The following is a 57671-nucleotide window of genomic DNA, read 5'->3' as shown; positions in this document are numbered from 1 at the left end:
AAGCCGATCAGCGGCACACGGCCGTTGAGCTCGCGGCGAATGGTGCTGACCGCGTCCATCACATAACCCAGGTCTTTCTGTGGGTCGGGGATTGGCAGCGCTTCGATGTCGGCCGGGGTGCTGATTACCTTCTTGAAACGCGGGCCTTCGCCGGTTTCGAAGTACAGGCCCAGGCCCATGGCGTCAGGGATGGTGAGGATGTCCGAGAACAGGATCGCCGCGTCCAGCGGGTAGCGGTCCAGCGGCTGCAAGGTGACCTCGCAGGCGAACTGCGGGTTCATGCACAGGCTCATGAAGTCACCGGCCTTGGCGCGGCTGGCGCGGTACTCCGGTAGGTAGCGGCCGGCTTGGCGCATCATCCACACCGGGGTGACATCTACGGGTTGCTTGAGCAGTGCACGCAGGAAACGATCGTTCTTCAGGGCAGTCATGTCGGCATCCGGAAAAATAGTGCGGGCATTTTCTCAGACGCACAAAGAAAAGGCACGGCTCATTGCCGTGCCTTTTCTCTATGGGTATGTCCTGGATCAATAGATTTTGTATACAAAATCTAACTGATTCAGACTTCGAGGTAGTCCAAGATGCCTTCAGCAGCGGTACGCCCTTCGAAGATGGCCGTTACCACCAAGTCCGAACCGCGCACCATGTCGCCACCGGCAAACACTTTCGGGTTGCTGGTCTGGTGCTTGAACTTGCCTTTCTCCGGCGCCACTACGCGGCCTTGGCTGTCCAGCTGGATACCATGCTGCTCGAACCACGGCGCCGGGCTTGGGCGGAAGCCGAAGGCGATTACCACGGCATCGGCCGGCAGGATCTCTTCAGAACCCGGGATCGGCTCGGGGCTACGGCGGCCACGGGCATCCGGCTCACCAAGGCGGGTTTCGACCACTTTCACGCCTTCCACCTTGTCCTCGCCAACGATGGCGATAGGCTGACGGTTGTAGAGGAACTTCACGCCCTCTTCCTTGGCGTTCTTCACCTCTTTGCGCGAACCCGGCATGTTGGCCTCGTCACGGCGATAGGCGCAGGTCACCGACTTGGCGCCCTGACGGATCGACGTGCGGTTGCAGTCCATCGCGGTGTCACCACCGCCCAGCACCACGACCTTCTTGCCCTGCATGTCGACGAAGTCTTCAGGCGACTTCTCGAAGCCCAGGTTACGGTTGACGTTGGCGATCAGGAAGTCCAGCGCGTCGTGCACGCCTGGCAGGTCCTCGCCCGGGAAGCCACCCTTCATGTAGGTGTAGGTACCCATGCCCATGAATACGGCGTCGTACTCGGCGAGCAGCTGTTCCATGGTGACGTCCTTGCCCACCTCGGTGTTCAGGCGGAATTCGATGCCCATGCCGGTGAAGACTTCGCGGCGGTTGCTGAGCACGGTTTTTTCCAGCTTGAACTCGGGGATGCCGAAGGTCAGCAGGCCACCGATTTCCGGATTCTTGTCGAACACCACCGGGGTCACGCCGGCACGCACCAATACGTCGGCGCAGCCCAGGCCAGCAGGGCCGGCGCCGATAATGGCGACACGCTTGCCGGTTGGCTTGACCTTGGACATGTCCGGACGCCAGCCCATGGCGAAGGCGGTGTCGGTGATGTACTTCTCCACCGAACCGATGGTCACCGCACCAAAGCCGTCGTTCAGGGTGCAGGCACCCTCGCACAGGCGGTCTTGCGGACACACGCGGCCGCACACTTCCGGCAGGGTGTTGGTCTGGTGCGACAGCTCGGCGGCGGCCAGGATGTTGCCTTCGGAAACCAGCTTCAACCAGTTGGGGATGAAGTTGTGTACCGGGCACTTCCATTCGCAATACGGGTTACCGCAGCCCAGGCAGCGGTGCGCCTGTTCCACGGACTGCTGCGGCTTGAACGGTTCGTAGATTTCCACGAACTCTTTCTTGCGCTGGCGCAGCAGCTTTTTCTTCGGGTCCTTGCGGCCCACTTCGATGAACTGGAAGTCGTTGTTCAGACGTTCAGCCATTTTTCAAAACCTCTTTACAGCAGCTGCAAGCTACAAGCTGCAAGCCGCAAGACGATCACTTAAGCCGGGCAAACCTCGTACTGCCTTTACGTGCAGCTTGAGGCTTGCCACTTGCAGCTGTTTTTACTGCGGGTTGGCACGGGTGCTGGACAGCAGTTGCTTCAGGTTGGCTGCCTTCGGCTTCACCAGCCAGAAGCGCCGCACGTAGTCGTCCAGGTTCTCCGAGAGCTCACGCCCCCACTCGCTGCCAGTTTCTTCCACATACTCGGCAAGGACGCGCGCCAGGTGGCTGCGGTAGGCCTCCATCGCTTCACCACTGATACGCTGGATTTCCACCAGTTCGTGGTTGAGTTTGTCGACGAAGCTATTGTCCATGTCGAGCACGTAGGCGAAGCCGCCAGTCATGCCAGAACCGAAGTTGTAACCGGTCTTGCCCAACACGCAGACAAAGCCGCCGGTCATGTATTCACAGCAGTGATCGCCAGTGCCCTCGACAACAGCGTGGGCGCCGGAGTTACGTACAGCGAAGCGCTCGCCAGCAGTACCGGCGGCGAACAGCTTGCCGCCGGTGGCACCGTACAGGCAGGTGTTGCCGACGATGGCGCTGTGCTGGGTTTCGAACGGGCTGCCGGCTGGCGGCACGATGGTGAGCTTGCCACCGGTCATGCCCTTGCCGACGTAGTCGTTGGCGTCGCCTTCCAGGTGCAGGTTCAGGCCACCGGCGTTCCACACACCGAAGCTTTGGCCCGCAGTACCCTTGAAGCGGAAGGTGATCGGCGCCGCTGCCATGCCCTGGTTGCCGTGCAGGCGGGCGATTTCACCCGACACGCGCGCACCGATGGAACGGTCGCAGTTGCAGATGTCGAGGTTGAACTCGCCACCGGCCTGATCACGGATGGCCGGCATGGCCATTTCCACCATCTTCTCGGCCAGCTCGCCCTGGTCGAACGGCGGGTTCTTGTCCACTTCGCAGAACTGTGGCTTGTCAGCCGGAATGTGCGAGCTACCCAGCAGCGGCGACAGGTCCAGGTACTGCTGGCGCTCGGTGTCGCCTGGCAATACGTCGAGCAGGTCGGTACGGCCGATCAGTTCGCCCAGGCTGCGCACGCCCAGTTTGGCCAGCCATTCACGGGTCTCGAGGGCGACGAAGGTGAAGAAGTTGATCACCATGTCGACGGTGCCGATGTAGTGATCCTTGCGCAGCTTGTCGTTCTGGGTGGCTACGCCGGTGGCGCAGTTGTTCAGGTGGCAGATGCGCAGGTACTTGCAGCCCAGGGCGATCATTGGCGCGGTACCGAAGCCGAAGCTTTCGGCGCCAAGGATGGCCGCCTTGATCACATCCAGGCCGGTTTTCAGGCCGCCGTCGGTCTGTACCCGCACCTTGCCGCGCAGGTCGTTGCCACGCAGGGTCTGGTGGGTTTCGGCCAGGCCCAGTTCCCACGGGGCGCCGGCGTACTTGATCGACGTCAGCGGCGAAGCACCGGTACCCCCGTCGTAACCCGAGATGGTGATCAGGTCGGCATAGGCCTTGGCCACACCAGCGGCGATGGTGCCCACGCCGGCTTCCGCCACCAGCTTGACCGACACCAGCGCCTGCGGGTTGACCTGCTTGAGGTCGTAGATCAGCTGGGCCAGGTCTTCGATCGAGTAGATGTCGTGGTGCGGTGGTGGCGAAATCAGGGTCACGCCCGGTACCGCATAGCGCAGCTTGGCGATCAGGCCGTTGACCTTGCCGCCTGGCAGCTGGCCGCCCTCACCGGGCTTGGCGCCCTGGGCTACCTTGATCTGCAGCACTTCGGCGTTGACCAGGTATTCCGGGGTCACGCCAAAGCGACCGGTGGCCACCTGCTTGATCTTGGAGCTGCGCAGGGTGCCGTAGCGCGCCGGGTCTTCACCGCCCTCACCGGAGTTGGAGCGCGCGCCCAGGCGGTTCATGGCCTCGGCCAGCGCCTCGTGGGCTTCCGGCGACAGGGCACCTAGCGAGATACCGGCGGAGTCGAACCGCTTGAGGATGGCCTCCAGCGGTTCGATCTGCTCCAGCGGCAGCGGCTGGTCGGCCACTTTCACTTTCAGCAGGTCGCGAATCATCGACACCGGGCGGGTGTCGACCAGCGTGGTGTATTCCTTGAACTTGGCGTAGTCGCCCTGCTGCACGGCGGCTTGCAGGGTGTTGACCACATCCGGGTTGTAAGCGTGGTACTCGCCACCGTGAACGAACTTCAGCAGGCCGCCTTGCTGGATCGGCTTGCGCGCACTCCAGGCTTCGGCCGCCAGCAGCTTCTGGTCGCTTTCCAGGTCTTCGAAGCGCGCACCCTTGATACGGCTGGACACGCCCTTGAAGCTCAGGCCGACCACTTCCTCGGCCAGGCCGATGGCTTCGAACAGCTGCGCACCACGGTACGAGGCGATGGTGGAGATACCCATCTTCGACAGGATCTTCAGCAGGCCCTTGGAGATGCCCTTGCGGTAGTACTTGAAGACTTCGTCAAGGTCGCCCAGTACTTCGCCGGTGCGGATCAGGTCGGCCAGCACTTCATAAGCCAGGTACGGGTAAACAGCCGAGGCACCGAAGCCCAGCAGCACGGCAAAGTGGTGCGGGTCGCGGGCGGTGGCGGTTTCCACCAGGATGTTGCTGTCGCAACGCAGGCCTTGTTCGGTCAGGCGGTGGTGCACTGCACCCACGGCCAGCGAAGCGTGCACCGGCAGTTTGCCCGGGGCGATGTAGCGGTCGCTCAGCACCAGCTGGGTCTTGCCAGCGCGCACGGCTTCTTCAGCCTGGTCAGCGATATTGCGGATGGCCGCTTCCAGGCCGACACCCTCTTCATAGTTGAGGTCGATCAGCTGGCGGTCGAAACCTTCGCGCTCCAGGCTCATCAGCGAACGCCACTTGGCGGGCGAAATGACCGGCGAGCTGAGGATCACCCGCGAAGCGTGCTCCGGGGACTCCTGAAAAATGTTGCGCTCGGCGCCCAGGCAGATTTCCAGCGACATCACGATCGCTTCGCGCAGCGGGTCGATCGGCGGGTTGGTCACTTGGGCGAACTGCTGGCGGAAGAAGTCGTACGGCGAACGCACACGCTGCGACAGCACGGCCATCGGCGTGTCGTCACCCATCGAGCCGACAGCTTCCTGGCCCTGCTCACCCAGCGGGCGCAGCACCTGATCACGCTCTTCGAAGGTGACCTGGAACATCTTCATGTATTGCTTGAGCTGGTCAGCGTCATAGCTGGCCACGCCCTGGTCGTCGGTCAGCGTCGCCTGGATACGGGTGGCGTGCTGACGCAGCCAGCGCTTGTAGGGGTGACGCGACTTCAGGCGGTTGTCGATGGCGTCGGTGTCGAGGATCTGGCCGGTTTCGGTGTCCACGGCCAGGATCTGACCCGGGCCGACACGGCCTTTGGCCAGCACTTCCTCAGGCTGGTAGCCCCATACGCCGATTTCCGAGGCGATGGTGATGTAGCCATTGGTGGTGGTCACCCAGCGTGCCGGGCGCAGGCCGTTCCGGTCCAACAGGCACACCGCGTGGCGGCCTTCGGTCATGACGATACCGGCCGGGCCGTCCCACGGCTCCATGTGCATGGAGTTGTATTCGTAGAAGGCGCGCAGGTCGGCGTCCATGGTCTCGACGTTCTGCCAGGCTGGCGGTACCAGCATGCGCACACCACGGAACAGGTCGATGCCACCGGTCACCATCAGTTCCAGCATGTTGTCCATGCTCGACGAGTCGGAACCCACGCGGTTGACCAGCGGGCCGAGCTCTTCGAGGTCGGGGATCAGGTCGTTGGCGAACTTGGTGCGACGGGCCATGGCCCAGTTGCGGTTGCCGGTGATGGTGTTGATCTCGCCATTGTGGGCGAGGAAGCGGAACGGCTGCGCCAGCGGCCATTTCGGCAGGGTGTTGGTGGAGAAGCGCTGGTGGAACACGCAGATCGCGGTTTGCAAGCGCTCGTCACCCAGGTCTGGGTAGAACGCCGCGAGATCGCGCGGCATCATCAGGCCTTTGTAGATGATGGTCTTGTGCGAGAAGCTGCAGATGTAGTGGTCGGCGTCGTGGGCGTTGGCCACCGACGAACGGCGACGGGCACTGAACAGCTTGATCGCGAATTCCTGATCGCTCAGGCCTTCACCGCCGATGAACACCTGCTCGATCTGTGGCAGGCGCTCCAGGGCCAGGCGGCCGAGCACGCTGGTGTCGATCGGCACCTTGCGCCAGCCGACCAGTTTCAGGCCGGCTGCGAGGATTTCGCGGTCCATGTTGGCGCGGGCGGCTTCAGCTTTGACCGGGTCCTGGTTGAAGAACACCATACCGACGGCGTACTGCTTCGGCAGCTCGACGGCGAAGTGCTCCTGGGCCACGGCACGCAGGAATTGATCGGGCTTCTGCATGAGCAGACCGCAACCGTCACCGGTCTTGCCGTCGGCGTTGATGCCGCCGCGGTGGGTCATGCAGGTCAGCGCCTGCATGGCGGTTTGCAGAAGGTGGTGGCTCGGTTCGCCCGTCATGTGGGCGATCAGGCCAAAACCACAGTTGTCCTTGAATTCTTCGGGATGGTACAGACCTGTTTTCATAGACACATTCTCACCAGGTTCACCTCTCAACGGAGGCAAATCTCTTTTTTAACAACCACTTACCATCCACGCCGATCAAACGCCAGCTTTTTTGCGGTGGCCATGGAAAACCATTGTTGCACAGCGACAGCGATGCCCACAAATTTTCATGTCTCACCATTGAAAATTTATGTCGCAATTTTGAATGCTTTTGCGCCATGCGCCGTGATAGCGGCTTGGCTCGAGTCTGAAGCGTTTCAGCCATGACTGCAAGTAAGGCTTGTGGCCGGCAGTCTGGGACAGAAAAGCCTGCCGCGTTAAAACGCAGCAGGCTAGTCGAAAGCTAGAATTCGCTTAGCTACTGGGCGGCGGGGTGATGCCGCCCGGAAGGTATCAGCGGGCCGAGGCCAGCTCTTGTTGGACGCTGGCGACGGTACGTGGCCAAGGTTTACCAGCCTGGACCTTCGCTGGCAAGTTCTTGATTGCCGCAACCGCTGCATCGCGGCTGGCGAAGCTGCCATAAGTCACGACGTACAACGGCTTGCCCTGCAGGTTTTTCTTGAAGTAGCGATAGTCGCCACCCTGGGCCTTGACGTACGCCTGAGCCGAAGCCTCGGAGCTGGTGCCGAGGATCTGCACCACATAGTTACCCGGCTTTTGCCCGGCGTACCAGCCACCGCTGCCACCACCGGATGCCGCTGGTTTTTCAGCCGGTTTGGCGGCTGGCTTGGCCACGGCAACCTGGGTCGGTGCTGGCGTAGGCTTGGCAGGTGCAACCGGTTTGGCCGGTTGGGTTGCGACGGGCTTCGGCGCAGGTGCCACCGGCTGCACAGGCTGGGCAGGCACGCTGGCGACGGGCTGGGCAGGCGCAGGTGCCGGGCCGGCGGGCACGCCTTGCGGCGGAGCAATGGTGGTCACGGTTGGCGGTGGGTTGCCAGGCTGCAGTGCGGTATCACCTGCCGGGCTGCCTTCTTCACCTTCACCCATGCCTGCGGCTTGGGCCAGCGGTTCGCGCATCACCGGCTGGGACTGGCCCACCAAAGGCAGTGGCATCGGCTGGGACGAGCCAGAGAACTCGATGGCAGCACCTTGCTTGCCTTCGCCAAGCGGCAACTGGGCTTGGGCGGCTGGCGCATCGGCCGGCGCCTTGTCGCCTTTCTTGGGCATCAACACCGCGGCGCCAACGGCGACCACGACCACAGCGGACAGCGCGAGCACATGTTTTTTAGGCATCTTGAACCCCATGGATGGTCGCTTGGCCGTTGAGCGGCTGGCGATCATGGCTTCGATCAAAGTGTCACGGGCGACCTGGTTGATGTTGCCAGGCCAACCGTCGGAGTTTTCATGGATATCGACGATCTGTTCACGGCTGAACACCTCGATGCCCCGGCCCGCGCCTTCCAGACGCTGCTCCAGGTACTCGCGGGTTTCCTCTTCACTGTAGGGGGCGAGCTCGATGATGTGGAAGCGTTCTTCCTCGATATTGAGCTCATCCAGCCCGGCAATCAGTGACGGTTCACCGAACAGGAACACATGCGGGCGTCCTTCCGGTACACCGGCCGCCAATTCCAGCAACGCTTGGAGTGCCGACTCGTCGAGTTGTTCCGCATCGTCTACCAGCAAATACACTTCCTGCCCGGTGAGTGCCAGCTGCACCACCTTGGACAGAATCGCCTGCACTTCAGCTTGGTCCACACCCAGATCCTGGGCGACCTGGGCCAGCATGCCGGAAGCATCGCTGGCACTACGGGCAGACACCACAACGCTCTGCACCGCCTGTTTGTTGGTGCTGGCCACCAGGGCCTGGCGCAGCAGCGACTTGCCGCTGCCCAGCGGGCCGCTGACTACCAGCATCAACTGGCTATAGCGTGCCAGATGGTGCAATTGGCCAAGCACGGGCTTGCGCTGGGCCGGGAAGAACTTGAAGCCGGGCACGCGGGGCGCGAACGGATCGTGGCTCAACTGGTAATGGTCGAGAAAGGCCTCATCGGCATGCAAACTGGTCATTGCGCTGTCACAACCTCAAAGCTGGGCCACGATCGCGCGGTAATCCGCCGACAGCGTGGCCTGTAGAATCTCTTTCGGATAGTCGTCGGTCACCACGGCCTCGCCCATCTGGCGCAGCAGCACCAGACGCAGACGACCGTCGAGCACCTTCTTGTCGACCGCCATGTGCTCCATGAAATGCGCCGGGGTCATTTCCTGTGGTGGCACCACCGGCAAACCTGCGTCCTGCAACAGGCGGATTCCGCGATCGCGCTCGGCCTGGTCGATCCAGCCAAGGCGCATGGACATTTCCAGGGCCATCACCGTGCCCGCTGCCACGGCTTCGCCGTGCAGCCACACGCCGTAGCCCATGTGGGTCTCGATGGCATGCCCGAAGGTATGCCCCAGGTTCAGCGTGGCCCGTACGCCAGACTCGCGCTCATCGGCCCCGACTACCGCAGCCTTTGCCGCGCAGGAACGACGAATGGCTTCGGTCAGGGCCACAGGGTCCAGGCCGCGCAGGGCCTGCATATTGTCTTCGAGCCAGGCAAGGAACGGCTTGTCGCAGATCAGGCCGTACTTGATCACCTCGGCCAGGCCAGCCGAAAGCTCGCGTGCAGGCAGCGTCTTCAGGCTGGTGGTGTCGATCAGCACTGCATTGGGCTGATAGAAGGCACCGACCATGTTCTTGCCCAGCGGGTGGTTGATACCGGTCTTGCCGCCCACCGAGGAGTCGACCTGGGACAGCAGGGTGGTCGGCACCTGGATGAAGTCGACACCACGCTGGTAGCAGGCGGCCGCGAAGCCGGCCATGTCACCGATCACACCCCCGCCCAGAGCAACCACGGTGGTGCGGCGATCATGGCGGGCGGTCAGCAGGCCATCGAAAATCAGCTGCAGGGTTTCCCAGTTCTTGTAGGCTTCGCCATCGGGCAGCACCACTGGCAGCACCGAATAGGCGCCGAGGGTCTTGGTCAGGCGTTCGAGATACAGGGGCGCGACGGTCTCGTTGGAAACGATGGCGACTTGCCGGCCGGCAATGTGCGGCGCCAGCAACTCGGGCTGGTCCAGCAAGCCTTCGCCTATGTAGATCGGGTAGCTACGCTCGCCCAGGTCGACCTTAAGTGTCTGCATGTATCCCCACAATGTACTTAGGCGCGGCGCCGTACGGGCAACCTGCGCGGTAACGTTGAACCTCGCCTCGGCGCTGGTGGCCGAGAATAGTCCCGGGTTAACGGGGCGGCAACTGCTGCAAGCGCTCGAGAATGTCGATCACCACCATGCGCGGCGGCCGCTCGTCGGTTTCCACCACCAGGTCGGCGATCTCGCGGTAGAGCGGGTCGCGCGCTTCCAGCAGGGCGCGCAAGGTCGCCTCGGGGTTGGCGGTGCGCAGCAGCGGGCGATTGCGGTCGCGTGCGGTACGGCCAACCTGCTGCTCCACCGAGGCGTGCAGGTAGATCACCCGACCACCCTGGTGCAATGCCTGGCGGTTGGCTTCGCGCATCACCGCGCCGCCGCCGGTGGCCAGGACCACGCCATCAAGCGCGCACAGTTCGGCGATCATCGCTTGCTCGCGATCACGAAAACCCGGCTCGCCTTCCTTGTCGAAAATCCACGGGATATTGGCGCCGCATCGCAGTTCGATTTCCTTGTCGGAATCCTTGAACAGCAGGCGCAGCTCTTTGGCCAAAAGGCGTCCAATGGTGCTTTTACCAGCGCCCATGGGCCCCACAAGTATCAAATTTCGCACAGAATCAACGACTCACAGCAATCGCCTGGTCACTCATGATACGCGGAGTCAGGAAGACCAGCAGCTCGGATTTTTTCTCTTGTAATGCATCGCGTCGAAACAGCCGCCCAACATACGGCAGATCGCCGAAAAATGGCACCTTGTCGACCACATTGTTTTGCGAAGTGGAGTACACGCCACCAATCACGATGGTTTCACCGTCCGCCACGCGAACCTTGGCATTGACCTCGTTCTTGCGAATCGGCGGTACGTTGTTCAAGGCATTGACGTAATCCGGCTCGTCCTTGGTCACCCTGACGGTCATGATCACCTTGTTGTCCGGGGTGATTTGCGGTGTCACCTCCAGCGACAGCGAGGCTTCACGAAACGACACCGAGGTGGCGCCACTTTGACTGGTTTCCTGGTAGGGCACCTCGGTGCCTTTGAGGATCCTGGCCGTTTCCTTGTCGGCCGTTACCACTTTGGGCTGCGAAATGATCTCGCCGTTGCCGCTTTTTTCCATGGCGCTGAGCTCCAGGTCGAGCAACAGGTCGCCACGCAGCAGGCCCAGGCCGAGACTACTGCCCGCACGCTCCACACCAAGATCGACAAACAGCTCCTGGCCCGGCCGCAGGTTTTCGCTATACAACGGCCCGCCCCAGCGCACCCCCAGGCTTTTCTCGTAATCGACGTTGGCTTCGACGATACGCGCCTCGATCGCCACCTGGCGCACCGGCACGTCCAGTTGCGCAACCAGCTGCCGCAGTTCCGCCAGGCGGTCGGCGGGCTGGTACGCCACCAGTGTATTGGTGCGCTCGTCGACAGTCAGGCTGCCCCTGGCAGTGAGGGTGCCGTCATCCGCCAGGCTGGTCAGCAATAGATCAACCAGCTCGGCGGCCTTGGCATGATGGATTGGTATCAGCTCACGGCGTAGCGGCTGCACCTGAGCATTCGGCTCCAGCCCCAAGGGGGCATCGAACGGCTGCGCGGCAAACGCTGCCGCAGGTGCCACCAGCAGTACATTACCCTCCTGCCGCCGGGCCAGGCCCTTGCTTCGCAACACCAGGTCGAGTGCCTGATCCCAAGGTACATCCTGTAAACGCAACGTGACGTTACCTTGTACGTCGTCACCCGCAACCAGGTTGACGCCCGCATAATCAGCCAGCACCTGCAGCACCGAGCGCACTTCCACATCCTGGAAGTTCAACGACAGGGGCTCACCCTGGTAAGGCATCGCCGACGCCAGCGGGATCGGCAGCAGGGCTGCCAACACCCATTTCATCAACATTTTCATTCCGGTCCGGGGCCTCCTTGCCCAGGCGCTTTGCAAGGGTGATGAACGCTGTGCGCTCGTGCCACACCCCCGCCATGAATAGCCGTTCGCGGACCTCGACCTGGTCTTGGTCGACCCGCTCCACCACACCGTGGTTACGCCCTAAACGCTCGCCTGCCCGAACCCTATAGAGCCTGCCAGCCGCCATCAGCAGCGCCTCGTGCGACATCCCGCGCGACAGGCTGCCGACCATTTCCAGTTGTGCCAACGGCACACTGCCCAGCCCAAAGCTTGCCATTCGTCTTGCTGCTGGTGTGAAAGGGTCGACCACGGGTTCTGGTGTGGCGGCCCTGGCCGAGGTGCGTGCAAACGCCTCGGGTGCCGGCACCGGCGCGACAGCCTCGAAGGCCTCTACACGCAGTTGCAGGCGCAAAAGCCTTGGCTGCCCCTCGACAATAGAAAGGTTGATGTCGCCACTGCGCAGCAGACGCGCCTGGCCCAGCCAGTCGTGCAGCCATTGACGCAAAGCCGTGTAAGGCCCCATCACCTGCACCTCCAGGGGTGTTTTGCGGTAGCCTGCCTGCGGCTCGCTTTCATGCACATCGAACCGCTCGACCAGTAGGCCGTGCGCATGCCCCGACGAAGCCAGGCTGCCGAGCACGTCGCTCATGCCCTCCCCGCTGGCCAGGTGCCAGTGAGCCTCCAGCAACGCCTGCTCGGTAACAATCAGAGCTGCCCGCAGTTGCTCCAGCTCGACCAGCTTCGCCGTGCTGGCTGACTGCTGTTCATCTAATGAGGCTTGCCTGGACGCCTCTTGTGCCTGTTGCTGGAGCGCTGCCGGCAGGCGCAACGCGCAACCCAGACCGAACACCAGCACAGCGGCCATGGCTGGCGCCAGGCACCTGATACGCCTGGAGTGCTCGGCGACCGCCAGCCAGGCAAAGATCGGCGCCACATTCACGACCAGAACGCCGAAACGCGCGCGACCAACAGAAACTCATCGCCACCCGGCACGCTCCTGATGCGCTTGAGCTCCAGGTCGAGCAGAACACGCGAATGTTCCAGGTCGCGCATGAACTGCGCAACCACGGCGCCGGAGGTAGCCAGCCCGGCCAGCTGCAAGTGGCCGTTTTCCAGGCTGAGGTCAAGGAGCTGCACGCCCATCGGCAGCGCCCCTTCGAGGTCAGTGAACACATCACCCAGAATGCCCTGCTGAGCGCGCAAACGCTCAAGCGCAGCCAAACGCTCCAGCAGCGCCTGATGCTGTGCACGCACATCATCCAACGGCCGCAATTGCTCGGCCAAGCGTTCAAGCGCGGCCTGTTGCCGGGTGTTGGACAGCGCCTGCTGCTGCCCGCGCTGGCGGGCCAGCTGGTCGACCAGCATCACCGCGCACAGCGCCAGAATGGCGCCAGCGACCAACCGGGAGCGAAAACGCCGAAGCGTGGCCTGGCGCTGCCGCTCACGCCAAGGCAGCAGGTTCAGTCGCATCATGGCCGCAATCCTCCATAAGCAAGGGCGCAAGCCAGCAGCATCGACCCGTCGACATGCTCAAGCCCGGCCCGGCCAGGCAAATACCGGCACGTCGTTTTCAGTTGACGGCCCAGGCTTTGCAGCCAGTCAGGATCCAGCGAACAACTGCTGGTTATCCACAGGCCCGCAGGCAGATGCTCATCGGCAAGCAGCGCATGCAGCGCCTCCGACAGCGGCCCCATCCCCTTCTGCCCCTGCGTTTGCAATTCACGACGCTGGCTGGGCCGACCGGGATGCCAGTCATAAAGAACTGCACCATGTGCCTCTACACGCAGTAATGCCGAGCCTTCGAAGCACCCCTGAGGCAACATGCGGCACAGGGCGATGTTATCGACCTCGACGGCTTCCAGCTGCAACCCTGCCTCATCGACGATGGCCTCCAGAGACGCCAACGCACTTTGCCGGCATGCGGCCACCATCACCTCGGCGCATCCCGGTTGCACGCGAGACGCCCCTAGCACCTGAAAATCCAGGGCCAGGTCCTCCAGCGGAAACGGAAACAGTCGCTCGGCATCGGCCAGCAAGTGCGCCTCCAGCTCTACACCAGTCTGCTCCATCGGCAGATGACACAGCTTGCAGATCACCTGGTTGGCGGGTAATGCCAACGCTACCCGCCGCTGCCTGAGACCACTGCGCCGGTAGGCACGACGCAAGGCTGCCACCACCGCAGCGGGCTCCGCTGCCCAATCCTTGCCGGCCGCTGACTCGAACGGTTCCTGAGCCGAGGCAAGCACCCGACAACGCCGGCTGCGCCGCTGAAGCTGCACAACCCGAACAGCGTCCGGGGCAATTTCTACCCCCACCAGTGAACCGGCATCCTTGCCGAAGCGTCCTAACATCGCGGCTTCCTTGCTGCGTGTCGCAGCGATCTGTCGCAACCCCGCGGCAACACTGGGCCGGGGCTGCTCATCGGGGCGACGGGCAGCCTGGCCGGTAACCCGGAGAGGCGAAAAATGCTTATAATGCCCAGCGTTTTCTGGTCCGCCGGACCTGCGTGCAATCCACTCTCAACCTGGACACCGAAAAACCTTGATACGTCTGCTGAAGTTCTTCTGGTGGTCTTCCGTCGCAGTCATCTGCGCGCTCGTACTCGGTGTGAGCGGTGCGTTTCTGTATCTTAGCCCCAGCCTGCCCTCGGTCGAGTCGCTCAGAAGCATCCAGTTGCAGATCCCCCTCAGGGTGTACAGCAGCGATGGCAAGCTGATTGCCGAGTTTGGCGAGATGCGCCGCTCGCCGATCCGCTTCGCGGAAATTCCACCACAGTTCATTCAGGCACTTCTGTCAGCCGAGGACGACAATTTCCTCAACCACTACGGTGTCGACCCCAGCAGCCTGATGCGCGCAGCGACCCAGCTGGTAAAAACCGGGCATATCCAGACCGGCGGCAGCACCATCACCATGCAGGTGGCGAAAAACTTCTTCCTCACCAGCGAACGCAGCTTCTCGCGCAAGACCAACGAGATCCTGCTGGCCCTGCAGATCGAGCGCGAGCTGACCAAGGACGAGATCCTCGAGCTGTACGTGAACAAGATCTACCTGGGCAACCGCGCCTACGGCATCGACGCAGCCGCGCAGGTGTATTACGGCAAGTCGATCCGCGACGTGAGCCTGGCGCAGATGGCCATGATCGCCGGCCTGCCCAAAGCACCGTCACGCTTCAACCCGCTGGCCAACCCGGTGCGCGCCAAGGAGCGCCGCGACTGGATCCTTGGCCGCATGTACAAGCTGGGCAAGATCGACGAAGCCAGCTACCAGGCTGCCCTGGCCGAGCCCCTCAATGCCAGCTACCACGTGCCGACGCCTGAGGTGAATGCCCCCTACATCGCTGAAATGGCCCGCGCGGAAATGGTCGGCCGCTACGGCAGCGACGCCTACACCGAAGGCTTCCGCGTCACCACCACAGTGCCCAGCGACATGCAGGAAATGGCCAACAAGGCCATCCTGAACGGCCTCTCCGACTACGACGAGCGCCACGGCTATCGCGGCCCCGAAGCCCGCTTCCCGGGCCGTACCCAGGCAGCCTGGCTGGAGGAACTGGGCAAGCAGCGCATCCTTGGGGGACTGGAGCCGGCCATTGTCACCCATGTCGAAAAAACCGGCCTGAAGGTGCTGACCCGCGACGGCCAGCAAGCCGAGGTTGCCTGGGACACCATGAAGTGGGCGCGCCCGTTCATCAACAGCAACGCCCAGGGCCGTACACCGCAGTCGCCGGCCGACGTGGCCCAGGTCGGTGACCTAGTGCGCCTGCAGCGTCTGGACGACGGCAAGCTCAAGTTCAGCCAGGTGCCTGGCGCACAAAGCGCCCTGGTCACCCTCGACCCGTACAACGGCGCCATTCGTGCACTGGTTGGCGGCTTCTCGTTTGAGCAGAGCAACTACAACCGCGCCATGCAGGCCAAGCGCCAACCGGGTTCGAGCTTCAAGCCGTTCATCTACAGTGCCGCACTGGACAGCGGCTACACGGCAGCCACCCTGGTCAACGATGCGCCGATCGTGTTCGTCGACGAGTCGGTGGATAAAGTGTGGCGGCCGAAGAACGATACCAACACCTTCCTTGGCCCGATCCGCATGCGCGAAGCGCTGTACAAGTCGCGTAACCTGGTGTCGATCCGCTTGCTGCAGGCCATGGGTGTAGACCGCACCATCGACTACATTGCCAAGTTCGGTTTCAACAAGCAGGACCTGCCACGCAACTTGTCGCTGGCCCTGGGCACCGCCACCCTGACCCCGATGGAAATCGCCACCGGCTGGAGCACATTCGCCAACGGCGGCTACAAGATCACCCCGTACCTGATCGACCGCATCGAAAGCCGCAGCGGCGAGACCCTGTTCACCGCCAACCCGGCCCGCGTACCGCAGGGTGCCGAAGACCAGGCGGGCCTGGCCGCACCTGAACAACCCATCAGCACCGCCGCCATGCCAGGTGAGGCGCCGCCGGCCTTCAGCCAGGTTGCGACTGCACCACAAGCACCTGCGGTGGCCGAACAGATCATCGACGGGCGCACCACCTACATCCTCACCAGCATGCTGCAGGACGTGATCAAGCGCGGCACCGGCCGCCGGGCGCTGGCACTGGGCCGCACCGACTTGGCAGGTAAGACAGGCACCACCAACGAATCCAAGGACGCCTGGTTCTCCGGCTACAACGCCGATTACGTGACCACCGTGTGGGTCGGCTTCGACCAGCCGGAAACCCTTGGCCGTCGCGAGTACGGCGGTACGGCGGCCTTGCCGATCTGGATGAGCTTCATGGGTGCGGCGCTGAAGGACAAACCGAATCACGCACCGGCAGAACCGGAAGGCATCCTTAGCCTGCGGGTCGACCCGGTCAGTGGCCGCGCTGCCTCGCCGAGCACGCCGAATGCCTACTTCGAGCTGTTCAAGGCCGAAGACTCGCCGCCGTCGGTGGATGAGCTGGGCAATGGTGCAGCGCCTGGCAGCCCGCTGCCAGCGGATGAAGCGGCGCCGATGGATCTGTTCTGAGGCTGGGTGTTTGACTGGGGTTATGTGAGGCTGCTGACATCGAGCGCCGCCCGCGCGGCGCTCGATCTCATAGGCGACAACTTTGCCATGGCAAACACCCTGCAGCCCTGACACATCCTTCACAATGCCAAACAAAAAGCCCCGGCTCATACGAGCCGGGGCTTTTTATGTCGCTACAGCGGCAATCAGCCGTTGAACACGTCATCCACGCTGGTCAGCGGGTAGTGCTTCGGATACGGCAGGGTAGCCACGCCGGATTCGATGGCGGCCTTGGCCACAGCGTCGGAAACGACAGTGATCAGGCGTGCGTCCAGCGGCTTCGGAATGATGTACTCACGGCCGAACTCCAGGCCTTCGACGCCGTAGGCTTCGCATACTTCCTTCGGCACTGGCAGCTTGGCCAGGTCCTTCAGGGCGATAGCGGCAGCGATCTTCATTTCTTCGTTGATGCGCTTGGCACGAACGTCCAGAGCACCACGGAAGATGAACGGGAAGCCCAGTACGTTGTTGACCTGGTTCGGGTAGTCGGAACGACCGGTCGCCATGATCACGTCGCTGCGGGTGGCGTGCGCCAGCTCTGGCGAGATTTCCGGGTCCGGGTTCGAGCAGGCGAACACGATCGGGTTGGCCGCCATTGACTTCAGGCCTTCCGGGCTCAGCAGGTTCGGGCCGGACAGGCCCACGAACACGTCTGCACCGTTCAGGGCATCAGCCAGGGTACGTTTGTCGGTAGCGTGGGCGAACTGCGCCTTGTACTGGTTCAGGTCGTCGCGGCCAGCGTGAATCACGCCGCTGCGGTCGATCATGTAGATGTTCTCGACCTTGGCACCCATGCTCACCAGCAGCTTCATGCAGGAGATGGCGGCTGCACCAGCACCCAGGCAGACGATCTTGGCGTCTTCCAGCTTCTTGCCGGCGATTTCCAGGGCGTTGATCATGCCGGCAGCGGTCACGATGGCGGTACCGTGCTGGTCATCGTGGAATACCGGAATGTCGCACTGTTCGATCAGGGTGCGCTCGATCTCGAAGCACTCAGGCGCCTTGATGTCTTCGAGGTTGATGCCACCGAAGGTGATCGAAATACGGCGAACGGTATCGATGAACGCTTGTGGGCTTTCCGATTCGACTTCGATGTCGAACACGTCGATACCGGCGAAACGCTTGAACAGAACACCCTTGCCTTCCATGACCGGCTTGGAAGCCAGTGGGCCGAGGTCGCCCAGACCGAGGATGGCGGTGCCATCGGAAATCACCGCAACCAGGTTGCCTTTGCCGGTGTACTTGTAAGCCAGCTCTGGATCACGGCCGATTTCACGCACGGGTTCTGCAACACCTGGGCTGTAGGCCAGGGCGAGGTCACGGGCGGTGGCAGTGGGCTTGGAGAGCTCGACGCTCAGTTTCCCCGGACGAGGTTGAGCGTGGTATTCGAGAGCGGCGGTTTTCAGGTCTGACATGGTGGGCATTCCGCTATTTACTGTTCTGACGGACCGCCGAGGATACGCAAAGAGCCGGGGAGTCACAAGACTGGTCGGTCACTTGTGTCAAGGCCTTTAGCCTACGACTTTACGCTATAACCCACGGGGGCATACGGCTCACAGTGTGTACAATCTAATAGCGAAATGTCTACATCTTTTAGCCTGAAATACGCTCCAACATGCTCGGATCGGTCAATGGCAGCACCCAGCGTCGCTGCCCGGGCTTCAAGCCGCCCTTGCGGGAACGGTCCAGCACCCAGCCACGCGCCTCGACCTGGCGTCCCTTGAGGTTATCGAAGAAGCTAGCGGGGAAGTTGCGTTGCAGACGAGCGGGAACCTGCAGCACCACGGCGTCGTCGAGGGTCAGCCAGACACCGCCACGGTTGCGTTCGATACCCTTGATGCGGCCACCAACCACAGCGAAACCCGGCTGCCTGACTTCCCCTGCCGGGACCACGGGCGAGCGGCGCCACAAGCCGCTGCCTGCCTTGCGCGCCGCTTGCTCGGCAAGTTGCTGGCAACCGCTGAGACGCACATTCGGAGCCACTGCCACGCGGTAGCCCAAACCCTCGCTGAGTAACTGTGCTTCCAGATTGTCGCCATTACGGCCGTAGATATGCGCCAGCGTGCGGCCGTATTTGTCTTTGGCCTCAACGCCTGGCACCAGCCCGATACGCCCATCACTGGCCTTGACCAGCGCCTGCAAACGCCGCTTCGCGGCCTCGGCATAAGGCTCGCTGGTGCGCCCGTTGCGGCCAATTTCCGGGGCGTTGATGCCAATCAGGCGTACGCTGCGGCCATCGGCCAGGCGCACGGTATCGCCATCCACCACCTGGCGCACCAGCACCTGCTGTGGCTGCTGCGGTAGCGGGCAGAATGCCATGGCGGGAAAGGCCCAGATGACACCCATAAAAAAAGCGCCCACAAGGGGCGCCTTTTTTTGCAGCACTGCGAAACCCGAGGGGTTCGCCATGCGCATGATTACTTCTTGGTACCGAACATACCGAAGCGATCGGCGAACTTCTGTACGCGGCCGCCGGTATCCAGGACTTTCTGCTTACCGGTGTAGAACGGGTGGCACAGGTTGCAAACGTCGATCGACAGGACATTGCCCAGGGTCGAACGGGTTTCGAACTTGTTGCCGCAGCTGCAGGTGACTGCAACTACTTCGTAGTTCGGGTGGATACCTTCTTTCATGGTCACTTCCTCGAGCTGCGTGCCGCCACCCAACACCAATTGTTGAATACCGCACGTAATTAGGCGGCGAATAATACCAGAGCACAGCGTCAGTGCAAGATGTCGCTTGCACCGACCGTCGTCTGCTAGGCTCGCCAGTTCTTGTAACGCCCTCCGAGACTTTTTGCGTGTCCGACGTCATCCTGCGCCTTGCCCTGCCCTCCCCATTGCGCCGCCTGTTCGACTACAAGGCGCCGGCGAGCATGGCGCGCCAGGCCTTGACCCCGGGCATGCGCATCCGCGTGCCCTTTGGCCGCCGCGAAATGATCGGTGTGCTGGTGGAGGTATGCGCACAGAGCGAAGTGCCTGCCGACAAGCTGAAACCGGCCAGCGCCCTGCTCGACCCGGTGTCCCCCATCCCGGCGTCGCTGTTCAAGCTGTGCCTGTGGACCGCCCAGTACTACCAGCATAGCCTGGGCGATACCCTGAGCTGGGCCTTGCCCACGCTGCTTCGCCAGGGCGAACCCGCCGAAATGCGCCAGGAGCGCTTCTGGCACATTGCCCCCGGCGCCCGCCTGGAAGACCCTCGCATTGCCCGCGCGCCGCGCCAGCGCGACGCCCTCAAGACCTTGGCCCAGCACCCGCATGGCGTGGCCCACACCCTGCTGGCCAAGCTCAACCTGAACAAGGACAGCCTTGACCTGCTACTGGCCAAGGAACTGGTACAGGTCGAGGTCCGTCGCCACTTGCCGGCACTGCGCCACGAACACTGGCTGGCACAACCGGAACTGCCGCTCAACGAAGAACAACGCGATGCCTTCGACGCGGTACGCGAGGGCTTTGGCGGCTTCGGCGCGTTCCTGCTGGCCGGCGTCACCGGCAGCGGCAAGACCGAGGTCTACCTGCAACTGATCCGCGAAACCCTGGAAGCCGGCAAGCAGGCGCTGGTGCTGATCCCCGAAATCAACCTCGGCCCGCAAACCCTGGCGCGCTTCGAACAACGCTTCAACGCCCGCATCGCCCTGCTGCATTCGGCGGTGAACGACCGCGAACGCCTGGACGCCTGGCTGGCGGCGCGTGACGGCGAGGCCGACATCATCATCGGCACTCGCTCGGCGCTGTTCACGCCAATGAAAAACCCCGGCCTGATCATCATCGACGAGGAGCACGACGGCTCCTATAAACAGCAGGAGGGCCTGCGCTACCACGCCCGCGACCTGGCACTGGTGCGTGCCCACCAGGAAAACATCCCGATCCTGCTCGGCTCTGCCACGCCGTCGCTGGAAACCCTGCACAACGCCCTGACCGGCCGCTACCGCCTGCTGCGCATGAACCAGCGCGCCGGCGGCGCCCGCCCGCCACGCATGCTGCGTCTGGACGTGAAAAGCCTGCCTCTGGACAGCGGTATCAGCGGCCCGTTGCAGCAGGCCATCCGCCAAACCCTGGAAGCCGGCCAGCAAGTGCTGGTGTTCCTCAACCGCCGCGGCTTCGCCCCGACCCTGCTGTGCCACGATTGCGGCTGGCTGTCCGAATGCCCGCGTTGCGACGCGCGCATGACCGTGCATCAGCGCTCCGGCGTACTGCGCTGCCACCACTGCGGCTATGACGAGCGCCTGCCGCACCAGTGCCCAACCTGCAACCACGTCGACCTGCGTCCGGTCGGTGCCGGCACCGAGCGCGCCGAAGAACGCCTGAAGGTGCTGTTCCCGGACTACCCGATCCTGCGGGTGGACCGCGACAGCACGGCGCGCAAGGACGCCATGCACAACCTGTTCAGCACCATCCAGCGGGGCCAGCCGAGCATCCTTGTCGGCACGCAGATGCTTGCCAAGGGTCACCATTTCCCACGGGTTACCCTGGTGGCCATCCTCGACGCCGATGGCGGGCTTTTCTCGGGTGATTTCCGCGCCAGCGAACGCATGGCGCAGTTGATCGTGCAGGTGGCCGGGCGTGCCGGGCGTGCCGAAGAGCCCGGCAAGGTCATCATCCAGACCCACCTGGCCGACCACCCGCTGCTGGTGCAGCTTACCGAGCAGGGCTACTTCGCCTTTGCAGAACAGGCCCTGGACGAACGCCGCGCCGCCGGTTTGCCACCTTATTCTCATTTGGCGCTGTTGCGCGCCGAAGCGCACAAGCCGGGGCAGGCCGAAGGTTTCCTTGACGAAGCCTGCGCCGCCGCCGAGCGCCTGGTGGCCGAACAGCGCCTGCCGGGTATCGAACTGCTAGGCCCAGTACCGGCGCCCATGGAGCGCCGCGCCGGGCGCTTCCGGGCGCAACTGTTGATACAGGCCAATACCCGGGCGCCTTTGCATCGACTGATCAGCGCCTGGTTGCTAGTGTTGGAGCAGATGCCGAGCGGGCGCCAGGTGCGTTGGTCACTGGATGTCGACCCGGTCGACCTGTACTGACGTCCGGGCTGCTTTGCAGCCCCAAAGGTTGGCAACCCGCTCCCAGCCACGGATAATGCCCAGTTTTTCCACCTGCGCATCCAGGCGCTCACCGCGCTTGCGGTCGAAAAGAGATCCCCATGAAAGACACCATTCGCCAGCTGATCCAGCAAGCCCTCACCCAACTCGTCACCGACGGTGTGCTGCCTGAAGGGCTGTCGCCGGCGATCCAGGTGGAAAACGCCCGGGACAAGACCCACGGCGATTTCGCCAGCAACATCGCCATGATGCTGGCCAAGCAGGCGGGCATGAAGCCGCGTGACCTGGCCGAAAAACTGATCAATGCCCTGCCGGCCAGCGCCGACATCAGCAAGGTCGAGATTGCCGGCCCTGGCTTCCTCAACTTCTTCCAGAACACCGACGCCCTGGCCAACCGCCTGGACGCTGCCCTGGCCGATGCCCACCTGGGCGTGCGCAAGGCCGGCCCGAGCGAGAAAGTCGTCATCGACATGTCGGCGCCGAACCTGGCCAAAGAGATGCACGTCGGCCACCTGCGTTCGACCATCATCGGTGACAGCGTGGCTCGCGTACTGGAATTCCTGGGTGACAACGTCATTCGCCAGAACCATGTGGGCGACTGGGGTACCCAGTTCGGCATGCTGATGGCCTACCTGCAGGAAAACCCGATCACCAGCGACGAGCTGTCGGACCTGGAAAACTTCTACCGCGCCGCCAAGAAGCGCTTTGACGAGTCGGAAGAGTTCGCCACCCGCGCCCGCGGCCTGGTGGTCAAGCTGCAAGCCGGCGACCCGGACTGCCTGGCCCTGTGGACGCGCTTCAAGGACATCTCGCTGTCGCACTGTCAGAAGACCTACGAACTGCTCAACGTCAAGCTGACCATGGCCGACGTGATGGGCGAAAGCGCCTACAACGACGACCTGGCCAACGTGGTGGCCGACCTCAAGGCCAAAGGCCTGCTGGTCGAAGACCAGGGCGCCCAGTGCGTGTTCCTCGAAGAATTCAAAAACAGCGAAGGCGAGCCACTGCCGGTCATCGTGCAGAAGGCCGACGGCGGCTACCTGTACGCCACCACCGACCTGGCCGCCGTGCGCTACCGCAGCAACGTGCTCAAGGCTGACCGCGCCCTGTACTTCGTCGACCAGCGCCAGGCCCTGCACTTCAACCAGGTGTTCGAAGTGGCACGCCGTGCAGGCTTTGTCGGCCACCCGATGCAGATGGAACACATGGGCTTCGGCACCATGAACGGCGCCGACGGCCGCCCGTTCAAGACCCGTGACGGCGGCACCGTGAAGCTGATCGACCTGCTTACCGAGGCCAAGGAACGCGCCTATGCGCTGGTCAAGGAAAAGAACCCGAGCCTGGCCGACGAAGACCTGCGCCACATCGGTGAAGTGGTAGGCATCGGCGCGGTGAAATACGCCGACCTGTCCAAGCACCGCACCAGCGACTACAGCTTCAACTTCGAGCTGATGCTCAACTTCGAAGGCAACACCGCCCCTTACCTGCTGTACGCCTACACCCGCGTGGCTGGCGTGTTCCGCAAGCTGGGCAAGGGCTTTGACGAAGTCGACGGCAACATCGTGCTGCAGGCTGCCCACGAGCAGGACCTGGCCGCACGCCTGGCGCAGTTTGGCGAAATCCTCAACAACGTCGCTGACAAGGGCACGCCGCACGTACTGTGCAGTTACCTGTACGACCTGGCCGGCCTGTTCTCCAGCTTCTACGAGAACTGCCCGATCCTCGCTGCGGACACCCCCGAGCAGCAGCAAAGCCGCCTGCGCCTGGCTGCCCTGACCGGCCGCACCCTCAAACAAGGTCTGGAACTGCTCGGCCTGGAAACCCTGGAGCGCATGTAAGTTGGCTGCCAAGAAAAAACCCGCACCCAAGCGCGGTGCCAGCCGCCAGACGGCGCCGGCCAAGCAGCCGATCCCCGGCTGGGTATGGCTGGCCGTCGGCCTGACCGTAGGCGCATTCATCGTGTTCCTGATGAAGCTCGAACCTGGTAGCGAAGACATCAAGCGCGCCAAGCCCGAGCAGCAAAAGCCTGAGAAAGTGGCCGAAGCGAGCAAGGCAGCGCAGCCCTCCCCGCAGCAGCCAGTGAAGCCGAAATACGACTTCTACACCCTGCTGCCGGAGTCCGAGGTGATCGTGCCACCAGAGGCCGTGCCGGAGAAAACACCACCTGTGCCGGCCCAGCCGGTAACCCCGGTGACGCCAGCAGAAGCGGCGAAAATCGACACCGCACGGGCCCAAGCGGCCTTGCTCGGCCAAACCCCGCCACCGGCACCACCGGTGATCAAGCCCGCAGCCACCACCCAGTACTTCCTGCAGGCCGGCTCGTTCCGCAAGCAGGCCGATGCCGACAAAGTGCGCGCGCAGATCATCCTGCTGGGCCAGTCGGTGAAGGTGGAGTCGGGTACGGTCAAGGACGAAACCTGGTACCGCGTGCTGGTGGGTCCGTTCAGCAACCGCGAGCAGCTGACCGGGGCGCAAAAGCAATTGTCCGGGGCAGGGTTCAGCAACCTGTTGCTGCAGCAGCGACAGACCCGCCAGTAACAAAAAAAGGCCTTGCCGCTTCTACGCGACAAGGCCTTTTTTGTGGGCGCTTCCGGCCTCTTCGCAGGCTCACCCGCGAAGCCTCTCAACGCAAAGCATTCCTCTCGGAGACCTGGCTGTTCAACGTCCAGAAGTCATACAGCACTCCCACCAGGAACAGCCCGCCGGTAAAGAAGTAGATGATCGCGGTGATCCACTTGCCCTGATACAGCCGGTGCAGGCCAAACACTCCGAGGAAGGTCAGCAGGATCCAGGCGATGTTGTAGTCGATACGCCCGGACTGGAACCTCAGATCGGCTTCACGGTCCATGGACGGGATCAAAAACAGGTCGATCAACCAGCCAATGCCTAGCAGCCCGAAGGTGAAGAACCAGATCGTCCCGGTAATCGGCTTGCCGTAGTAGAAGCGATGTGAGCCGGTGAAGCCGAAAATCCACAGCAGGTAGCCGATGGTCTTGCTGTGAGTGTCGTGATAGGGCACACCCTGTTGATAACTGTTCATTCATAGCCCTCGTGGGTTATCTGAAAAATTTTCTAAAAAAAAATGTGACTTTCTTGCCGCAGGCCGACGTACGGCAGCCGGGCAATCGACCAACGGATCAAAGATTGATCAAAAAGCTGTTATAAAGTTGCGCGCCCAACACATAACTATTCATAAGAGCTTCATCTATGCCGCCTTTACTCAAGACATGGCTGACCCTCTGTCTATTATTGCCCCTGGCCGCCCACGCCACCAATCGTGAGCAACGTCTTCCCAATGGTTTCACCGGCTACACCACCAATGCCTCGGTGAGACACGCGCCAACCAAGCAGGCCACCCTGCGCGCGCGCCCGAGCAACGCTGCCAGCAGCCGTGGTGCGCCTGTTGCTGCCATGTCGCCGAAGCAGAGCAGCGATGTGCTCAGCCGTGCGGTGAATGTGCTCGGCACCCCTTACGTTTGGGGTGGCAGCAGCCCGAAAAAAGGCTTCGACTGCAGTGGCCTGGTCAAATACGCCTTCAACGATGTTGCCGACGTCGACCTACCGCGTACCTCCAATGCCATGGCCCAAGGCCACGGCGTGAAGGTGGCCAAGGGTGACCTGAAGCCTGGTGACCTGATCTTCTTCAACATCAAGAGCCGCCGGGTGAACCATGTTGCCATCTACCTGGGCAACGACCGCTTCATCCATGCGCCACGGCGTGGCAAGCGGGTGAGCATCGACACCCTGAGCAAGCCTTACTGGCAGAAGCACTATGTCGTGGCCAAGCGGGTGCTGCCGAAAGAACAGCAGCAGCTGAGCCTGGCCAAGCGCTGACCCCGGCTCTGTCAGTACTGGCCTTATCGTCGGCAAGCCAGCGATAAGGCCGGAACAGGCACTATAAATCGCTGATCAATCGCTTTTCCTTCAGCTCCCACATTGCCCCCTCCATCGTCCGCATCCCTTCTGCAGCACCCGCCTGCATCACCGAACACAACTGCGCCATCCGCCCCTCACGCACCAGGTTACGCACCGCCGTCGTCGCCACCAGCACTTCCCGCGCTGCAACCCGCCCGCCACCTACGCGCCTGACCAGCACCTGCGCCACCACCAGGCGCAGCGACTCGGCCAGCATCGCGCGCACCAACGGCTTTTCCTCGGCAGCAAACACCTCCACCAACCGATCGATGCTGTTTACGGCCGAACGCGTATGCACCGTCGCCAGCACCAGGTGCCCAGTCTCTGCCGCGCGCAAGGCCAGACGAACGGTCTCCAGGTCGCGCAATTCGCCAATCATGATCACATCCGGGTCCTGTCGCAGGGCACTGCGCAGCCCCTGGGCAAAGCCGCCGCTGTGGCGGCCAATCTCACGCTGATTGACCAGGCTGCGTTGGCTGCTGTGGATAACTTCGACCGGGTCTTCCAGGGTAATGATGTGCAGCGCACGCTCCCGGTTCAGCTGGTCAAGCAGCGACGCCAGGGTGCTGGACTTGCCACTGCCGGTCGGCCCACCCACCAGGACCAAGCCATCATGGCATTGCGCAACAGCTTGATACACATCCCCCAGGTCCAGTTCATCCAGCGTGGCGATCCGCCCGGGGATCAGCCGAAAGGTTGCTCCAGGGCCATTCAGCTGGCGAAACAGGTTCAGCCGAAAACGGCCGAGCGTGGGCAATGCCAGCGCCAAGTCCAGTTCATCGCCCTCGGCCCATTGCCGCCTTTGCTGCTCTGTCATCAAGAGCGCCATACCCTCGGCCAGGTCTGCCGCCACCAGCGGCGGCAAGTACATGCGCTGCAATTCACCGTCCAGGCGCAGCATCGGTATCTGGCCCGCCGCCAGGTGCAGGTCCGAAGCCCCCGCCTCCACGGCTCGGGCCAACAGGTCAGTCACATCCATGAGACTCCCCAAAGGCCTTCAAGTAGGTAGAATGCCGCAAACCCTACAGCTGCCGGCATCCATCCATGTCCACCCTAGCAGACAACCTTTCCGCGATTTCCGCCCGTATCGCCAGTGCTGCCCAGGCAGCCGGGCGTGATCCGGCCAGCGTCCAGCTGCTGGCTGTGAGCAAGACCAAGCCCGCCAGCGCTATCCGCGAGGTCCACGCTGCCGGCGTGCGTGACTTCGGGGAAAACTACCTACAGGAAGCGCTGACAAAGCAGCAGGCGCTCAGCGACTTGCCCTTGATCTGGCACTTCATCGGCCCCATTCAGTCGAACAAGACCAAAGCCATTGCCGAGCATTTCGACTGGGTGCATTCCGTGGACCGCCTGAAAATCGCCCAACGCCTGTCCGAGCAGCGCCCTGCCGGGCTGGCGCCACTGAACATCTGCCTGCAGGTGAACGTCAGTGGCGAAGACAGCAAGTCCGGCTGCGCCCCCGCCGACCTGCCGGCCCTGGCCAAGGCCGTGGCCGCATTGCCCAACCTGCGCCTGCGCGGGCTGATGGCAATCCCCGAACCCACCGATGATCGCGCTGCCCAGGAGGCTGCCTTCGCCAGCCTGCGCGCGTTGCAGGAAGGGCTGGACCTTGGCCTGGACACCCTGTCCATGGGCATGAGCCACGACCTGGAAGCGGCGATTGCTCAGGGTGCGACCTGGGTGCGTATCGGTACCGCCCTGTTCGGGGCACGCGACTACGGCAACACCTGATTCCATGCTTCACTCACTCTTTTCCACAAGGACCTGACATGAGCAAGACTCGCATTGCCTTTATCGGCGCCGGCAACATGGCCGCCAGCCTGATCGGTGGTCTGCGTGCCCAGGGCCTGGACGCCTCGCAGATCCGCGCCAGCGACCCGGGCGCCGAGACCCGCAGCCGCATCCAGGCGGAGCACGGCATCGAAACCTTCGAGCACAACGCCCAGGCCATCGACGGCGCCGATGTCATCGTGCTGGCAGTCAAGCCGCAGGTCATGAAAGCCGTGTGCCAGGCCCTGCAACCCAACCTGCAGGATGGCCAGCTGATCGTTTCCATCGCCGCCGGCATCACCTGCGCCAGCCTGCAAAGCTGGGTGGGCGCTCGCCCGGTCGTGCGTTGCATGCCCAACACCCCGGCGCTGCTGCGTCAGGGCGTGAGCGGCCTGTACGCCACCGCCGAAGTGTCCGGCGAACAGCGCCAGCAGGCCGAGCAACTGCTGTCGGCCGTGGGCACTGCCCTGTGGCTGGAGCAGGAGCAGCAACTGGACGCTGTGACCGCCGTGTCCGGCAGTGGCCCGGCGTACTTCTTCCTGCTGATCGAGGCCATGACAGCGGCAGGCGAAAAACTCGGCCTGCCACGCGAAACCGCCTCGCAGCTGACCTTGCAGACGGCCTTGGGCGCGGCGCGCATGGCGGTTGCCAGCGATGTCGATGCCGCCGAACTGCGCCGCCGCGTCACCTCGCCCGCCGGCACCACGGAAGCGGCGATCAAGTCGTTCCAGGCCAGCGGCTTCGAAGCCATCGTCGAGCAGGCACTGCAGGCTGCGGCCACGCGCTCTGCCGAGCTGGCCGAACAACTGGGCAAATAAGGAGCTTTAGATGAATGCACTGTCCGGTGCCGCGATCTTCGTGGTGCAAACCTTGGTCAGCCTGTACCTGGTGATCGTACTGCTGCGCTTCGTGCTGCAGCTGGTCAAAGCCAACTTCTACAACCCGCTTTGCCAGTTCGCGGTGCGCGCCACCCAGCCGCTGCTCAAGCCGATCCGCCGGGTCATCCCCAGTGTGGGCGGGCTCGACACCTCGTCGCTGCTGCTGGCAATCGTTATCCAGGCCCTGCTGATGGGCTTCGTGCTGATGGTCACCTACGGCACGTTCGGCGACATCCTGCACCTGCTGATGTGGGCGATCATTGGTATCACCTCGCTGTTCCTGAAGATTTTCTGGGTGGCGATGATCGTGATGGTGATCGTTTCGTGGGTCGCGCCCAACAGCCATAACCCGGCCGCCGAGCTGGCCTACCAGATCAGCGAGCCAGTGCTGGCACCGTTCCGCCGTATCGTGCCTAACCTGGGCGGCATGGATATCTCGCCGATCTTCGCCTTCCTGGCGATCCAGGTGATCCAGTCGTTCGTCATGCCCCCGCTGGCCGCCTACGCCGGCATGCCACAGGAACTGTTCCGCATGATCTGACCCTGGTTACCCCCAGCGGCAAGCCTTTGCTTGCCGCTGGGGGTAGCGCTCTTTAGACTTACGCCTCCGTCAAGCGTGAGCAGGGTCGATGTCCACTGTCTTTCCCGAAGATTCCGTCGGTCTGGTAGTACCGCAAACCGCCCGGTTCGATGAACCGCTGGCCCTGGCCTGTGGCCGTTCCCTGGCCAGTTACGAGCTGGTCTACGAGACCTATGGCACCCTGAACGCCAGCGCGAGCAACGCCGTGCTGATCTGCCATGCCCTTTCCGGCCACCACCATGCCGCTGGCTACCATGCCGACACCGACCGCAAGCCGGGTTGGTGGGACAGCTGCATCGGCCCTGGCAAGCCCATCGACACCAACCGCTTCTTCGTGGTCAGCCTGAACAACCTCGGCGGCTGCAACGGCAGCACCGGCCCCAGCAGCATCAACCCGGCCACCGGCAAGCCTTATGGCGCCGATTTCCCGGTGCTGACTGTCGAAGACTGGGTACACAGCCAGGCACGCCTGGCAGACCGCCTGGGCATTGCGCAATGGGCGGCAATCGTCGGCGGCAGCCTGGGTGGCATGCAGGCACTGCAATGGACCATGACCTACCCCGAGCGTGTGCGCCATTGTGTCGACATCGCCTCGGCGCCCAAGCTGTCAGCACAGAACATTGCCTTCAACGAAGTGGCACGCCAGGCCATCCTTACCGACCCCGAATTCCACGGCGGCTCGTTCCAGGACCAGGGCGTGATCCCCAAGCGCGGTCTGATGCTGGCGCGCATGGTCGGCCACATCACCTACCTGTCGGACGACTCGATGGGTGAAAAATTCGGCCGTGAGCTCAAGAGCGACAAGCTCAACTACGACTTCCACAGTGTCGAGTTCCAGGTCGAAAGCTACCTGCGCTACCAGGGCGAAGAGTTTTCTGGCCGTTTCGACGCCAATACCTATCTGCTGATGACCAAGGCGCTGGACTATTTCGACCCGGCCGCCGCCCAGGGCGGTGACCTGGCTGCCACTCTGGCCCACGTCAAGGCGGACTACTGCATCATGTCGTTCACGACCGACTGGCGCTTCTCGCCGGCCCGTTCGCGCGAAATCGTCGACGCCCTGATGGCGGCCCGCAAGAACGTGTGTTACCTGGAGATCGACTCGCCTTACGGGCACGATGCCTTCCTGATCCCCACACCTCGCTACATGCAGGGTTTCTCGAACTACATGAACCGCATTGCCATCTGAGGACAGCATGAGAGCCGATCTGGAAATCATCCACGACTGGATCCCCGCCGGCAGCCGGGTACTTGACCTGGGCTGCGGCAGCGGCGAACTGCTGGCCTCGCTGCGTGACCGCAAGCAAGTCACCGGCTATGGCCTGGAGATCGACGCCGACAACATTGCCGCATGCGTGGCCAAGGGCGTCAACGTCATCGAGCAGGACCTGGACAAAGGCCTGGGCAACTTCGCCAGCAACAGTTTCGACGTAGTGATCATGACCCAGGCCCTGCAGGCCGTGGAATACCCCGACCGCATCCTCGACGAGATGCTGCGCGTGGGCCGCCAGTGCATCATTACCTTCCCGAACTTCGGCCACTGGCGCTGCCGCTGGTACCTGGCCACCAAGGGACGCATGCCGGTATCGGACTTCATGCCGTATACCTGGTACAACACGCCGAACATACACTTCTGCACCTTCGCCGACTTCGAAGAGCTGGTGCACGAGCGCAGGGCCAAGGTGCTCGACCGCCTGGCCGTCGACCATTTGCACCGTAACGGGTGGGGTGGCCGGCTTTGGCCTAATCTTCTAGGTGAGATCGGCATCTATCGCGTCAGCAGCCCGGGCCTGCAAGAGCACCAGCTCGCGGTCTGACGCCCACCGGAGGAATCGCCCCATGCGTCGCCTAGCCCTGTTCCTGATCAGCCTGTGCCTGGCCTTGCCGGTACTGGCTGCCGATGCCGCCCGGCCCGAGCGCAAGGAAGTGTTTGGCGACGTGACGGTGCACTACAGCGCGTTCACGTCGAGCATGCTCACGCCCGAGGTGGCCGCAGCCACCGGCCTGGTGCGCAGCAAGAACCAGGGCGTGCTCAACATTGCCGTACTCAAGGCCAACAAACCTGCCACAGCGGTAGTCAGCGGCACGGTCAAGGACCTGACCGGGCGTAGCAGCCCGCTGTCGTTCAAACAGATTACCGAACAGGGCGCGGTGTACTACATCGCCCAGTTCAAGATCGAACAGCCAGAAACCGTTACCTTCGACCTGAATATCGAAACCGGCGGTATCAGCAATTCCCTTAGCTTCAACCAGGAAGTGTTCCCAGGCGAATGATGAATTTCCAGCAACTCGTATTGGCCAGCCACAACGCCGGCAAACTCAAGGAACTGCAGGCCATGCTCGGCCAGTCCGTGCAACTGCGTTCGATTGGCGAATTCAGCCAGGTAGAGCCAGAAGAAACCGGCCTGTCGTTCGTTGAAAACGCCATTCTCAAGGCGCGTAACGCCGCACGTATCTCCGGCCTGCCGGCCTTGGCTGACGATTCCGGCCTGGCGGTGGACTTCCTCGGTGGTGCGCCGGGTATCTACTCGGCGCGCTACGCCGACGGCAAGGGTGACGCGGCCAACAATGCCAAGCTGCTCGAAGCCTTGAAGGACGTGCCCGAAGCCGAGCGCGGTGCGCAGTTCGTCTGCGTACTGGCGCTGGTGCGCCACGCCGACGACCCGCTGCCGATCCTGTGCGAAGGCCTATGGCACGGCAGCATCCTGTTCGAGGCCAGCGGCGAGCACGGCTTTGGCTATGACCCGCTGTTCTGGGTGCCGGAACGCAACTGCTCCAGCGCCGACCTGGCCCCTGTGGACAAAAACCAGCTCAGCCACCGCGCCCGTGCCATGGCCCTGCTGCGCCAACGTCTGGGCCTGGCATGATCGCAACGCTGTCCACCCCCGGCGCGGCGGGTTTCACCAGCCTGCCGCCGCTGGCGCTGTACATCCACATTCCGTGGTGCGTACGCAAGTGCCCTTACTGCGATTTCAATTCCCACGCTGCCGGGCCTGAACTGCCGGAAGACGCCTACGTCACAGCACTACTGGACGACCTCGATCAGGAGCTGGCCGCCGTACAGGGCCGCCCGATCAGTTCGATCTTCTTCGGTGGCGGTACGCCCAGCCTGTTCAGCGCCAACGCCCTGGGCCGGCTGCTGCGCGGCGTGGAACAACGCATCCCGTTCGCACCAGACATCGAAATCACCCTGGAAGCTAACCCGGGCACCTTCGAGCAGGACAAGTTCAAGGCCTACCGGCAAACTGGCATCAACCGCCTGTCCATCGGTGTGCAAAGTTTCCAGCCCGCCAAGTTGGAGGCGCTGGGGCGCATCCACAATGGCGATGAAGCGGTCCGTGCTGCCGGCATGGCGCGTGCGGCCGGCTTCGACAACTTCAACATGGACCTGATGCACGGCCTGCCCGACCAATCGCTGGATGATGCGCTGGGCGACCTGCGCCAGGCCATCGACCTGGGGCCGACGCACCTGTCGTGGTACCAGCTGACCGTGGAGCCAAACACGGTGTTCTGGAACCAGCCGCCTGAGTTGCCCGAGGACGACATCCTCTGGGATATTCAGGAAGCCGGCCAGGCACTGATGGCCGAGCACGGTTTCCGCCAGTACGAGGTATCGGCCTACGCCCAGGCGGGCCGCGCTGCCCGGCACAACCTGAACTACTGGCGCTTCGGCGACTTCATCGGCATCGGCGCCGGCGCCCACGGCAAGCTGACTTTCGCCGACGGGCGCATCCTGCGTACCTGGAAGACCCGCCTGCCCAAGGATTACCTGAACCTGGCCAAGCCATTCAAGGCCGGCGAGAAGCTGCTGCCGGTCGACGAGCTGCCATTCGAGTTCCTGATGAACGCCCTGCGCCTGACCGACGGAGTGGAAGCCGAGCTGTTCACCCTGCGCACCGGTTTGCCACTGGAGCAACTGCGCGAGGCACGCCGCGCCGCCGAACAAAAGGGCCTTTTGCAGGTCGAACCGGATCGACTGGTGGCCACGCCGAGGGGCCAATTGTTCCTCAATGACCTGCTGCAGTATTTCTTGACCTAAGGATGACCCATGGATCTGGTACTTGATCTGCTCGCGACGGTTTCCCGCTGGAGCCGCGGTAACCTGTCGGAGATTTCACTGGCCTTGGTAGGCTGCCTGCTGGTGCTGTTTGGTAGCGATGTCAAAGCCTGGGCCGAGCAGCGGCTAGGTGGCTTGGCAGGCGCCCTGCGCGTGCCGTTCATGGCGCTGATGGTGATGATCGGCAGCGGTGCGGCGCTGATCTATGCCACGCCGTGGGTGGTGAAGGGGTTGAGCCAGTTCAACAACTACGCGCTCGCGCCGGTGCTGTTGGTAGTGCTGGTGTTGATTGGTGTGGTGGCGGATCGCCGCGGGTAAGCATTGCTAAAAGCTGCCCCGGGATACCAGGGCAGCCCTACCTCCTGACTAGCCCTTAACGGGCATCATCGAAGTGGTCGCGCATGAAATCCCGAACGGTCTTGATCACTATCAAGATCCGGACAAGCTTCCAGACGCGGCTCAGCGCATCAAGCAAACGCTTCATATGCCTTGGCCTCCATGTTGGCGGGCCAATCTTCCAGCATCTAACCGGCACTTCGATGCCTTCGAAAACCACGTGAATGTTTTCGGTGAAGTGGCCAGGTTAATGGCCCTTCGAAGTCAGTTGCCGGCACGGTTCTCAGGCCATGTCGAAGGGGCCGGAAAGCAGAATTCTTCTCTTACCCGGCCCATCACCGAACACATCCACACAGGAGCAGAGCAATGATACTTGGGATCTTCGCACAAGACAGTTAACCGCGCCGACACACGTGATGCCGGATATTTCGGAGCATTGACGCACTGTATCACCCTGCTTATGATCCTCTTACCACGTGAATGTTTTCAGTGAAGTCCCAGAGCAAAGGATACTCAGTCCTGTCGCTCACAAAAAAAACCGCCTTTCTCAAGGCGGTTTTTTTGTCTGCATTTCTGCAAGCACCAACACATCGAAAGGCCAGATCAGCCGATCAATCCACCCTCTCGAACTTCAAGTCCCACACCCCATGTCCCAGCCGCTCGCCGCGGCGTTCGAACTTGGTGATCGGGCGCTCTTCCGGGCGTGGCACGTAGGTGCCGTCGGCCGCACGGTTGCGATAGCCAGGCGCAGCACTCATCACTTCCAGCATATACTCGGCATACGGCTCCCAGTCGGTCGCCATGTGGAACACGCCACCGGGCTTGAGCTTGCGACGTACCAGCTCGGCAAACTCCAGCTGCACGATGCGGCGCTTGTGGTGACGGGCCTTGTGCCACGGGTCGGGGAAGAACAGCATCAAGCGGTCGAGGCTGTTGTCCGCCACGCAGCGGTTCAGCACTTCGATGGCATCGCAGTCATACACCCGCAGGTTCTTCAGGCCCTGGGTCAGCACGCCGTTGAGCAGCGCGCCCACACCGGGGCGGTGCACTTCCACGCCGATAAAGTCCTGCTCAGGCGCGGCAGCAGCCATTTCCAGCAGGGAATGGCCCATGCCGAAGCCGATCTCCAGGGTGCGCGGCGCCGAGCGGCCAAACACCTGGTCGTAGTCCACCGGGCTGTCGGCCAGCGGCAGGATGTACAGTGGGCCGCCCTGGTCCAGGCCGCGTTGCTGGCCTTCGGTCATGCGCCCGGCGCGCATCACGAAGCTCTTGATGCGGCGGTGTGGGCGGGCGTCGCCGTCGGGGGTGATCGGCGTATCGTGCGATTCAGTCATCAGGAGCTCTTACTTGATCAGACCATCCAGCGGCGAAGAGGCGCTGGCATAGAGTTTCTTCGGCATGCGGCCGGCCAGGTAGGCCAGGCGACCGGCGACGATGGCGTGCTTCATGGCTTCGGCCATCAGCACTGGCTGCTGGGCGTGGGCAATGGCCGAGTTCATCAGCACGGCCTCGCAACCCATTTCCATGGCGATGGTGGCGTCGGAAGCCGTGCCTACTCCCGCATCGACCAGTACCGGCACCTTGGACTCCTCCAGGATGATCTGCAGGTTGTAGGGGTTGCAGATACCCAGGCCGGTACCAATCAGGCCAGCCAGGGGCATGACCGCGATGCAGCCGGCTTCGGCCAGTTGGCGGGCGATGATCGGATCATCGCTGGTGTACACCATCACGTCGAAACCGTCCTTGACCAGCACTTCGGCGGCCTTGAGGGTTTCGATCACGTTAGGGAACAGGGTTTTCTGGTCGGCCAGCACTTCCAGCTTCACTAATGTGCGGGATTCGTGCGATTTGCGCCCATCCAGCAGTTCGCGGGCCAGGCGGCAAGTACGCACCGCTTCCACCGCGTCAAAGCAGCCTGCCGTGTTCGGCAGGATGGTGTACTTGTCGGGCGACAGTACGTCGAGCAGGTTCGGCTCGCCCGCATTCTGACCAAGGTTGGTGCGGCGCACGGCGACGGTGACGATTTCAGCACCCGAGGCCTCGGTAGCCAGGCGGGTTTCTTCCATGTCACGGTACTTGCCGGTGCCCACCAGCAGGCGCGACTGGAAAGTACGCCCGGCCAGGGTGAAGGGCTTGTCGCTACGAACGTTGCTCATCGTTGTTCCTCGGGAAAAGGTTGCAGGGCTAGCTTGTGAACCGCCGGGCTGCTGTCAGCCGCCACCAATGGCGTGGACCACTTCGACCTGGTCGCCGTCGTTCAGCAGCGTGCTGTCGTGCTTGCTGCGCGGCACGATGTCCAGGTTCAGTTCCACTGCGACACGGCGCCCGGCAAGCTCCAGGCGCGTCAGCAGGGCTGCAACGCTTTCGCCAGCAGGCAGTTCGTAAGGTTCACCGTTCAGTTGAATGCGCATGCGCACGGCCACCATTGTTCTTTGGGGCCCGCATTCTAGCGCCGAACCGCCCTGCAACCCAAGGGCGGTGCGCGCCATTAGTCGCGATTGTGGACCACCCAGTCAGCCCAGCCTCCAGGCTGCCAAGCCCAGGCACAACCAGCCGGCCAGGAAGCATAGGCCGCCAATTGGGGTGATGATGCCCAGTTTGCCCAGGCCGCTGAGGGTCAGCAGGTAAAGGCTGCCGGAGAACAGCACGATCCCCAAGGCAAACAGGCCACCAGCCCAGCCCACCAGGCGCCCGGGCAGGTGCGCCGAGAGCACGGCAACGCCGAAGATCGCCAGGGCATGCACCAGCTGGTAGGTCACACCGGTATGGAAAATGGTCAGGTAGTCAGCCGTCAGACGGTTTTTCAGGCCGTGGGCGGCGAAGGCACCCAGGGCGACCCCAGTAAAGCCGAAAAAGGCGGCAAGCATCAGGAAGCTGCGAAGCATGGGACGACTCCTTGGATCGGGTCTGTATAATGGCCCCTTCCACCCGTACGGCCAAGCCATCGCCATGCTGCCAACCCTTCTTCGCCGCCTTTCCCGTGCCCTGCTCTGGTTCGCAGCCGGCAGCACCGTGCTGGTGCTGGTGTTCCGCTGGGTGCCACCGCCCGGTACTGCACTGATGGCCGAGCGCAAGGTGCAATCGTGGGTCAGTGGCGAGCCGATCGACCTGCAACGCGACTGGGAGCCGTGGGAGAACATCTCCGATGAGCTGAAGGTTGCCGTCATTGCGGGTGAGGACCAGAAGTTCGCCAACCATTGGGGGTTCGACATCCCGGCCATCCAGGCGGCACTGGCCTATAACGAGCGCGGCGGCAGCGTTCGCGGTGCCAGCACCCTGACCCAGCAAGTGGCCAAGAACCTGTTTTTGTGGTCCGGGCGCAGTTGGTTCCGCAAAGGGCTGGAGGCGTGGTTCACGGCCTTGATCGAGCTGTTCTGGTCGAAGGAGCGAATTCTCGAGGTCTACTTGAACAGCGCCGAATGGGGCAAGGGCGTGTTCGGCGCTCAGGCAGCGGCGCGCTATCACTTTGGCGTGGATGCCAGCCGGCTTAGCCGCCAGCAGGCGGCGCAACTGGCGGCCGTGCTGCCTAGCCCAATCAAGTGGAGTGCCAGCCGGCCAAGTGCCTATGTGGCCAGCCGGGCCGGGTGGATTCGCCGGCAGATGAGCCAGTTGGGTGGGCCTGGCTACCTGATGCAACTCGACACTTCGCGCAAACTTTGAGCCTTTTGGGGCTGCCGCGAAAGGGCCGCACAGCGGCCCCAAAACCTCACAGGCATAAAAAAGCCGCTGCCCCTCACGGCCAGCGGCTTTTCAATACAGCCAGGCTAGATCAGACCGCGATCAACGCCTTGACCTTGTTCATCGCATTCTTCTCCAGCTGGCGAATCCGCTCAGCCGACACGTTGTACTTGTCTGCCAGCTCATGCAGCGTAGCCTTCTCTTCCGCCAACCAGCGCTGGTAGAGAATATCGCGGCTACGCTCGTCCAGCCCTTGCAGTGCTTCGTGCAGGTTACTGGTCGAGTTGTCGCTCCAGTCAGCATCCTCAAGTTGCACCGCCGGGTCGTACCGGTGGTCTTCCAGGTAATGTGCAGGCGACTGGAAGGCGCTGTCGTCGTCAGCTTCCGCTGCCGGGTCGAACGCCATGTCCTGGCCACTCAAGCGGCTTTCCATCTCACGCACTTCACGCGGCTCTACACCAAGGCTTTCTGCCACGCGATGCACTTCGTCGTTGTTCAGCCAGGCCAGACGCTTTTTCTGGCTGCGCAGGTTGAAGAACAGTTTGCGCTGGGCCTTGGTGGTCGCCACCTTGACGATACGCCAGTTGCGCAGGATGAATTCGTGGATTTCTGCCTTGATCCAGTGCACGGCGAACGACACCAGACGCACACCCATTTCCGGGTTGAAGCGCTTGACGGCTTTCATCAGGCCGACGTTGCCTTCCTGGATAAGGTCAGCCTGGGCCAGCCCGTAACCCGCATAGCTACGGGCAATGTGTACGACGAAACGCAGGTGGGCCATCACCATTTGACGAGCGGCCTCGACATCCTGCTCATAATAGAGACGCTCGCCCAGATCACGCTCCTGCTCGACCGTCAGCAGCGGGATGCTGTTGACCGTGTGCACATAGGCTTCCAGGTTTGCACCGGGTACCAAGGCATAGGCAGGTTGCAACGATGTGGTCATTCAAGAACCTCCGACTTACAAAACTCGCGCCTTGTGGGCGCTGCCAACATTGACCTGGAACGACGGTACAAGTTCCACAGTGAAGAAAATGTCAATGCTGGCACGTAAAAACTATCGCGGCGCCAGCTCGTTCAGGTGACGAGCGACTGCGATCCATGCACCGATATACCCCAACAACACTGCTCCGATCAAGAGGGACAGACCATCGGACGCCGGCACACCCCCCAGGGCGAAATCACTGCCATACAGCCCGGAAAGCCCTACAACCGCCTCGTTCAGCCAGTTCAGGCCAAACGCCAGGATGCCCCACGCCAACAGGCCCGCACCCAGGCCATAGAGGGCCCCCATGTACAGGAAAGGCCGGCGTACGTAGGCGTCGGTGCCGCCGACCAGCTTGATCACTTCGATCTCGATCCGGCGGTTTTCAATGTGTAGACGAATTGTGTTACCGATTACTAACAGCAGGGCAGAAATCAGCATCACGGCCAAGCCGAAGACGAAACGGTCACCCAGCTTGAGGATGGCCGCCAGGCGCTCGACCCACACCAGGTCCAGTTGCGCCACTTCAACCCGTGGCAGCTCCGACAGACGCTGACGCAACGCTTCCAGGGCCGGTTTGTCGACCTCGGTCGGGGTCACAACCACCACGCCAGGCAACGGGTTGTCGGGCAGTTCACGCAGGGCCTCGCCCAGGCCGGACTGCTGCTGGAATTCCTCCAGCGCCTGCTCGCGGCTGACATATTGCGCGTCTGCCACGCCGGGCATGCCCTTGATCTCATCCCGCAACGCCTCACCATCACGGCTGCCGGCATCCAGCTTGAGGAACAGCGAAATCTGCGCGGCGCGCTGCCACGAGCCGCCAAGCTGCTCGATGTTCTTCAGCAGCAACGACAAGCCCATGGGCATGCTCAGCGCCACCGCCATCACCAGGCAGGTGAAAAAGCTGCCGATCGGCTGCTTGCCCAAGCGGCGCAGGCTGTCGGCCATGCTGGCACGGTGGCTTTCCAGCCAGGCATGCAGCAGCGTGCGAAAATCCGGGCCATCATCGTCTTCGCCGCGCTTTTTCTTCACCGGTTGCGGGTCAGCGGGCTTTGGTGCAACCCGCTCGGAAACCTTCGGCGTACGTGTAGTGCTCATTGCCCGGCCTCCCCATCGCCGATCAAGCGGCCGCGTTGCAAGGTCAGCATGCGGTGGCGCATGCGCGCAATCAGTGCCAGGTCGTGGCTGGCGATCAATACCGTGGTACCCAGGCGGTTGATGTCCTCGAAGACACCCATGATCTCTGCGGCCAGGCGCGGGTCGAGGTTACCGGTGGGTTCGTCGGCCAGCAGCAGGGCCGGCTGGTGGACGATGGCGCGGGCAATGCCTACCCGCTGCTGCTGCCCGGTGGACAGGTCGGCCGGGAACAGCTCGCCCTTGTCGGACAGTGATACACGCTCCAGGGCCGAATCCACGCGCTTGGCGATCTCCGCCTTGGACAGGCCGAGAATCTGCAGGGGCAAGGCGATGTTGTTGAACACCGTGCGGTCGAACAACAGCTGGTGGTTCTGAAACACCACGCCGATCTGCCGGCGCAGGAACGGGATTTGCGCATTGCTGATCTGGCCCAGGTCCTGCCCGGCCAGCATGAGCTTGCCGCTGGTCGGGCGCTCCATGGCCAGCAACAGGCGCAGCAAGGTGCTCTTGCCGGCGCCCGAGTGCCCCGTGACGAACAGGAACTCGCCCCGGCGCGCCCGGAAACTCAGCTCATGCAAACCCACATGACCATTGGGGTAGCGCTTGGCAACCTGTTCGAATCGGATCATGGTCAGTCTCGCTCGGCGAACAGAGCCTTGACGAACGGCTCGGCTTCAAAGGTACGCAGGTCGTCGATGCCTTCACCCACACCGATGAAGCGGATCGGAATGTTGAACTGCTTGGCCAGGGCGAAGATCACCCCGCCCTTGGCAGTGCCATCCAGCTTGGTCAGGGCCAGGCCGGTCAGCTCGACGCTTTGGTTGAAGTACTTGGCCTGGCTGATGGCGTTCTGGCCAGTACCGGCGTCGAGCACCAGCAGCACCTCGTGCGGCGCATCGGCGTCGAGCTTGCCGATAACCCGGCGGACCTTCTTCAGTTCTTCCATCAAGTTGTCTTTGGTGTGCAGGCGGCCGGCGGTGTCAGCGATCAGCACATCGGCGCCACGCGCCTTGGCGGCTTGAACTGCGTCGAAGATCACCGACGCGGAATCGGCGCCAGTATGCTGGGCGATTACCGGAATCTGGTTACGCTCGCCCCACACTTGCAACTGCTCGACCGCTGCGGCACGGAAGGTATCGCCAGCGGCCAGCATCACCTTCTTGCCTTCCAGCTGCAGCTTCTTGGCCAGCTTGCCGATGGTGGTGGTCTTGCCGGCGCCGTTCACGCCAACCACGAGGATGACGTAAGGCTTGTTTTGCGCCTGCACTTTCAACGGCTGCTCGACCGGGCGCAGCAGTGCGGCCAGCTCTTCCTGCAGCGACTTGTACAGGGCATCGGCGTCGGCCAGCTGCTTGCGCGCGACCTTCTGGGTCAGGTTCTGGACGATAGCCGAGGTTGCTTCCACGCCGACGTCAGCGGTCAGCAAACGGGTCTCGATCTCGTCGAGCAGGTCGTCGTCGATGACTTTCTTGCCCAGGAACAGGCTGGCCATGCCCTCGCCGATGCTGGCGCTGGTCTTCGACAGGCCCTGCTTCAGGCGGGCGAAGAAGCCGGGTTTGGCTTGCTCGACAACGGCTGGGGCAGCGACAGGGGCCGGTTCTGGCTCGACAGGTGCTGCTACCAGACGCTCGGGGATCGCTGGCGGGGCCTTTGGCTCCAGGTCGGGAACCAGAGCAACAGGCTCTTCGGCAACGGGCAGGACCAGGTTGCTGACAGGGGGCCCGACGGCTTGAATGACCGGCGCTGCTACGGGTGCAGGGGTTTCGACCTGCGGGGCGGCAGGCTCTGCAGTCGCGGGCACACCCGCTCCCACAGGGGCCGGGGTTGGCTCAGGGGCCTGGGCCACCACAGGGGCAGGTGCCGGCTCGAATACCGGAGTCGCCACTGGCGCCGTTGCAGGCTCAGAGGCCAAGGCTGGCTCGGCAACCCGAGGGGCCTCCGCTACAGCTGCGGGGGTTGCTGCAACCACCGGCTCGACCGGAGCAGCTTCAGGGCGCTCGACGGCGGGCTGCGGCGCTACGGGTTCTGCAGCCTGGGGTTCGGGGGCTTGTGGCTGTTCGGCGACAGGTTGCTGCGGCTTCTTTCGAAACCAGCTGAACAGGCCTTTCTTTTCGCCAGCCTCGGCCGGCGCTTTTTTGTCGTCGTTGGAACCAAACATGGAGGACGGCTATCTCAGGGTAGCGATGAGCCAGCAATGGCACATCGGGAATTCTCTCTACGCAGAACAGACTATCTTGAAGCCCGCTGGTTCATGCGCAACGTTTTGTCTTAGTGTCCTGTGGGCCAGAACGGCGACAGGCATGGTCGCCAGGCAACCGGATCAGTATCCTAGCACCTCCTGGCCCGTCGACGCTAAACCCAGCGGGCCGCCGAACAGGTTAAACACTGTATGAATGCTCTAGCCCGCCGCGCCGCTGGCCTGTTGTTCGGCACGCTCTGCCTGCCGCTCGCGGCCCTCGCCGCCGATGTGCAACCCACCCACGAATTCATCCTCGACAATGGCCTGAAAGTGGTCGTGCGCGAAGACCACCGCGCCCCGGTGGTGGTCTCGCAGATCTGGTACAAGGTGGGTTCCAGCTACGAGACCCCGGGCCAGACCGGCTTGTCCCACGCGCTGGAACACATGATGTTCAAGGGCAGCGCCAAGGTCGGCCCCGGCGAAGCTTCGCGCATCCTGCGTGACCTGGGCGCCGACGAAAACGCCTTCACCAGCGACGACTACACCGCTTACTACCAGGTGCTGGCCCGCGACCGCCTGCCGGTGGCCCTGGAGCTGGAGGCTGACCGCCTGGCCAGCCTGCGCCTGCCCGCCGACGAGTTCAGCCGCGAAATCGAGGTCATCAAGGAAGAGCGCCGCCTGCGTACGGACGACCAGCCCAATCAAAAGGCGTTTGAGCTGTTCCGCGCCATGGCCTACCCAGCCAGCGGCTACCACACCCCGACCATCGGCTGGATGGCCGACCTTGAACGTATGAAGGTCGAGGAGCTGCGTCACTGGTACGAGTCCTGGTACGCGCCCAACAACGCGACGCTGGTGGTGGTCGGCGATGTTACCGCCGACGAGGTCAAGGGCCTGGCGCAGAAGTATTTCGGCAGCATTCCCAAGCGCGCCGTGCCACCGGCCAAACTGCCCCTGGAGCTGGCCGAACCTGGCCACCGCCAGTTGACCCTGCATGTACGCACCCAACTGCCCAGCCTGATCTACGGCTTCAACGTACCCGGCCTGCCCACCGCCAAAGACCCGCGCACCGTGCACGCCCTGCGCCTGATCTCGGCCCTGCTCGATGGCGGCTACAGTGCCCGCATGCCGGCACGCCTGGAGCGTGGTCAGGAGCTGGTGGCCGGCGCTTCTTCCAGCTATAACGCCTTCACCCGCGGCGACAGCCTGTTCCTGATTTCGGCTACGCCGAACGTCCAAAAGCAGAAAACCCTCGCCGATGTCGAAAAAGGCATCTGGCAGTTGCTTGAAGAACTCAAGACCACCCCGCCCAGCGCCGAAGAGCTCGAACGCGTTCGCGCCCAGGTCATCGCCGGCCTGGTCTACGACCGCGACTCCATCAGCAGCCAGGCCACCACCATCGGCCAGCTGGAAACCGTCGGCCTGTCCTGGAAGCTGATCGACAGCGAGCTGGACGAGCTCAAGCGTGTCACCCCGCAGGACATCCAGAACGCCGCGCGCACCTATTTCACCCGCGAACGCCTGAGCGTTGCCCATGTACTGCCCGAGGAGTCCGCTCATGAGTGATTGCCGCGCACCACGCCCAACCCTGCTGGCCACGGGCATCCGCGCCCTGGCGCTGGCGACCGTGCTGGCCGCCCCGGCCATGGCCGACAACGCCGCCAAGGCCGACAACAGCGCCGCTCGCCCAGCCAACACCTTGCAGTCCTTGGCCGAGCTGGATGGCAAGGCACCCAGCCGGCGCCAGTTGAACATTCAGCACTGGAACACCGCCGAAGGCGCCCGTGTGCTGTTCGTAGAAGCCCGCGAACTGCCCATGTTCGACCTGCGCGTCACCTTCGCCGCCGGCAGCAGCCAGGACGGCGTTACGCCAGGCGTGGCCGCACTGACCAACGCCATGCTCAACGAGGGCGTGGCCGGCAAGGACGTGACCGCCATCGCCGAAGGCTTCGAAGGCCTGGGCGCGGACTTTGGCAACGGCTCCTACCGCGACATGGCCGTGGCCTCGCTGCGCAGCCTCAGCGCCAAGGACAAACGCGAACCGGCCCTCAAGCTGTTTACCGAGGTGGCTGGCAAGCCGACCTTCCCCGAGGACGCCCTCAAGCGCATCAAGAACCAGATGCTGGCCGGCTTCGAATACGAAAAGCAAAACCCCGGCAAGATCGCGGGCAAGGCGCTATTCGGCAAGCTTTACGGCGATCACCCTTACGCCCACCCCAGCGACGGTACCGCCGAAAGCATCGACGGCATCACCCTGGCACAGCTGCGCGCCTTCCATGCCAAAGCCTATACCGGTGGCAACGCGGTCATCGCGCTGGTCGGCGACCTGAGCCGCGCGGAAGCCGAAGCCATTGCGGCCCAGGTATCTGCCGGCCTGCCGAAGGGCCCGGCACTGGCCGCGCCAGCCCAGCCCACTGACGCCAAAGCTGGCCTGACTCACATCGACTTCCCGTCCAAGCAAACCCACCTGATGCTGGCCGAACTGGGTATCGACCGCCAGGACCCGGACTGGCCAGCCCTGTCGCTGGGCAACCAGATCCTCGGCGGCGGTGCGTTCGGCACCCGCCTGATGAGCGAGGTACGTGAAAAGCGCGGCCTGACCTACGGTGTGTACTCGGTGTTCAGCCCGATGCAGGTCCGCGGCCCGTTCATGATCAACCTGCAAACCCGTGCCGAGCTGAGCGAAGGCACGCTGAAGCTGGTGCAGGACATTCTTGCCGACTACCTCAAACATGGCCCTACCCAGCAAGAGCTGGACGACGCCAAGCGTGAACTGGCCGGCAGCTTCCCGCTGTCCAATGCCAGCAACGCCAGCATCGTCGGGCAACTGGGTGCAATCGGCTTCTACAACCTGCCACTGACCTGGCTGGAGGACTTCATGCAGCAGTCCCAGGCCCTCACCGTCGAGCAGGTCAAGGCGGCCATGAACAAACACCTGTCAGCCGATAAACTGGTGATCGTCACCGTTGGCCCGAAAGTGCCACAAAAACCGCTGCCAGCCCCCACTGACAAGCCCTCCGAGCAGCCGCTCGGAGTACCGGAGCACTAATGCCAAGATCCACCCCTCCCGCCCGCCCGCAATCGGGCCAAAGCAAGGGCCAGGGCCACCTGCGCATCATCGCCGGCGAGTGGCGCAGCCGTCGCCTGGCGGTACCGGAAGGCGAAGGCCTGCGGCCAACGCCCGACCGCGTGCGGGAAACCGTATTCAACTGGCTGGCGCCTTACATCGAAGGCGCCCGCGTGCTGGACGCCTTCACCGGTAGCGGTGCCCTGGTGCTCGAAGCCCTGTCGCGCGGAGCCGAAGACGCCGTGGCGCTGGACAGCAACCCGGCGGCCATCGCCAACCTGAAGAACAACCTCGAAATCCTGCGCTGCCCGCGTGGGCAGATCCTGCAAACCGATGCCCTGCGCTACCTGCAAGGCCCGGCCAAGCAGCAGTTCGATGTGGTGTTCCTCGACCCGCCGTTCCACCAAGACCTGCTGGCCAACACCTGCAACCTGCTGGAGCAGAACCAGTGGCTGCGCGAACAGGCGTGGGTCTACACCGAAAGCGAAGCCGCGCCTTCAACCTTGCAACTGCCAGGCAACTGGCGCCTGCACCGCGAGAAGAAAACCGGTCAAGTGCACTACGCGCTCTGGCAGCGGGACTAACCGTTTAACCCAAGGTTGGCTACTTAGTTACCCCCAGCCCGCCGACCACATGGCTGAAGCTGCTCCTTCGTTCTTGCAGGAGCACTTCAACCATGACCGAACACCCTTCCCCGCCCATACCGACCGGCGCGGTAAGTTCTTTCACACTAACCAACGGCCTGCGCGTCTATCTGCGTACAGACCAGCGTGCGCCATTGGTCAGCGTGCAACTGTGGTATCACGTTGGCTCCAGTTACGAGCCCAAAGGCCACACCGGCCTGTCGCATGCCCTGGAGCATCTTTTGTTCGAGGGCAGCAGCAAGCTGGCTGCGGGCCAATATTCCGCCCTCATGGCCCGCTTGGGCGGCGAGCCAAATGCGTTCACTCACTCCGATGCCACTGTCTTTCCTCTGACACTACCAGCCAACCGCCTGGAAATCGCCCTGGAGGCAATGGCAGACGTCATGGCCAGCGCGACCCTCGGCGATGCCCCTTTCGCTCGTGAGCTCGCGGTGGTCATGGCCGAGCGACGAGAGGATATCGATAACAGCCCTTGGGCTTTGGCACTGGAGCATCACCTGCTGCTTGCCTACGGCGACAGCGGCTATGGCACCCCCGTGATCGGCCATAACACCGACCTTACCCACGCAACCCTGGCGGCTGCACGCACTTGGTATCAGACCTGGTATCACCCCAACAACGCCACACTTGCAGTGGCTGGCGACATTACCCTGCCTCAGTTGCAGACGCTGGTCACACGGCATTTTGCAGCGATCCCCGCCCATCGCCTACCCGCGCAGCAAATCCCCACAGCGCCAGCAGGGCTGGTTCGGCGCTTTCAAACCCTGCGACTGCAAGGCCTGTACAACGGAGCGATCACCAGTTTCAATCTCCCAAGCCAATGTACTGCCACCTCTGACACGCAGGCATATGCCCTGCGGTTGCTGCCCGACATCCTTGCCGAGGGCCATGCCAGCACCCTGCAGCGCCGCATGGTGCTGGACGACCCCTTACTGTCGGGCCTCAGGGCTAGCTACGAGCCTTGGCAGCGAGGTGACAGTCTATTGACCCTCTATGCACTTTGTAGCCCACAAGTCAGCCCTGAAACCGCAGCAGAAAGGCTTACGCTCGAAATCGAAGCGTTCTGTCAGTCGGTGCCGGCCGCGGCAGACCTGCAACGCGCCAAAGCGCGCTGGATAGCACGGCAGGTGTACGAAAAGGATGACATCGCAAAACAGGCACATTCCATTGGCAAGCAGGCCGCCTGTGGCCTAGACCCGGTTGCACTGGGGGATGAGTGCCAAACCATCGAAGCCGTGACAGCCGAGGAGATCGGCGAAGTCGCCCATGAATTCCTGACCAAGGCCCGCACAGCAATCACCTTCATGCATCACAAGGAAAGTGCAGATGAATAACTTAGACTCAGCTGCACAGCAGCCCGACGCAGCCGACGGCATTCCTGGCGGTTTGGTCTCAGCCCGAGGGCTTGACCTGGAACAATTCGAAACCCTTCAAACGCCGGTGCATACCTGGACAACTGAAGGCGGCACAGGGGTGAAGTTCGTCGAAGCCCGCGGGCTACCGATCGTGGATTTGATATTGCGGTTCAAGGCCGGCACAACCCAGGACACCTCTCAACGCGGACTGGCTGCCCTGACGTTGTACATGCTCGATGAGGGCAGCCAGCATTTCACCGCGATCGAGCAGGCAGATCAGCTGGAACGCCTGGGCGCGATCATGGAAAAGCATATTCGCCTGGAGCACGCGACTCTGAGCCTGCGCAGCCTCAGCACGAAAACACTGCTTGATCCTGCATTGGGGCTCTTCATCGACCTTGTCGCACAGCCTGCGTTCACGCCTTCGGCGTTGGAAAAAACCAAGCGCCAGCTGATGCAGCACAACGCATCTCGCGAACGACACCCCTATCTCAGGGCGCGATGCGAAGCCTATCGACATCTGTTCCAAGGCCACCCCTATGGCAATCCACTCGGGAGCACCGATCAAGGCATCGAAGGCATTTCCTCTGCAGATTTGAGGCGTTTCCATCAGCGTGCTTACTGTGCCAGCAACCTCGAAATGGTGCTGATTGGAGACCTTTCGCCCGAGGCCGCCCAAGCCATTTCACAGCGCGTTAGCCAGGCATTGCCCCAAGGCTGGTCCGCAGCTGAACTGCCCGTCATACCACCGGCGACCAGCGCAACGATCAACATTGAGCAGGCTGGTGCCAGCACCGCCGTCCTGCTTGCGCTTCCCATGAATGTGCCAGCCAATGATCCTGAATACCCTGCCCTGGCACTGGCCAGCACCGTGCTGGGGGCGGGTATAGAGTCCCGCCTGATGCTGGAACTGCGCCAACGTCGCGGCTTGACCTATGGCATTCATGCCAAAGTGACGCCCATGAGTGCTGGCGGGCTGTTCACCATCGATTGGGAAATTGCACCGAAGCATGCGCAAAGCTCAGCTCAACTGGTTGATGCCTTGCTGCGTGACTTCATCGAGCAAGGGCCAACCCAGGCCGAGCTGCAACTGGCACGGATACAGCTGGCAGGGCAACTATTACGGGCCGTGGCGCAGAACAAGAACCTGGCGGACTTGCTGGCCGAGGTCACCTATCAACGCCAACCCGCGGATCATCTCGACACCTACGTCGAACGCATCCGCGCGCTGACACCGGCCGATATCAGCGCCGTCATGCGGCGCAGGCTCGATCTGACGAAAAGAGTATTGGTCAGCGTCGGTCCATCGGCCAAGCAGCAACCTCTGCCAGATCTCGACCAATAGCGCAGGTACTGTGGCGCTTTTTCATGGCACTCTAGGCAGGCACATCACGAGTCGCCCAGTATGCCCAGCCAAAGCGCCACATTTCGCCCGGCCACCGGCCTTTCCAATCCCCACCTGCAAACCCTGTGGGGGCCCCTGTGGCGCAAGCTGCCTGAACTGCAGCGCAACCGCGAGCGGCTGTGGCTGGCCGACGGCGACTTCATCGACCTCGACTGGCATGGCCCCCATGAACCTCATGCACCACTGGTGCTTGTGCTGCATGGGCTGACCGGCTCGTCACATTCGCCCTATGTGAAAGGCTTGCAGCAAGCGCTGCAAGGGCGCGGTTGGGCCAGCGTGGCAGCGAACTGGCGCGGCTGCTCGGGCGAACCCAACCTGTTACCACGCAGCTACCATTCCGGCGCCAGTGAAGACCTGGCGGAAATTGTCAGCCACCTGCGCGCCCAACGCCCCTTGGCGCCACTGTATGCTGTGGGCTACTCGCTGGGTGGCAATGTACTGTTGAAATACCTGGGCGAAAGCGGGGTTGCCAGCCAACTGGAAGCAGCGGTTGCCGTGTCGGTGCCCTTTCGTCTGGACCACTGTGCCGACCGTATCGGCCAGGGGTTCTCCAAGGTGTATCAGGCGCACTTCATGCGCGAAATGCTGGCTTATGTGCAGCTCAAACAGCGGCACTTCCACGAGCAGGGTCAGCATGATCGGCTGGCGGCGCTGGAGCGCCTGGGGCAACTGACCAACTTGCGCACATTTTGGGACTTCGACGGCAAAGTCACCGCACCGCTCAACGGCTTTCGCGATGCGCACGACTACTATCGCCGCTCATCGAGCCACTTCTTCCTCGGCCAGAACCGCACGCCAACGCTGATCATCCATTCCAGCGATGACCCGTTCGTATCCGGCCATAGCCTGCCAACGGCCCGTGAGCTGGCGCCACAAACCTGCTTCGAACTGCACAGCCGCGGTGGTCATGTGGGCTTTGTCGATGGCAGCCTGCGAAATCCGGGGTACTACCTGGAACGGCGGATTCCGCAGTGGCTGGTGGAGGGCCAATAGGGCGCTTACCGATTACTCGCCAGTGGCTACGCCATGCTCCGGATCATTGATCCACTCGCTCCAGGACCCGGCATACAGCTTGCCCAACGGGTACCCCGCCAGCGCCAGCGCAAACAGGTTGTGGCAAGCCGTCACCCCAGACCCACAATAAGACACGAGTTGCTCCGGCGCGCGTCCGGCCAGCTTTTCGGCAAAGCGCTGCTTGAGCTGCTCCGCCGGCAAAAAGCGCCCATCAGCCCCCAGGTTGTCGGTAAAGGCTGCGCACTGGGCCCCGGGAATATGCCCCGCCACTGGATCGATCGGCTCCACTTCACCGCGAAAACGCGGCAAGGCACGCGCATCGATCAAGGTCAGGTCACTGCTACCCAGGCGCTTGCCCAGGTGGTCGGCATCGATCAGCAGCCTGGCGTCCGGCTCACCCTTGAAGTTACCTTCGCGTTTGGGCGGCGGGTCCAGGCTCAGCGGCAGGTGCGCGGCATGCCAGGCCTTCAGGCCACCGTCGAGAATCGCCACACCGCTGCGCTTGCCCAGCCAGACCAACAGCCACCAGGCACGGGCGGCAAAGGCACCGGGGCCGTCGTCGTACAGCACCACCTCACTGTCGTTGTCCAGGCCCCAGTCACGCAGGCGCGCGACCAGCCGCTGCGCATCGGGCAATGGGTGGCGCCCGGTGCGCCCCTTGCTCACCGGCCCGCTGAGGTCGCGGTCAAGGTCGGCAAAATGCGCACCGGTGATATGCCCTTGGGCATAGCTGCGTTGGCCATAGTCCACATCCTCAAGGGCAAAGCGGCAGTCGAGAATCACCAGCTTGGGCGCGTCCAGGCGCTCGGCCAACTGCTGCGGGGTGATCAATTGCGCAAGGGGCATGACAATCTCCTGATCGATGGCACTTGGGCCCTGGGCTACAACTCCAGGGCCTGGTTGAACGGTACATGGAATTCCTGGCACAAGGCGTCCACGGCAGCGCGGGCGTTGTCGGTCACATAGCCGAGCTCCAGCACCAGCACCTGATAGACGCCGCGTTTGAAAGCTTCTTCACCCAAATGCGCGGAATGTTCACGCGTGGTGCTGAGAAAACGCACCCACGATGTCAGCACGATCCAGGCATTGATGGTCAGCGACTCGATCTGTGCCGGCGCCATGGTCAGAATGCCCGCCTCGACAAAGCCACGGTAGATCGCCTGGCCCTGGCGCAGGCAGCGCTCAGAAAAGCGCCGGTAACGGGCGGCCAGTTCGGCATCGCTGTCCAGCAGGTGCTCCAGGTCGCGGTGCAGGAAGCGGTAGTTCCACATGGCGGCCAGCAAGGCCTTGAGGTAGAAGCGTTTGTCCTCCACGGTGGCCGCGCGGCCTTGTGGCGGGCGCAGGAAGCTGTCCACCAACTCTTCATACTGGCTGAACAACAGGGCGATGATCGCCTGCTTGTTGGGGAAGTGGTAATACAGGTTGCCGGGCGAGATTTCCATGTGCGCGGCAATGTGGTTGGTACTGACGCTGCGTTCGCCCTGCTGGTTGAACAGCTCCAGGCTGTTCTGCACGATGCGGTCTCGGGTCTTCATGCGCGGGGCCATGCTCAGCTCCCAGTCTGCGGGCCTTCTTCAAAGGGTCATCTTACGGCGTATTGCAGGTGGAATGCACCGTTCGAACACGTGGAAAAACTCGCACCATCGTGCAAATTAGAGTATAGGCTCTAGAGATCCCCTGCCCGGACTCGACACCGCCATGAACTCGCCCAGTGCCTTGCCCCCTGTGCAATCCGACCTCGACCTTGCAGCGTTGTTCGCAGCCCAGCGCCAGGCCTTTGCAGGTACCCCTCTGCCACCGGCCGCCCAGCGTCGGCGATGGCTGAAAAGCCTGCGTGAAGCCCTGTTGGCCAGCCAGGATGAACTGATCGAGGCCATCAGCGAGGACTTTACCGGACGCAGCGCCGACGAGACCTTGCTGGCCGAGTTGCTGCCCTCGATACAGGGCCTGCGCCACGCCGAAAAACACCTGCAACGCTGGATGCGCGCCAGCCGGCGACGCGTTGGTCTGGCCTTCCAGCCAGCCAGCGCGCAGGTGCGATACCAACCGCTGGGGGTGGTCGGCATCATCGTGCCGTGGAACTACCCGCTGTTCCTCGCCATCGGCCCGCTGACTTGCGCGCTGGCTGCCGGTAACCGGGTCATGCTCAAGCTCAGTGAAGCCACACCCGCCAGTGGCCAGGTATTGAAGCGGCTGTTAGAGCAAGTGTTTCCCGCCGACCTGGTCAGCGTGGTACTCGGCGAGGTCGAGGTGGGCCAGGCCTTCGCCCGCCTGCCCTTCGACCACCTGCTGTTTACCGGCGCCACCAGCGTGGGCCGCCAGGTGATGCTGGCTGCGGCGCAGAACCTGACGCCGGTCACCCTGGAACTGGGCGGCAAGTCGCCCGCCATCGTGTCGGACGACGTGCCCCTGGACACTGCCGCCGAGCGCATCGCCTTCGGCAAAACCCTCAACGCCGGCCAGACCTGCGTCGCCCCCGACTATGTGCTGGTGCCGCGTGATCGGCTGGCGGCCTTCAGCGACGCCTACCAGCGCGCCGTTCAGCGCCTGTACCCGCGCATCGCCGACAACCCTGACTACACCGCCATCATCAACCCACGCCAGCTGCAGCGTTTACAGTACCTGCTGGATGATGCCCGCGAAAAAGGTGCGCAAGTGCTCGACCTGTACCCTGGCGAGCCCCGCCAAGGCCGACGCCTGCCGCCACACCTGCTGCTGGCCGTGAGTGACGACATGCAGGTGATGCAGGACGAAATCTTCGGCCCGCTGCTGCCGCTGGTGCCCTACGACAGCCTCGACCAAGCGCTGGCCTACATCAACCAACGCCCGCGCCCGCTGGCGCTTTACTACTTCGGGTATGACCGGGCCGGGCAGGAACACGTGCTGCGCCACACCCACTCTGGCGGCGTGTGCCTGAACGACACCCTGCTGCATGTGGCCCAGGACGACCTGCCCTTCGGCGGCATCGGCCCCTCGGGCATGGGCCACTACCATGGCCACGACGGTTTCCTGACCTTCAGCAAGGCCAAGGCCGTGCTGGCCAAGCAACGTTTCAACGCCGCGCGGCTGATCTACCCGCCTTATGGCAAAGCCTTGCAGCGCCTGGTCTACAAGCTGTTCATCCACTGAGGGGCAGCCTATGCACCGTCGTGATCTGCTGCGTTTCAGCCTTGGCGCCAGCATCTTTCTGAGTGCAACCGGCCTGGTCGGCTGCACCGCGCAAACCAGCGCACAGGGTTACCAACTACTGCGCGACGACGACCTGCCACTGCTACGTGCGCTGATCCCGGTGGTGCTGGCCGGCACACAGGCCGCCGAAACGTGGGTACTGCACAGCCTCGACCACAAATTGGCGGCCTTGTCGCCGGAAATGCTCAAGCTCACCCGGCAACTGTTCGACCTGCTCAGCCTGCCGCTTACCCGTGGCCCGTTGACCGGTGTCTGGGGCGCCTGGGAACAGGCCAGCGCCACCCAAGTCACAGCCTTCCTGCAACGTTGGCAGGACAGCTCACTGAACCTGCTACGCATGGGCCACGCTTCATTGCTGCAACTGCTGCAAATGGCCTGGTACGAACGCCCCGAGTCCTGGGCCGCCTGCGGTTACCCGGGCCCACCGAAAATCTGAAAACAACAAGAGCATCGCCAATGCCTGTAGCCGACCCGTTTCGCCAAGGCCTCGAACGCGGCTGGATCACCCATGACGCGTCACGCCTGGAGCACGACCTTTTGCTGGAGGCCGATATTGCCGTGATTGGCAGCGGTGCCGGCGGCGCCACCAGCGCACAAATGCTCAGCGCCGCCGGTTTCAAGGTGCTGTTGATCGAAGAAGGCCCGCTCAAGACCAGCAGCGACTTCCACCTGTTGGAAAACGAAGCCTATGCAACCCTGTATCAGGAGGGCCTGGGGCGCATGAGCAAGGATGGCGCCATCACCATCCTGCAAGGCCGCGCCGTAGGCGGCACCACGTTGGTGAACTGGACGTCGAGCTTTCGTACCCCGCCCCAGACGCTGGCGCACTGGGCCTCGGCCCACGGCGTGACGGGCCTGGGCGAAGATGACCTGCGCCCCTGGTTCGAGCGCATGGAGCAGGACCTGGGCATTACGCCATGGGCCATGCCACCCAATGCCAACAACGACGTACTGCGCCAAGGCTGCGAACAGTTGGGTTACCGCTGGGCGATTATCCCGCGCAACGTACGCGGCTGCTGGAACCTGGGCTACTGCGGCATGGGCTGCCCGGTGAATGCCAAGCAATCGATGTTGGTAACCCGTATTCCCGCCACCCTCGACCATGGCGGCGAACTGCTGTACCTGGCCCGGGCCGAGCGCTTCACCCACAACGGCGAGCGCATCCAGGGCCTCACATGCTTGGCCCTGGATGCCCAAGGCGTACGCCCCACCGGCAGGCAGGTCAGCATCCGCGCGCGCCATTACCTGCTCGCCGGCGGCGGCATCAACAGCCCGGCCCTGCTACTACGTTCCGACGCACCGGACCCTCATGGCCGCCTGGGCAAACGCACCTTCCTGCACCTGGTGAACTTCAGCGCCGCGCGCTTCAAAAACCGTATCGACCCCTACCATGGCGCCCCGCAGTCCATCTACAGCGACCACTTCCAGTGGCAAGGCGGCACGGATGGCCCGGTCGGCTACAAACTGGAAGTGCCGCCGTTGCACCCGGCCCTGGCCAGCACCCTGCTGGGTGGGCACGGACAAGAAAACGCCCAACGTATGGCCGAGTTGCCGCACACCCATGTGATGTTGGCGCTGCTGCGAGATGGCTTCCACCCCGAGAGCCAGGGCGGTGCCGTGGAGCTGCGTGGCGATGGCTCACCGGTGCTCGATTACCCGGTCACCGACTACCTGCGCGACGGCTTGCGTCGCGCCTACCGCAGCATGGCGCAGATCCAGTTTGCCGCCGGCGCTACCCAGGTCACCCCCGTGCACAGCGATGCCAGCGCCACGTCCAGCCTGGAACAGGCCTTGGCCATGATCGACACGTTGCGCCTGGAACCCTTCCGCACACGCCTGGGCAGCGCCCATGTGATGGGGGGCTGTGCGCTGGGCGAAGACCCGCGCCAAGCGGTGTGTGACAGCCAGGGCCGTCATCACCAGCTGGAAAACCTGTCCGTCCACGACGGTTCGCTGTTCCCCACCAGCATCGGCGCCAACCCACAACTCTCGGTGTATGCCATCAGTGCCAGGCTCACCGAAGCACTGGTCGCCCGCCTGGCACGCAACGCATGACAACGAATACGCCCCCTGTCTATAGTGCCATCAGCCGGCCGCATGACTTGGCCGGGGCGCCGTCGCTGCGCTACCATCCGACTCCCCAACGCACTCCAGCCAGGATGACGCGATGAACCGAGTGTTGTACCCGGGTACTTTCGACCCCATTACCAAAGGCCATGGCGACCTGGTCGAACGCGCTTCGCGGCTGTTCGACCATGTGATCATCGCAGTGGCGGCCAGCCCGAAGAAAAACCCCCTGTTCCCGCTGGAACAACGGGTGGAGCTCGCCCGTGAGGTCACCAAGCACCTGCCCAATGTCGAAGTCATCGGCTTCTCTTCCCTGTTGGCGCATTTCGCCAAGGAACAGGGCGCCAACGTCTTCCTGCGTGGCCTGCGTGCCGTGTCCGACTTCGAATACGAGTTCCAGTTGGCGAACATGAACCGGCAACTGGCCCCCGATGTCGAGAGCCTGTTCCTCACGCCTTCTGAGCGTTATTCGTTCATTTCCTCGACGTTGGTCCGGGAAATTGCCGCACTGGGTGGAGATATCAGCAAGTTCGTCCACCCGGTGGTGGCCGACGCGCTGACCGAACGCTTCAAGAAGTAACCCTGATCGCCTGATTGTCGCGCCCGCGTGCACTGCGGGCGCGAATGCGGCACAATTGTGCCCATTGCGTTGAACATGCCCGGGCGGTGAGCCCCGGCCGGAGTCCCCATGTCCCTGATCATCACCGACGATTGCATCAACTGCGACGTCTGCGAACCCGAGTGCCCGAACGAGGCCATCTCCCAAGGCGAAGAGATCTACGTGATCGACCCTAACCTGTGCACCCAGTGCGTGGGCCACTACGACGAGCCGCAGTGCCAGCAGGTCTGCCCGGTCGACTGCATCCCGCTGGATGAAGCCCACCCGGAAACCGAAGAGCAGCTGATGGCCAAGTACCGCCGCATTACCGGCAAGGACTGATCGCCACCAGGCAAGGGCCTCGCCCTTGCCTCAGCGCTGGCAACGCGGGCAGTACACGCTCGCCCGCTGCCCCAGCTTCACCTCGCGCAACTCCGTGCCACACACCTTGCACGGCTGCCCGCCGCGACCATAAACGAACAATTCCTGCTGGAAGTACCCCGGCTGCCCATCGCCCCCGATAAAGTCGCGCAGGGTGGTGCCCCCTTGCTCGATTGCCGCCGCCAGCACACGCTTGATCTCGATCGCCAGCTTCAGGTAGCGCGCCCGGGAAATCCCGCCCGCCTCCCGGCGTGGGTCAATCCCTGCAGCAAACAGCGCCTCGGTGGCGTAGATGTTGCCCACCCCCACCACCACGGCGTTGTCCATGATGAAGGGCTTGACCGCCATCGACCGGCCGCGCGACAGCTGGAACAGCCGCTCGCCGTCGAACAGGTCGGTCAACGGCTCTGGCCCCAGGCGCAGCAGCAATTCGTGGTTCAGCGGATCCAGGCTCCACAGCATGGCCCCAAAGCGGCGCGGGTCGGTGTAGCGCAGCATCAGCCCCGATTCCAGCTCGATATCGACATGTTCATGCTTGGCCGCCGGCAAACCCAGCTCAACCAGCCGCAGATTGCCTGACATGCCAAGGTGGCTTATCAACGTGCCGACTTCAGCATTGATCAACAGGTACTTGGCACGCCGCTCGACGCTGACAATGCGCTGCCCCGACAGGCGTACATCCAGGTCTTCCGGAACGGGCCAGCGCAGGCGCCGGTCGCGTACCACCACACGGCTGACGCGTTGGCCTTCCAGGTGCGGCGCAATACCGCGCCGGGTGGTTTCTACTTCTGGCAATTCCGGCATGTGTCAGTGCCCGCCTAGCTCGCGAATGTTCTGCTTGAGGTTTTCGAAATCGTATTCCGACAACCCAATGTAATCGAGCACCAGCGGGCCCACCACATTCCATTCATGGTCCACCGCCTGGTTGCCCAGTACCCGGTAGGACGCGCAAATGTGCTCGGCCATCTTCAACACCGCCAGCAGGTTTTTCAGCTGGCTCTGGGTATTGCGCGAACTCTCGTCGCGGAACACCGCCAAGGCGTTATGGTGGTTGGCAATGGCCGCGCTAAGATGCTCGGGCAGACGCCAGGACTTGGCGGTGAAATAGCCGACCACCGAATGGTTGGTGTTGAACGTATGGTTTTCAGTATCGACCACGCGCGTTTCTTCACCGGCCTTGGCGTAGGCCTCCTCCAGCACCTCCATGTAATTGGGGAAGCGCTTGAGCATCAACGGTATGCCGCAGTCATGGAACAGGCCCAGTGTGTACGCCTCGTCCGCTGCCTGGATACCGGTGCGCTTGGCCAGGGTCAGGCAGGTGTTCGCCACGTCCTGAGCGGTATCCCAGAAGCGGTTGAGGGTAACGATGGTCTCATCGCTCATCTCGCCCTTGATCGACTGGGCGTTGATCAGGTTGATGATCGAACGGCTGCCCAGCAGGTTCACCGCGCGCTGGATCGAACCGATCTTGTTGGACAGGCCGAAGTGCGGCGAGTTAACCAGTTTGAGCAAGGCACCGGAGAGGCCCGGGTCCTGGGAAATCAGCTTGGCGATGGTTTCCAGGTCCGGGTCAGGCATGTACTGCTCGAACTGAAGATCGACCATGATCTGCGGTTGCGGCGGGATGGTGATGCCTTGCAAGGCTTGCTGGATCTGTTCGGCGCTGAGTTCTTGGGACATACGTGCACACTCGTTTAGGACGGGGGATTCTAACCCAGTTGAGTGCACAAGCGCTTTGTCGCGCCTCGAACAGAAGTGCGGCCCAACAGGTTATACTCCCGCTCTTTTTTCCCGGAGCGACGTCATGTCCCTGCCCAGCCTTCGCCTCAAAGCCAATGCCGACCGCCGTCTGCGCGCCGGCCACCTGTGGGTCTACAGCAACGAAGTCGACGTCAGCGCGACCCCGCTGCAAGGCTTCCAGGCCGGTCAGCAGGCTGTTCTCGAGGCAGCCAACGGCAAGCCTCTGGGCATCGTTGCACTCAGCCCGAACAACCTGATCTGCGCCCGCTTGCTGTCGCGCGACATCAAGCTGCCGCTGGACAAGTCGCTGCTGGTTCACCGCCTGAACGTCGCCCTGTCGCTGCGTGAACGCCTGTTCGACCAGCCGTGCTACCGCCTGGTCTATGGCGACTCCGACCTGCTGCCGGGCCTGGTGGTCGACCGCTTCTTCGACATCCTCGTGGTGCAGTTGGCCTCGGCCACCATGGAAGCGCACAAGGACGACGTGATCGCCGCCCTGGTTCAGGTGCTCAAGCCAAGCGGCATCCTGTTCAAGAACGACTCCGCCGCACGTGACGCCGAAGGCTTGCAGCGCTATGTCGAAACCGTCTACGGCGAAGTACCGGACTGGGTGCCGCTGGAAGAGAACGGCGTCAAGTTCGAAGCCCCGGTGCGTGAAGGCCAGAAGACCGGCTGGTTCTACGACCACCGCATGAACCGTGCGCGCCTGGCCCCCTATGTAAAAGGCAAGCGTGTACTTGACCTGTTCAGCTACATCGGTGGCTGGGGCGTGCAAGCGGGTGCCTTCGGCGCCAGCGAAGTGTTCTGTGTCGATGCTTCGGGCTTTGCCCTGGATGGCGTGGAGCGCAACGCGGCACTCAACGGCATCAGCGAGAAAATGACCTGCATCGAAGGCGACGTGTTCGAGGCCTTGCGCGAACTGAAGGCCGCCGAAGAGCGCTTCGACGTGATCATTGCCGACCCACCCGCCTTCATCAAGCGCAAGAAAGACCTGAAGAACGGTGAAGCGGCCTACCGCCGCCTGAACGAGCAGGCCATGCGCATGCTGAGCAAGGACGGCATCCTGGTCAGCGCCTCGTGCTCGATGCA

At 63.0% G+C, this 57671-nt stretch carries 54 protein-coding genes (2 of these 54 cut by a window edge); 27 read left to right on the top strand and 27 right to left on the bottom strand.

What is annotated here, in order from left to right; translation table 11 throughout:
* The 10 genes from hemE to pilM form a co-directional block, all read right to left on the bottom strand.
* On the bottom strand, positions 1-431 hold the 5' portion of the coding sequence (hemE, locus tag PM2_RS09130) for a uroporphyrinogen decarboxylase (protein ID WP_019098287.1). It extends 634 nt beyond the left edge of the window; 431 of the gene's 1065 nt are visible here — the first part of the coding sequence; the start codon lies at positions 429-431; its stop codon lies beyond the left edge, outside the window.
* A 128-nt stretch (positions 432-559) separates the two neighbouring features.
* On the bottom strand, positions 560-1978 hold the full coding sequence (locus PM2_RS09125; RefSeq protein WP_019098286.1) for an FAD-dependent oxidoreductase: 1419 nt from the start codon (positions 1976-1978) through the stop codon (positions 560-562).
* Positions 1979-2101: 123 nt separating this feature from the next.
* Positions 2102-6547: a glutamate synthase large subunit gene (gltB, locus tag PM2_RS09120; RefSeq protein ID WP_016712490.1), complete on the bottom strand. Its 4446-nt coding sequence runs from the start codon at positions 6545-6547 to the stop codon at positions 2102-2104.
* Between the two features lie 372 nt (positions 6548-6919).
* Positions 6920-8533: an SPOR domain-containing protein gene (locus PM2_RS09115; protein WP_016712491.1), complete on the bottom strand. Its 1614-nt coding sequence runs from the start codon at positions 8531-8533 to the stop codon at positions 6920-6922.
* 15 nt (positions 8534-8548) lie between these two features.
* Entirely contained in the window at positions 8549-9646 is a 1098-nt protein-coding gene (gene aroB / locus PM2_RS09110; RefSeq protein ID WP_028698446.1) for a 3-dehydroquinate synthase, read from the bottom strand.
* A gap of 97 nt (positions 9647-9743) precedes the next feature.
* Positions 9744-10262 carry a shikimate kinase AroK gene (gene aroK, locus PM2_RS09105; protein WP_028698445.1) on the bottom strand — a complete coding sequence of 173 codons (519 nt, stop codon included), beginning with the start codon at positions 10260-10262 and terminating at the stop codon, positions 9744-9746.
* Positions 10263-10266: 4 nt separating this feature from the next.
* On the bottom strand, positions 10267-11535 hold the full coding sequence (locus PM2_RS09100) for a type IV pilus secretin PilQ (RefSeq protein ID WP_016712494.1): 1269 nt from the start codon (positions 11533-11535) through the stop codon (positions 10267-10269).
* On the bottom strand, positions 11459-12460 hold the full coding sequence (locus PM2_RS09095) for a pilus assembly protein PilP (RefSeq protein ID WP_028698443.1): 1002 nt from the start codon (positions 12458-12460) through the stop codon (positions 11459-11461). The genes PM2_RS09100 and PM2_RS09095 overlap by 77 nt, the downstream gene beginning before the upstream one ends.
* Before the next feature lie 11 nt (positions 12461-12471).
* Positions 12472-13008, bottom strand: a complete 537-nt coding sequence (locus PM2_RS09090; RefSeq protein WP_016712496.1) for a PilN domain-containing protein — start codon at positions 13006-13008, stop codon at positions 12472-12474.
* Entirely contained in the window at positions 13005-13886 is an 882-nt protein-coding gene (gene pilM / locus PM2_RS09085; RefSeq protein WP_028698442.1) for a type IV pilus biogenesis protein PilM, read from the bottom strand. The genes PM2_RS09090 and pilM overlap by 4 nt, the downstream gene beginning before the upstream one ends.
* 190 nt (positions 13887-14076) lie before the next feature.
* Between pilM and PM2_RS09080 the strand changes: the two genes are divergently transcribed.
* Entirely contained in the window at positions 14077-16530 is a 2454-nt protein-coding gene (locus tag PM2_RS09080; protein ID WP_016712498.1) for a penicillin-binding protein 1A, read from the top strand.
* A 185-nt stretch (positions 16531-16715) separates the two neighbouring features.
* Here the strand turns inward: PM2_RS09080 and PM2_RS09075 are convergent, their stop codons facing one another.
* The 3 genes from PM2_RS09075 to rpmE form a co-directional block, all read right to left on the bottom strand.
* Complete coding sequence (locus PM2_RS09075; RefSeq protein ID WP_026020363.1) at positions 16716-17984, bottom strand: malic enzyme-like NAD(P)-binding protein; 1269 nt, start codon at positions 17982-17984, stop codon at positions 16716-16718.
* Positions 17985-18162: 178 nt separating this feature from the next.
* Positions 18163-18984: a thermonuclease family protein gene (locus tag PM2_RS09070; RefSeq protein ID WP_016712501.1), complete on the bottom strand. Its 822-nt coding sequence runs from the start codon at positions 18982-18984 to the stop codon at positions 18163-18165.
* Positions 18985-18986: 2 nt separating this feature from the next.
* Positions 18987-19202, bottom strand: coding sequence for a 50S ribosomal protein L31 (gene rpmE / locus PM2_RS09065; RefSeq protein ID WP_012274639.1), 216 nt, complete (start codon positions 19200-19202; stop codon positions 18987-18989).
* A gap of 167 nt (positions 19203-19369) precedes the next feature.
* Between rpmE and PM2_RS09060 the strand changes: the two genes are divergently transcribed.
* From PM2_RS09060 to PM2_RS09050, 3 genes are all read left to right on the top strand, one after another.
* Complete coding sequence (locus PM2_RS09060; RefSeq protein ID WP_016712502.1) at positions 19370-21589, top strand: primosomal protein N'; 2220 nt, start codon at positions 19370-19372, stop codon at positions 21587-21589.
* A gap of 119 nt (positions 21590-21708) precedes the next feature.
* Positions 21709-23445 carry an arginine--tRNA ligase gene (argS, locus tag PM2_RS09055; RefSeq protein WP_016712503.1) on the top strand — a complete coding sequence of 579 codons (1737 nt, stop codon included), beginning with the start codon at positions 21709-21711 and terminating at the stop codon, positions 23443-23445.
* A 1-nt stretch (position 23446) separates the two neighbouring features.
* Complete coding sequence (locus tag PM2_RS09050; protein ID WP_016712504.1) at positions 23447-24145, top strand: SPOR domain-containing protein; 699 nt, start codon at positions 23447-23449, stop codon at positions 24143-24145.
* An 85-nt stretch (positions 24146-24230) separates the two neighbouring features.
* On the opposite strand, the gene PM2_RS09045 is transcribed toward PM2_RS09050, so the two are convergent.
* Entirely contained in the window at positions 24231-24647 is a 417-nt protein-coding gene (locus PM2_RS09045; protein ID WP_016712505.1) for an NINE protein, read from the bottom strand.
* A gap of 167 nt (positions 24648-24814) precedes the next feature.
* Between PM2_RS09045 and PM2_RS09040 the strand changes: the two genes are divergently transcribed.
* Positions 24815-25441, top strand: coding sequence for a C40 family peptidase (locus PM2_RS09040; protein WP_016712506.1), 627 nt, complete (start codon positions 24815-24817; stop codon positions 25439-25441).
* A gap of 61 nt (positions 25442-25502) precedes the next feature.
* Here the strand turns inward: PM2_RS09040 and PM2_RS09035 are convergent, their stop codons facing one another.
* Positions 25503-26501 (bottom strand): type IV pilus twitching motility protein PilT, encoded by a 999-nt coding sequence (locus PM2_RS09035; RefSeq protein ID WP_028698441.1) that lies wholly within the window; start codon positions 26499-26501, stop codon positions 25503-25505.
* 65 nt (positions 26502-26566) lie between these two features.
* Here PM2_RS09035 and PM2_RS09030 point away from each other — a divergent pair, with 65 nt between their 5' ends.
* The 9 genes from PM2_RS09030 to PM2_RS08990 all read left to right on the top strand — a co-directional run bounded on the left by PM2_RS09030 (position 26567) and on the right by PM2_RS08990 (position 33125).
* Positions 26567-27253, top strand: a complete 687-nt coding sequence (locus tag PM2_RS09030) for a YggS family pyridoxal phosphate-dependent enzyme (protein WP_016712508.1) — start codon at positions 26567-26569, stop codon at positions 27251-27253.
* A 38-nt stretch (positions 27254-27291) separates the two neighbouring features.
* Positions 27292-28110, top strand: a complete 819-nt coding sequence (gene proC / locus PM2_RS09025; RefSeq protein WP_025752259.1) for a pyrroline-5-carboxylate reductase — start codon at positions 27292-27294, stop codon at positions 28108-28110.
* Between the two features lie 10 nt (positions 28111-28120).
* Positions 28121-28711, top strand: coding sequence for a YggT family protein (locus tag PM2_RS09020; RefSeq protein ID WP_016712510.1), 591 nt, complete (start codon positions 28121-28123; stop codon positions 28709-28711).
* Between the two features lie 88 nt (positions 28712-28799).
* Positions 28800-29939, top strand: coding sequence for a homoserine O-succinyltransferase MetX (gene metX / locus PM2_RS09015; protein WP_028698440.1), 1140 nt, complete (start codon positions 28800-28802; stop codon positions 29937-29939).
* A gap of 7 nt (positions 29940-29946) precedes the next feature.
* A complete protein-coding gene (metW, locus tag PM2_RS09010) occupies positions 29947-30567 on the top strand; it encodes a methionine biosynthesis protein MetW (protein ID WP_003249106.1) in 621 nt (206 codons plus the stop codon).
* 22 nt (positions 30568-30589) lie between these two features.
* Complete coding sequence (locus tag PM2_RS09005; RefSeq protein ID WP_028698439.1) at positions 30590-31024, top strand: DUF4426 domain-containing protein; 435 nt, start codon at positions 30590-30592, stop codon at positions 31022-31024.
* Positions 31021-31617: an RdgB/HAM1 family non-canonical purine NTP pyrophosphatase gene (gene rdgB, locus PM2_RS09000; RefSeq protein ID WP_019097207.1), complete on the top strand. Its 597-nt coding sequence runs from the start codon at positions 31021-31023 to the stop codon at positions 31615-31617. Before PM2_RS09005 ends, rdgB begins: the two co-directional genes overlap by 4 nt.
* Positions 31614-32789: a radical SAM family heme chaperone HemW gene (gene hemW, locus PM2_RS08995; protein ID WP_028698438.1), complete on the top strand. Its 1176-nt coding sequence runs from the start codon at positions 31614-31616 to the stop codon at positions 32787-32789. The genes rdgB and hemW overlap by 4 nt, the downstream gene beginning before the upstream one ends.
* A gap of 9 nt (positions 32790-32798) precedes the next feature.
* Complete coding sequence (locus tag PM2_RS08990) at positions 32799-33125, top strand: DUF3392 domain-containing protein (RefSeq protein WP_016712515.1); 327 nt, start codon at positions 32799-32801, stop codon at positions 33123-33125.
* A gap of 629 nt (positions 33126-33754) precedes the next feature.
* Here PM2_RS08990 and trmB read toward each other — a convergent pair.
* From trmB to PM2_RS08970, 4 genes are all read right to left on the bottom strand, one after another.
* Positions 33755-34477, bottom strand: coding sequence for a tRNA (guanosine(46)-N7)-methyltransferase TrmB (trmB, locus tag PM2_RS08985; protein ID WP_016712517.1), 723 nt, complete (start codon positions 34475-34477; stop codon positions 33755-33757).
* A 9-nt stretch (positions 34478-34486) separates the two neighbouring features.
* Positions 34487-35299 carry a thiazole synthase gene (locus tag PM2_RS08980; protein ID WP_028698437.1) on the bottom strand — a complete coding sequence of 271 codons (813 nt, stop codon included), beginning with the start codon at positions 35297-35299 and terminating at the stop codon, positions 34487-34489.
* Between the two features lie 54 nt (positions 35300-35353).
* Positions 35354-35554, bottom strand: coding sequence for a sulfur carrier protein ThiS (gene thiS / locus PM2_RS08975; RefSeq protein WP_033739807.1), 201 nt, complete (start codon positions 35552-35554; stop codon positions 35354-35356).
* Positions 35555-35656: 102 nt separating this feature from the next.
* Positions 35657-36028: a DUF423 domain-containing protein gene (locus PM2_RS08970; protein ID WP_016712519.1), complete on the bottom strand. Its 372-nt coding sequence runs from the start codon at positions 36026-36028 to the stop codon at positions 35657-35659.
* Positions 36029-36092: 64 nt separating this feature from the next.
* Here PM2_RS08970 and mtgA point away from each other — a divergent pair, with 64 nt between their 5' ends.
* Positions 36093-36803 carry a monofunctional biosynthetic peptidoglycan transglycosylase gene (gene mtgA / locus PM2_RS08965; RefSeq protein WP_016712520.1) on the top strand — a complete coding sequence of 237 codons (711 nt, stop codon included), beginning with the start codon at positions 36093-36095 and terminating at the stop codon, positions 36801-36803.
* 109 nt (positions 36804-36912) lie between these two features.
* On the opposite strand, the gene rpoH is transcribed toward mtgA, so the two are convergent.
* From rpoH to ftsY, 4 genes are all read right to left on the bottom strand, one after another.
* Positions 36913-37767 carry an RNA polymerase sigma factor RpoH gene (rpoH, locus tag PM2_RS08960; RefSeq protein ID WP_016712521.1) on the bottom strand — a complete coding sequence of 285 codons (855 nt, stop codon included), beginning with the start codon at positions 37765-37767 and terminating at the stop codon, positions 36913-36915.
* Between the two features lie 111 nt (positions 37768-37878).
* The gene (gene ftsX / locus PM2_RS08955; protein WP_028698435.1) at positions 37879-38904 is read right to left on the bottom strand and encodes a permease-like cell division protein FtsX; all 1026 of its coding nucleotides are present in this window, start codon (positions 38902-38904) and stop codon (positions 37879-37881) included.
* Complete coding sequence (gene ftsE, locus PM2_RS08950; protein WP_012274659.1) at positions 38901-39572, bottom strand: cell division ATP-binding protein FtsE; 672 nt, start codon at positions 39570-39572, stop codon at positions 38901-38903. The genes ftsX and ftsE overlap by 4 nt, the downstream gene beginning before the upstream one ends.
* A gap of 2 nt (positions 39573-39574) precedes the next feature.
* Positions 39575-41101, bottom strand: a complete 1527-nt coding sequence (ftsY, locus tag PM2_RS08945; RefSeq protein WP_028698434.1) for a signal recognition particle-docking protein FtsY — start codon at positions 41099-41101, stop codon at positions 39575-39577.
* Positions 41102-41332: 231 nt separating this feature from the next.
* Between ftsY and PM2_RS08935 the strand changes: the two genes are divergently transcribed.
* The 6 genes from PM2_RS08935 (at position 41333) to PM2_RS08910 (ending at position 48586) form a co-directional block, all read left to right on the top strand.
* Complete coding sequence (locus PM2_RS08935) at positions 41333-42688, top strand: M16 family metallopeptidase (RefSeq protein ID WP_028698433.1); 1356 nt, start codon at positions 41333-41335, stop codon at positions 42686-42688.
* Positions 42681-44171, top strand: a complete 1491-nt coding sequence (locus PM2_RS08930; protein ID WP_016712526.1) for a M16 family metallopeptidase — start codon at positions 42681-42683, stop codon at positions 44169-44171. Before PM2_RS08935 ends, PM2_RS08930 begins: the two co-directional genes overlap by 8 nt.
* Positions 44171-44773: a 16S rRNA (guanine(966)-N(2))-methyltransferase RsmD gene (gene rsmD / locus PM2_RS08925; protein ID WP_016712527.1), complete on the top strand. Its 603-nt coding sequence runs from the start codon at positions 44171-44173 to the stop codon at positions 44771-44773. Before PM2_RS08930 ends, rsmD begins: the two co-directional genes overlap by 1 nt.
* Positions 44774-44865: 92 nt before the next feature.
* Positions 44866-46167: a M16 family metallopeptidase gene (locus PM2_RS08920; RefSeq protein WP_016712528.1), complete on the top strand. Its 1302-nt coding sequence runs from the start codon at positions 44866-44868 to the stop codon at positions 46165-46167.
* Positions 46160-47533, top strand: coding sequence for a M16 family metallopeptidase (locus PM2_RS08915; protein ID WP_028698432.1), 1374 nt, complete (start codon positions 46160-46162; stop codon positions 47531-47533). Before PM2_RS08920 ends, PM2_RS08915 begins: the two co-directional genes overlap by 8 nt.
* Positions 47534-47593: 60 nt before the next feature.
* A complete protein-coding gene (locus tag PM2_RS08910) occupies positions 47594-48586 on the top strand; it encodes a hydrolase (RefSeq protein ID WP_028698431.1) in 993 nt (330 codons plus the stop codon).
* A 12-nt stretch (positions 48587-48598) separates the two neighbouring features.
* Here the strand turns inward: PM2_RS08910 and PM2_RS08905 are convergent, their stop codons facing one another.
* Together PM2_RS08905 and PM2_RS08900 are read right to left on the bottom strand one after the other, a co-directional pair.
* Entirely contained in the window at positions 48599-49453 is an 855-nt protein-coding gene (locus PM2_RS08905) for a sulfurtransferase (protein ID WP_028698430.1), read from the bottom strand.
* Positions 49454-49488: 35 nt separating this feature from the next.
* Positions 49489-50154: a TetR/AcrR family transcriptional regulator gene (locus tag PM2_RS08900; protein WP_028698429.1), complete on the bottom strand. Its 666-nt coding sequence runs from the start codon at positions 50152-50154 to the stop codon at positions 49489-49491.
* Between the two features lie 151 nt (positions 50155-50305).
* Here PM2_RS08900 and PM2_RS08895 point away from each other — a divergent pair, with 151 nt between their 5' ends.
* The 5 genes from PM2_RS08895 to PM2_RS08875 all read left to right on the top strand — a co-directional run bounded on the left by PM2_RS08895 (position 50306) and on the right by PM2_RS08875 (position 54803).
* Positions 50306-51736: a coniferyl aldehyde dehydrogenase gene (locus tag PM2_RS08895; protein ID WP_016712533.1), complete on the top strand. Its 1431-nt coding sequence runs from the start codon at positions 50306-50308 to the stop codon at positions 51734-51736.
* A 10-nt stretch (positions 51737-51746) separates the two neighbouring features.
* Positions 51747-52232, top strand: a complete 486-nt coding sequence (locus PM2_RS08890; protein WP_028698428.1) for a hypothetical protein — start codon at positions 51747-51749, stop codon at positions 52230-52232.
* A 20-nt stretch (positions 52233-52252) separates the two neighbouring features.
* Positions 52253-53851, top strand: a complete 1599-nt coding sequence (locus PM2_RS08885; RefSeq protein WP_016712535.1) for a GMC family oxidoreductase — start codon at positions 52253-52255, stop codon at positions 53849-53851.
* Between the two features lie 112 nt (positions 53852-53963).
* Positions 53964-54443 carry a pantetheine-phosphate adenylyltransferase gene (coaD, locus tag PM2_RS08880; protein WP_003249065.1) on the top strand — a complete coding sequence of 160 codons (480 nt, stop codon included), beginning with the start codon at positions 53964-53966 and terminating at the stop codon, positions 54441-54443.
* 108 nt (positions 54444-54551) lie between these two features.
* Positions 54552-54803 carry a YfhL family 4Fe-4S dicluster ferredoxin gene (locus PM2_RS08875; protein WP_016489663.1) on the top strand — a complete coding sequence of 84 codons (252 nt, stop codon included), beginning with the start codon at positions 54552-54554 and terminating at the stop codon, positions 54801-54803.
* Between the two features lie 30 nt (positions 54804-54833).
* Here PM2_RS08875 and mutM read toward each other — a convergent pair whose 3' ends face one another.
* Positions 54834-55646, bottom strand: a complete 813-nt coding sequence (mutM, locus tag PM2_RS08870; RefSeq protein ID WP_016712536.1) for a bifunctional DNA-formamidopyrimidine glycosylase/DNA-(apurinic or apyrimidinic site) lyase — start codon at positions 55644-55646, stop codon at positions 54834-54836.
* A 3-nt stretch (positions 55647-55649) separates the two neighbouring features.
* Entirely contained in the window at positions 55650-56468 is an 819-nt protein-coding gene (locus PM2_RS08865) for an HDOD domain-containing protein (RefSeq protein WP_174442274.1), read from the bottom strand.
* A gap of 178 nt (positions 56469-56646) precedes the next feature.
* Here PM2_RS08865 and PM2_RS08860 point away from each other — a divergent pair, with 178 nt between their 5' ends.
* Positions 56647-57671 carry the 5' portion of a class I SAM-dependent rRNA methyltransferase gene (locus PM2_RS08860; RefSeq protein ID WP_028698427.1) on the top strand. Its footprint extends 172 nt past the window's final position, so only the first 1025 of its 1197 coding nucleotides appear in the window; the start codon lies at positions 56647-56649; the stop codon falls past the right edge of the window.

Source organism: Pseudomonas monteilii NBRC 103158 = DSM 14164 (assembly GCF_000730605.1).
In the GTDB taxonomy this organism is placed as follows: domain Bacteria; phylum Pseudomonadota; class Gammaproteobacteria; order Pseudomonadales; family Pseudomonadaceae; genus Aquipseudomonas; species Aquipseudomonas monteilii.
The sequence above is the reverse complement of the archived record's forward strand: the minus strand, read 5'-3'. Positions and strand labels throughout refer to the sequence as shown.

Coding starts and splice junctions, on each gene's coding strand:
- gltB (WP_016712490.1), bottom strand. CDS start 6,547: ATGAAAACAGGTCTGTACCATCCCGAAGAATTCAAGGACAACTGTGGT.
- coaD (WP_003249065.1), top strand. CDS start 53,964: ATGAACCGAGTGTTGTACCCGGGTACTTTCGACCCCATTACCAAAGGC.
- PM2_RS09115 (WP_016712491.1), bottom strand. CDS start 8,533: ATGACCAGTTTGCATGCCGATGAGGCCTTTCTCGACCATTACCAGTTG.
- trmB (WP_016712517.1), bottom strand. CDS start 34,477: ATGACTGAATCGCACGATACGCCGATCACCCCCGACGGCGACGCCCGC.
- PM2_RS09035 (WP_028698441.1), bottom strand. CDS start 26,501: ATGGATGTGACTGACCTGTTGGCCCGAGCCGTGGAGGCGGGGGCTTCG.
- PM2_RS08970 (WP_016712519.1), bottom strand. CDS start 36,028: ATGCTTCGCAGCTTCCTGATGCTTGCCGCCTTTTTCGGCTTTACTGGG.
- PM2_RS08890 (WP_028698428.1), top strand. CDS start 51,747: ATGCACCGTCGTGATCTGCTGCGTTTCAGCCTTGGCGCCAGCATCTTT.
- mutM (WP_016712536.1), bottom strand. CDS start 55,646: ATGCCGGAATTGCCAGAAGTAGAAACCACCCGGCGCGGTATTGCGCCG.
- PM2_RS08885 (WP_016712535.1), top strand. CDS start 52,253: ATGCCTGTAGCCGACCCGTTTCGCCAAGGCCTCGAACGCGGCTGGATC.
- PM2_RS08895 (WP_016712533.1), top strand. CDS start 50,306: ATGAACTCGCCCAGTGCCTTGCCCCCTGTGCAATCCGACCTCGACCTT.
- PM2_RS08900 (WP_028698429.1), bottom strand. CDS start 50,154: ATGGCCCCGCGCATGAAGACCCGAGACCGCATCGTGCAGAACAGCCTG.
- PM2_RS09030 (WP_016712508.1), top strand. CDS start 26,567: ATGTCCACCCTAGCAGACAACCTTTCCGCGATTTCCGCCCGTATCGCC.
- PM2_RS09045 (WP_016712505.1), bottom strand. CDS start 24,647: ATGAACAGTTATCAACAGGGTGTGCCCTATCACGACACTCACAGCAAG.
- PM2_RS08905 (WP_028698430.1), bottom strand. CDS start 49,453: ATGCCCCTTGCGCAATTGATCACCCCGCAGCAGTTGGCCGAGCGCCTG.
- ftsX (WP_028698435.1), bottom strand. CDS start 38,904: ATGAGCACTACACGTACGCCGAAGGTTTCCGAGCGGGTTGCACCAAAG.
- PM2_RS08920 (WP_016712528.1), top strand. CDS start 44,866: ATGACCGAACACCCTTCCCCGCCCATACCGACCGGCGCGGTAAGTTCT.
- mtgA (WP_016712520.1), top strand. CDS start 36,093: ATGCTGCCAACCCTTCTTCGCCGCCTTTCCCGTGCCCTGCTCTGGTTC.
- PM2_RS08990 (WP_016712515.1), top strand. CDS start 32,799: ATGGATCTGGTACTTGATCTGCTCGCGACGGTTTCCCGCTGGAGCCGC.
- hemW (WP_028698438.1), top strand. CDS start 31,614: ATGATCGCAACGCTGTCCACCCCCGGCGCGGCGGGTTTCACCAGCCTG.
- argS (WP_016712503.1), top strand. CDS start 21,709: ATGAAAGACACCATTCGCCAGCTGATCCAGCAAGCCCTCACCCAACTC.
- rdgB (WP_019097207.1), top strand. CDS start 31,021: ATGATGAATTTCCAGCAACTCGTATTGGCCAGCCACAACGCCGGCAAA.
- PM2_RS08915 (WP_028698432.1), top strand. CDS start 46,160: ATGAATAACTTAGACTCAGCTGCACAGCAGCCCGACGCAGCCGACGGC.
- metW (WP_003249106.1), top strand. CDS start 29,947: ATGAGAGCCGATCTGGAAATCATCCACGACTGGATCCCCGCCGGCAGC.
- PM2_RS09100 (WP_016712494.1), bottom strand. CDS start 11,535: ATGAAAATGTTGATGAAATGGGTGTTGGCAGCCCTGCTGCCGATCCCG.
- PM2_RS08980 (WP_028698437.1), bottom strand. CDS start 35,299: ATGAGCAACGTTCGTAGCGACAAGCCCTTCACCCTGGCCGGGCGTACT.
- PM2_RS08930 (WP_016712526.1), top strand. CDS start 42,681: ATGAGTGATTGCCGCGCACCACGCCCAACCCTGCTGGCCACGGGCATC.
- PM2_RS09125 (WP_019098286.1), bottom strand. CDS start 1,978: ATGGCTGAACGTCTGAACAACGACTTCCAGTTCATCGAAGTGGGCCGC.
- PM2_RS08910 (WP_028698431.1), top strand. CDS start 47,594: ATGCCCAGCCAAAGCGCCACATTTCGCCCGGCCACCGGCCTTTCCAAT.
- PM2_RS09020 (WP_016712510.1), top strand. CDS start 28,121: ATGAATGCACTGTCCGGTGCCGCGATCTTCGTGGTGCAAACCTTGGTC.
- PM2_RS09040 (WP_016712506.1), top strand. CDS start 24,815: ATGCCGCCTTTACTCAAGACATGGCTGACCCTCTGTCTATTATTGCCC.
- PM2_RS09070 (WP_016712501.1), bottom strand. CDS start 18,984: ATGCGCATGGCGAACCCCTCGGGTTTCGCAGTGCTGCAAAAAAAGGCG.
- ftsY (WP_028698434.1), bottom strand. CDS start 41,101: ATGTTTGGTTCCAACGACGACAAAAAAGCGCCGGCCGAGGCTGGCGAA.
- PM2_RS09005 (WP_028698439.1), top strand. CDS start 30,590: ATGCGTCGCCTAGCCCTGTTCCTGATCAGCCTGTGCCTGGCCTTGCCG.
- thiS (WP_033739807.1), bottom strand. CDS start 35,554: ATGCGCATTCAACTGAACGGTGAACCTTACGAACTGCCTGCTGGCGAA.
- pilM (WP_028698442.1), bottom strand. CDS start 13,886: ATGTTAGGACGCTTCGGCAAGGATGCCGGTTCACTGGTGGGGGTAGAA.
- PM2_RS09075 (WP_026020363.1), bottom strand. CDS start 17,984: ATGTCAGACCTGAAAACCGCCGCTCTCGAATACCACGCTCAACCTCGT.
- PM2_RS08935 (WP_028698433.1), top strand. CDS start 41,333: ATGAATGCTCTAGCCCGCCGCGCCGCTGGCCTGTTGTTCGGCACGCTC.
- rpoH (WP_016712521.1), bottom strand. CDS start 37,767: ATGACCACATCGTTGCAACCTGCCTATGCCTTGGTACCCGGTGCAAAC.
- metX (WP_028698440.1), top strand. CDS start 28,800: ATGTCCACTGTCTTTCCCGAAGATTCCGTCGGTCTGGTAGTACCGCAA.
- PM2_RS08875 (WP_016489663.1), top strand. CDS start 54,552: ATGTCCCTGATCATCACCGACGATTGCATCAACTGCGACGTCTGCGAA.
- PM2_RS09090 (WP_016712496.1), bottom strand. CDS start 13,008: ATGATGCGACTGAACCTGCTGCCTTGGCGTGAGCGGCAGCGCCAGGCC.
- rsmD (WP_016712527.1), top strand. CDS start 44,171: ATGCCAAGATCCACCCCTCCCGCCCGCCCGCAATCGGGCCAAAGCAAG.
- proC (WP_025752259.1), top strand. CDS start 27,292: ATGAGCAAGACTCGCATTGCCTTTATCGGCGCCGGCAACATGGCCGCC.
- rpmE (WP_012274639.1), bottom strand. CDS start 19,202: ATGAAAGAAGGTATCCACCCGAACTACGAAGTAGTTGCAGTCACCTGC.
- ftsE (WP_012274659.1), bottom strand. CDS start 39,572: ATGATCCGATTCGAACAGGTTGCCAAGCGCTACCCCAATGGTCATGTG.
- aroB (WP_028698446.1), bottom strand. CDS start 9,646: ATGCAGACACTTAAGGTCGACCTGGGCGAGCGTAGCTACCCGATCTAC.